General features: G+C 71.4%; 48 protein-coding genes, 1 tRNA gene and 1 pseudogene (1 of these 50 only partly in view). 27 read left to right on the top strand and 23 right to left on the bottom strand.

Annotated features, from left to right (window positions below):
* Positions 1-268: 268 nt before the first annotated feature.
* Genes EIY87_RS03790 through EIY87_RS03770 form a run of 5 tightly spaced genes read left to right on the top strand, consistent with a single transcriptional unit; the run spans position 269 to position 6318 of the window.
* Complete coding sequence (locus tag EIY87_RS03790) at positions 269-916, top strand: FadR/GntR family transcriptional regulator (protein WP_125306244.1); 648 nt, start codon at positions 269-271, stop codon at positions 914-916.
* A complete protein-coding gene (locus EIY87_RS03785; protein ID WP_125306233.1) occupies positions 913-2340 on the top strand; it encodes an amino acid permease in 1428 nt (475 codons plus the stop codon). The genes EIY87_RS03790 and EIY87_RS03785 overlap by 4 nt, the downstream gene beginning before the upstream one ends.
* Positions 2337-3254, top strand: a complete 918-nt coding sequence (locus tag EIY87_RS03780; protein ID WP_125306232.1) for an asparaginase — start codon at positions 2337-2339, stop codon at positions 3252-3254. The genes EIY87_RS03785 and EIY87_RS03780 overlap by 4 nt, the downstream gene beginning before the upstream one ends.
* On the top strand, positions 3251-4642 hold the full coding sequence (gene aspA, locus EIY87_RS03775) for an aspartate ammonia-lyase (RefSeq protein ID WP_125306231.1): 1392 nt from the start codon (positions 3251-3253) through the stop codon (positions 4640-4642). Before EIY87_RS03780 ends, aspA begins: the two co-directional genes overlap by 4 nt.
* A 53-nt stretch (positions 4643-4695) precedes the next feature.
* A complete protein-coding gene (locus EIY87_RS03770) occupies positions 4696-6318 on the top strand; it encodes a CocE/NonD family hydrolase (RefSeq protein WP_125306230.1) in 1623 nt (540 codons plus the stop codon).
* On the opposite strand, the gene EIY87_RS03765 is transcribed toward EIY87_RS03770, so the two are convergent.
* Together EIY87_RS03765 and EIY87_RS03760 are read right to left on the bottom strand one after the other, a co-directional pair.
* Positions 6308-7066: a metallophosphoesterase gene (locus EIY87_RS03765; RefSeq protein ID WP_125306229.1), complete on the bottom strand. Its 759-nt coding sequence runs from the start codon at positions 7064-7066 to the stop codon at positions 6308-6310. The two genes, EIY87_RS03770 and EIY87_RS03765, sit on opposite strands and share 11 nt — an antisense overlap.
* Entirely contained in the window at positions 7063-7695 is a 633-nt protein-coding gene (locus EIY87_RS03760; RefSeq protein WP_125306228.1) for a GntR family transcriptional regulator, read from the bottom strand. Before EIY87_RS03760 ends, EIY87_RS03765 begins: the two co-directional genes overlap by 4 nt.
* A gap of 46 nt (positions 7696-7741) precedes the next feature.
* Here EIY87_RS03760 and EIY87_RS03755 point away from each other — a divergent pair, with 46 nt between their 5' ends.
* Positions 7742-8911, top strand: a complete 1170-nt coding sequence (locus tag EIY87_RS03755; protein ID WP_125306227.1) for an aminotransferase class V-fold PLP-dependent enzyme — start codon at positions 7742-7744, stop codon at positions 8909-8911.
* Here the strand turns inward: EIY87_RS03755 and EIY87_RS03750 are convergent.
* Complete coding sequence (locus EIY87_RS03750) at positions 8908-9378, bottom strand: DUF1453 domain-containing protein (protein ID WP_125306226.1); 471 nt, start codon at positions 9376-9378, stop codon at positions 8908-8910. The two genes, EIY87_RS03755 and EIY87_RS03750, sit on opposite strands and share 4 nt — an antisense overlap.
* A 67-nt stretch (positions 9379-9445) precedes the next feature.
* Here EIY87_RS03750 and EIY87_RS03745 point away from each other — a divergent pair, with 67 nt between their 5' ends.
* Complete coding sequence (locus EIY87_RS03745; RefSeq protein ID WP_125306225.1) at positions 9446-10051, top strand: TetR/AcrR family transcriptional regulator; 606 nt, start codon at positions 9446-9448, stop codon at positions 10049-10051.
* A 79-nt stretch (positions 10052-10130) separates the two neighbouring features.
* Here the strand turns inward: EIY87_RS03745 and EIY87_RS49245 are convergent.
* A pseudogene (locus tag EIY87_RS49245) lies at positions 10131-10265 on the bottom strand (oxidoreductase); the annotation flags it as partial.
* 120 nt (positions 10266-10385) lie between these two features.
* Positions 10386-11522, bottom strand: a complete 1137-nt coding sequence (locus EIY87_RS03735; protein WP_125306224.1) for an acyl-CoA dehydrogenase family protein — start codon at positions 11520-11522, stop codon at positions 10386-10388.
* A 30-nt stretch (positions 11523-11552) separates the two neighbouring features.
* Between EIY87_RS03735 and EIY87_RS03730 the strand changes: the two genes are divergently transcribed.
* Both EIY87_RS03730 and EIY87_RS03725 read left to right on the top strand, forming a co-directional pair.
* Positions 11553-13040 (top strand): AMP-binding protein, encoded by a 1488-nt coding sequence (locus EIY87_RS03730; protein ID WP_125306223.1) that lies wholly within the window; start codon positions 11553-11555, stop codon positions 13038-13040.
* Positions 13041-13053: 13 nt separating this feature from the next.
* Positions 13054-13470, top strand: coding sequence for a cupin domain-containing protein (locus tag EIY87_RS03725; protein WP_125306222.1), 417 nt, complete (start codon positions 13054-13056; stop codon positions 13468-13470).
* Here EIY87_RS03725 and EIY87_RS03720 read toward each other — a convergent pair.
* Positions 13467-13931 (bottom strand): MarR family winged helix-turn-helix transcriptional regulator, encoded by a 465-nt coding sequence (locus tag EIY87_RS03720; RefSeq protein WP_125306221.1) that lies wholly within the window; start codon positions 13929-13931, stop codon positions 13467-13469. The two genes, EIY87_RS03725 and EIY87_RS03720, sit on opposite strands and share 4 nt — an antisense overlap.
* Positions 13932-14005: 74 nt before the next feature.
* On the opposite strand from EIY87_RS03720, the gene EIY87_RS03715 reads away from it, so the two are divergent.
* Both EIY87_RS03715 and EIY87_RS03710 read left to right on the top strand, forming a co-directional pair.
* Complete coding sequence (locus EIY87_RS03715; protein ID WP_125306220.1) at positions 14006-14569, top strand: carboxymuconolactone decarboxylase family protein; 564 nt, start codon at positions 14006-14008, stop codon at positions 14567-14569.
* 138 nt (positions 14570-14707) lie between these two features.
* Positions 14708-16156, top strand: coding sequence for an MFS transporter (locus EIY87_RS03710; RefSeq protein WP_125306219.1), 1449 nt, complete (start codon positions 14708-14710; stop codon positions 16154-16156).
* A 15-nt stretch (positions 16157-16171) separates the two neighbouring features.
* Here the strand turns inward: EIY87_RS03710 and EIY87_RS03705 are convergent.
* The 3 genes from EIY87_RS03705 to EIY87_RS03695 all read right to left on the bottom strand — a co-directional run bounded on the left by EIY87_RS03705 (position 16172) and on the right by EIY87_RS03695 (position 17254).
* A tRNA-Val gene (locus EIY87_RS03705) sits at positions 16172-16243 on the bottom strand.
* A 42-nt stretch (positions 16244-16285) separates the two neighbouring features.
* Positions 16286-16750, bottom strand: a complete 465-nt coding sequence (locus tag EIY87_RS03700) for a peroxiredoxin (RefSeq protein WP_125306218.1) — start codon at positions 16748-16750, stop codon at positions 16286-16288.
* A 72-nt stretch (positions 16751-16822) separates the two neighbouring features.
* A complete protein-coding gene (locus EIY87_RS03695) occupies positions 16823-17254 on the bottom strand; it encodes a DUF3052 domain-containing protein (RefSeq protein WP_125306217.1) in 432 nt (143 codons plus the stop codon).
* Between the two features lie 417 nt (positions 17255-17671).
* On the opposite strand from EIY87_RS03695, the gene aceE reads away from it, so the two are divergent.
* Positions 17672-20467: a pyruvate dehydrogenase (acetyl-transferring), homodimeric type gene (aceE, locus tag EIY87_RS03690; RefSeq protein WP_125306216.1), complete on the top strand. Its 2796-nt coding sequence runs from the start codon at positions 17672-17674 to the stop codon at positions 20465-20467.
* A gap of 78 nt (positions 20468-20545) precedes the next feature.
* Entirely contained in the window at positions 20546-21757 is a 1212-nt protein-coding gene (locus tag EIY87_RS03685) for an alpha-hydroxy acid oxidase (protein WP_125306215.1), read from the top strand.
* Here the strand turns inward: EIY87_RS03685 and EIY87_RS03680 are convergent.
* Positions 21754-22500: an SDR family oxidoreductase gene (locus EIY87_RS03680; RefSeq protein ID WP_225439684.1), complete on the bottom strand. Its 747-nt coding sequence runs from the start codon at positions 22498-22500 to the stop codon at positions 21754-21756. The two genes, EIY87_RS03685 and EIY87_RS03680, sit on opposite strands and share 4 nt — an antisense overlap.
* 79 nt (positions 22501-22579) lie before the next feature.
* Here EIY87_RS03680 and EIY87_RS03675 point away from each other — a divergent pair, with 79 nt between their 5' ends.
* Positions 22580-23179 carry a TetR/AcrR family transcriptional regulator gene (locus EIY87_RS03675; protein ID WP_125306214.1) on the top strand — a complete coding sequence of 200 codons (600 nt, stop codon included), beginning with the start codon at positions 22580-22582 and terminating at the stop codon, positions 23177-23179.
* A 110-nt stretch (positions 23180-23289) separates the two neighbouring features.
* Positions 23290-24900, top strand: a complete 1611-nt coding sequence (locus EIY87_RS03670) for an L-lactate permease (RefSeq protein WP_125306213.1) — start codon at positions 23290-23292, stop codon at positions 24898-24900.
* Here EIY87_RS03670 and EIY87_RS03665 read toward each other — a convergent pair.
* The 5 genes from EIY87_RS03665 to EIY87_RS03645 form a co-directional block, all read right to left on the bottom strand.
* Positions 24881-25513, bottom strand: a complete 633-nt coding sequence (locus EIY87_RS03665; RefSeq protein WP_125306212.1) for a nicotinamide mononucleotide transporter family protein — start codon at positions 25511-25513, stop codon at positions 24881-24883. The genes EIY87_RS03670 and EIY87_RS03665 overlap by 20 nt on opposite strands.
* A gap of 54 nt (positions 25514-25567) precedes the next feature.
* The gene (locus EIY87_RS03660) at positions 25568-26281 is read right to left on the bottom strand and encodes an MOSC domain-containing protein (protein WP_125306211.1); all 714 of its coding nucleotides are present in this window, start codon (positions 26279-26281) and stop codon (positions 25568-25570) included.
* Between the two features lie 380 nt (positions 26282-26661).
* Positions 26662-27435, bottom strand: coding sequence for a mechanosensitive ion channel family protein (locus EIY87_RS03655; protein ID WP_125306210.1), 774 nt, complete (start codon positions 27433-27435; stop codon positions 26662-26664).
* Positions 27436-27746: 311 nt separating this feature from the next.
* Positions 27747-28970: an ABC transporter permease gene (locus EIY87_RS03650; protein WP_225439681.1), complete on the bottom strand. Its 1224-nt coding sequence runs from the start codon at positions 28968-28970 to the stop codon at positions 27747-27749.
* On the bottom strand, positions 28967-29875 hold the full coding sequence (locus EIY87_RS03645; RefSeq protein WP_125306209.1) for an ABC transporter ATP-binding protein: 909 nt from the start codon (positions 29873-29875) through the stop codon (positions 28967-28969). The genes EIY87_RS03650 and EIY87_RS03645 overlap by 4 nt, the downstream gene beginning before the upstream one ends.
* A 130-nt stretch (positions 29876-30005) precedes the next feature.
* On the opposite strand from EIY87_RS03645, the gene EIY87_RS03640 reads away from it, so the two are divergent.
* The 5 genes from EIY87_RS03640 (at position 30006) to EIY87_RS03620 (ending at position 35000) form a co-directional block, all read left to right on the top strand.
* Positions 30006-31220 carry a PucR family transcriptional regulator gene (locus tag EIY87_RS03640; protein ID WP_125306208.1) on the top strand — a complete coding sequence of 405 codons (1215 nt, stop codon included), beginning with the start codon at positions 30006-30008 and terminating at the stop codon, positions 31218-31220.
* A gap of 277 nt (positions 31221-31497) precedes the next feature.
* Positions 31498-32421, top strand: coding sequence for an ACP S-malonyltransferase (locus EIY87_RS03635; protein ID WP_191983939.1), 924 nt, complete (start codon positions 31498-31500; stop codon positions 32419-32421).
* Complete coding sequence (locus EIY87_RS03630; protein ID WP_125306206.1) at positions 32418-33401, top strand: beta-ketoacyl-ACP synthase III; 984 nt, start codon at positions 32418-32420, stop codon at positions 33399-33401. The genes EIY87_RS03635 and EIY87_RS03630 overlap by 4 nt, the downstream gene beginning before the upstream one ends.
* 74 nt (positions 33402-33475) lie before the next feature.
* Positions 33476-33721 carry an acyl carrier protein gene (locus EIY87_RS03625; protein ID WP_004559006.1) on the top strand — a complete coding sequence of 82 codons (246 nt, stop codon included), beginning with the start codon at positions 33476-33478 and terminating at the stop codon, positions 33719-33721.
* Positions 33722-33749: 28 nt separating this feature from the next.
* Positions 33750-35000, top strand: coding sequence for a beta-ketoacyl-[acyl-carrier-protein] synthase family protein (locus EIY87_RS03620; protein ID WP_125306205.1), 1251 nt, complete (start codon positions 33750-33752; stop codon positions 34998-35000).
* A 47-nt stretch (positions 35001-35047) separates the two neighbouring features.
* On the opposite strand, the gene EIY87_RS03615 is transcribed toward EIY87_RS03620, so the two are convergent.
* Positions 35048-35641 (bottom strand): hypothetical protein, encoded by a 594-nt coding sequence (locus EIY87_RS03615; RefSeq protein ID WP_125306204.1) that lies wholly within the window; start codon positions 35639-35641, stop codon positions 35048-35050.
* A 30-nt stretch (positions 35642-35671) separates the two neighbouring features.
* Positions 35672-36175, bottom strand: coding sequence for a DUF3145 domain-containing protein (locus EIY87_RS03610; RefSeq protein WP_125306203.1), 504 nt, complete (start codon positions 36173-36175; stop codon positions 35672-35674).
* Positions 36176-36447: 272 nt separating this feature from the next.
* Here EIY87_RS03610 and EIY87_RS47555 point away from each other — a divergent pair, with 272 nt between their 5' ends.
* Complete coding sequence (locus tag EIY87_RS47555; protein WP_158641279.1) at positions 36448-38532, top strand: hypothetical protein; 2085 nt, start codon at positions 36448-36450, stop codon at positions 38530-38532.
* Position 38533: 1 nt separating this feature from the next.
* Here the strand turns inward: EIY87_RS47555 and EIY87_RS03605 are convergent, their stop codons facing one another.
* Positions 38534-39928: a dihydrolipoyl dehydrogenase family protein gene (locus tag EIY87_RS03605; protein ID WP_191983938.1), complete on the bottom strand. Its 1395-nt coding sequence runs from the start codon at positions 39926-39928 to the stop codon at positions 38534-38536.
* Between the two features lie 133 nt (positions 39929-40061).
* On the opposite strand from EIY87_RS03605, the gene EIY87_RS03600 reads away from it, so the two are divergent.
* A complete protein-coding gene (locus EIY87_RS03600; protein ID WP_225439680.1) occupies positions 40062-40451 on the top strand; it encodes an Lsr2 dimerization domain-containing protein in 390 nt (129 codons plus the stop codon).
* Between the two features lie 18 nt (positions 40452-40469).
* On the opposite strand, the gene EIY87_RS03595 is transcribed toward EIY87_RS03600, so the two are convergent.
* From EIY87_RS03595 to EIY87_RS03575, 5 genes are all read right to left on the bottom strand, one after another.
* Complete coding sequence (locus EIY87_RS03595; RefSeq protein ID WP_125306202.1) at positions 40470-41201, bottom strand: lipoate--protein ligase family protein; 732 nt, start codon at positions 41199-41201, stop codon at positions 40470-40472.
* The gene (locus EIY87_RS03590) at positions 41198-42586 is read right to left on the bottom strand and encodes an NAD(P)(+) transhydrogenase (Re/Si-specific) subunit beta (RefSeq protein WP_125306201.1); all 1389 of its coding nucleotides are present in this window, start codon (positions 42584-42586) and stop codon (positions 41198-41200) included. Before EIY87_RS03590 ends, EIY87_RS03595 begins: the two co-directional genes overlap by 4 nt.
* Positions 42583-42888: an NAD(P) transhydrogenase subunit alpha gene (locus EIY87_RS03585; RefSeq protein ID WP_043776145.1), complete on the bottom strand. Its 306-nt coding sequence runs from the start codon at positions 42886-42888 to the stop codon at positions 42583-42585. The genes EIY87_RS03590 and EIY87_RS03585 overlap by 4 nt, the downstream gene beginning before the upstream one ends.
* A 5-nt stretch (positions 42889-42893) precedes the next feature.
* Positions 42894-44006: a Re/Si-specific NAD(P)(+) transhydrogenase subunit alpha gene (locus EIY87_RS03580; protein WP_125306200.1), complete on the bottom strand. Its 1113-nt coding sequence runs from the start codon at positions 44004-44006 to the stop codon at positions 42894-42896.
* A gap of 123 nt (positions 44007-44129) precedes the next feature.
* Positions 44130-44783 (bottom strand): TetR family transcriptional regulator, encoded by a 654-nt coding sequence (locus EIY87_RS03575; RefSeq protein WP_125306199.1) that lies wholly within the window; start codon positions 44781-44783, stop codon positions 44130-44132.
* Positions 44784-44874: 91 nt separating this feature from the next.
* Here EIY87_RS03575 and EIY87_RS03570 point away from each other — a divergent pair, with 91 nt between their 5' ends.
* The 5 genes from EIY87_RS03570 to EIY87_RS03550 all read left to right on the top strand — a co-directional run.
* Positions 44875-45942 carry a ferredoxin reductase gene (locus EIY87_RS03570; RefSeq protein WP_125306198.1) on the top strand — a complete coding sequence of 356 codons (1068 nt, stop codon included), beginning with the start codon at positions 44875-44877 and terminating at the stop codon, positions 45940-45942.
* A gap of 11 nt (positions 45943-45953) precedes the next feature.
* Positions 45954-47060, top strand: coding sequence for a fatty acid desaturase family protein (locus EIY87_RS03565; protein ID WP_125306197.1), 1107 nt, complete (start codon positions 45954-45956; stop codon positions 47058-47060).
* Positions 47061-47067: 7 nt separating this feature from the next.
* Entirely contained in the window at positions 47068-47268 is a 201-nt protein-coding gene (locus EIY87_RS03560) for a hypothetical protein (protein ID WP_091307018.1), read from the top strand.
* 274 nt (positions 47269-47542) lie between these two features.
* Positions 47543-48847, top strand: coding sequence for a sensor histidine kinase (locus tag EIY87_RS03555; protein ID WP_125306196.1), 1305 nt, complete (start codon positions 47543-47545; stop codon positions 48845-48847).
* Between the two features lie 9 nt (positions 48848-48856).
* On the top strand, positions 48857-49088 hold the start of the coding sequence (locus EIY87_RS03550) for a response regulator transcription factor (protein ID WP_125306195.1). The gene runs 413 nt beyond the window's last position; the window shows 232 of its 645 coding nt (coding positions 1-232); the start codon lies at positions 48857-48859; its stop codon lies beyond the right edge, outside the window.

Raw genomic sequence — 49088 nt, 5'->3', positions numbered from 1 at the left:
ACACATCCCGTCAAAGACCCAAGGGTCAGTCGTTCATAGGGTCAGACCCTGGCGGGAGGTGCTCACCCCCATCCTCTCTGTCGTTCATGTCGTCCGGCGAGGTGAACGACCCTTTCATGACATCGCGGACCGCAGCGTCGGCCGGTGAGGTGGGCCACACCCGCCCGGTCCCGCGTTGACAGCCGCACCCCCGGGACCGAGCATTCCCCGCATGAACCTGTCTGACAGCCAGACAGCCGGACAAGGTGGTCCTCGCCGGGTGAGCGCCATGGAAGCCGTGCTGGCCCACCTGCGGCAGCTGATCGAACGCGGGGACTACCCCCTCGGCGCGAAGCTTCCCTCCGAAGCGTCCCTGAGCAGGGAGTTCGAGGTCAGCCGGTCGGTCATCCGGGAAGCCCTCCGGGGTCTGCAGGCCCTCGGCATGACCGAGTCGAAGACCGGCAAGGGCACCTTCGTCACCGCGACCGGGCCCGCCGAGAACCCGACGTTCGGGCCCTACTCCGCCCGCGACCTCATCGAGGTGCGGCGGCACGTCGAGATCCCCGTCGCGGGCTACGCGGCCGCCCGGCGGAGCCAGGACGACCTCGACCTGCTCGGCCACCTCGTCGAGCGGATGGACGCCGAGACCGACAACACCGCGTGGGTCGCGCTCGACTCGCTCTTCCACATCACCATCGCGCAGGCCTCGGGCAACCCCGTCTTCGGCAAGGTGATCGAGGAGATCCGGGACGCGCTCGCCCGCCAGTCCGCCTTCCTCAACCAGCTCGGCGGCCGGCGCGCGCAGTCGAACGCCGAGCACCGGGACATCGTGACCGCCATCGCGAGCGGCTCCGAGCCGGACGCCGTCGCAGCCATGACCGCGCACCTCGAGCACGTCGAGGCCACCTTGACCAGCATCGTGAACGGGGACCAGTGACCGAACAGACCCTCACGCCGTCCGACGCCACCACAGACGCGGGCGACGCCAGCTACCGCAAGTCCCTCAAGCCCCGGCACGTGAACATGATCGCCATCGGCGGGGCCATCGGCACCGGCCTGTTCCTCGGCGCCGGCGGCCGGCTCGCCCAGGCCGGGCCGGCGCTGGCCATCGTCTACGCCGTCTGCGGGCTCTTCGCGTTCTTCGTCGTCCGCGCGCTCGGCGAGCTGATCCTGTACCGGCCCTCCAGCGGCGCCTTCGTCTCCTACGCCCGCGAGTTCATGGGCGAGAAGGGCGCGTACGTCGCCGGCTGGATGCACTTCCTCAACTGGTCGACCACCGGCATCGCCGACATCACGGCGATCGCGCTCTACGCGCACTTCTGGTCGTTCTTCTCGCCGATCCCGCAGTGGGTGCTCGCGCTGATCGCCCTCGCCGTAGTCCTGACGCTGAACCTCGTCTCGGTGAAGCTGTTCGGCGAGATGGAGTTCTGGTTCGCCATCGTCAAGGTCGCCGCGCTCGTGCTGTTCATGGTGATCGGGATCTTCCTGCTGGTGACGCAGACGCCGATCGACGGCGCCGCCCCCGGCCCGCGGCTGATCACCGAGCACGGCGGGATCTTCCCCACCGGGCTGCTGCCGATGGTGCTGATCGTGCAGGGCGTGGTGTTCGCCTACGCCTCGGTCGAGCTGGTCGGCGTCGCGGCGGGCGAGACCGAGAACCCGGAGAAGATCATGCCGAAGGCGATCAACTCCATCATGTGGCGGATCGCGGTCTTCTACGTCGGCTCGGTCGTGCTGCTGGCGATGCTGCTGCCGTGGAGCTCCTACACGAAGGACCAGAGCCCGTTCGTCACCGTGCTGTCCCACCTCGGCGTGCCCGCCGCGGACAGCGTGATGAACCTGGTCGTGCTCACCGCCGCGCTGTCCAGCCTGAACTCCGGCCTCTACTCGACCGGCCGGATCCTGCGGTCGATGGCGATGGCGGGCTCGGCGCCGAAGTTCACCGGCGTGATGAACCGCAACCACGTGCCCTACGGCGGGATCCTGCTCACCGCGGCCGTCTGCGTGCTGGGCGTCGGGCTCAACTACGTGGTGCCGAAGGACGCCTTCGACATCGTCCTGAACTTCGCCGCGATCGGCATCCTCGCCACCTGGGCCATCATCGTGCTCTGCCACCTGCTGTTCGTCCGCAAGGCCGGGCGCGAGGGCGTCGAGCGGCCGTCGTTCCGGCTGCCGTTCTCGCCGTACACCGAGATCGCGACGCTGGTGTTCCTCGCCGCCGTCGTCGTCCTGATGGGCTTCGACGAGACCGGCCGGATCACCCTCCTGGCGCTGCCCGCGATCCTGGTCGCGCTGGTCGCGGGCTGGTTCGCCGTGCGCAAGCGGATCGACATGCGCGCGTTCGACGAGGAGGGCGTGTGAGCCACGAACCCCTGGTCGAGCTGATCCGCGACGGTCTCGTCGAAGGCGTGCACCACGGCTCCCTGGTCGTGCTTGCCCCGGACGGCTCGACGCTGTTCGCCGCGGGTGACCCGGACGCCGTCATGTACCCGCGGTCGACGGCGAAACCGCTGCAGGCCACGGCGATGGCGCGGCTCGGGCTGCGCCTGTCCCCCGCCGGCTTCGCGATCGCGGCGGCCAGCCACTCCGGCGAGCCGATGCACCTCGACGCCGCGCTCGACGTCCTCGGCGGCCGCTCCCCCGGCGCGCTCGGCAACCCGGCCGACTTCCCGTACGACCCCGTCGAACGCGACCACTGGATCGCGACCGGCCGCGCGCCGAGCCGCCTGGCGCACAACTGCTCCGGCAAGCACGCGGCGATGCTCGCGACCTGCGAGCTGAACGGCTGGGCGGCCGAGGGCTACCTCGACCCGGCCCACCCGCTGCAGCGCGCGATCGCGGCGACCGTCGAGGACCTGACCGGGCGCGGCATCGAACGCGTCGCCGTCGACGGCTGCGGCGCGCCGCTGTTCGCGACGACGTTGCGCGGCCTCGCGACCGCCGTTTCGAAGATCGCGACCGCCGCGCCCGGCACGCCCGAGCACCTGGTCGCCGAGGGCATCCGGACGCACCCGGAGCTGGTCGGCGGCAGCCGCCGCGACGTCACCGCCGTCATGCGCGCGGTGCCGGGGCTGATCGCGAAGGACGGCTTCGAGGCCGTCCAGATCGCCGCGCTGCCGGACGGCACGGCGATCGCGGCCAAGATCGCCGACGGCGGCGACCGGGCGCGGTACCCGGTGCTGGCCGGCGCGCTGGAGCTGTGCGGGATCGACGTCCCGCCCGGCCCGGAAAACCTGCGTTTCACCGGAAAGCTGACTGTGGGGAGCCCGCGATGACCACCCGCCGCGAACACGACCTGCTCGGCGACAAGGACGTCCCCGCCGACGCGTACTGGGGCGTGCACACCGCCCGCGCCCGCGAGAACTTCCCCATCACCGGCACGACCATCGCCGCGTACCCGCACCTGATCGAGGCGCTCGCGTCGGTGAAGGAGGCGGCGGCCCGCGCCAACGCCGAGCTGGGCCTGCTGGAGCCCGGGATCGCCGACGCCATCGTGCGTGCCTGCGGGGAGATCCGCGGTGGCGCGCTGCACGGCGAGTTCGCCGTCGACGTCATCCAGGGCGGCGCCGGCACGTCGACCAACATGAACGCCAACGAGGTGATCGCCAACCGCGCGCTCGAGCTGCTCGGGCACGCCAAGGGCGACTACCACGTCGTGCACCCCAACGAGCACGTCAACCTCGGGCAGTCGACCAACGACGCCTACCCGACCGCGGTCAACGTCGCGACGATCCTCGCCGTGCGCGAGCTGGCCGGGTCGATGGTCGTGCTGGAGCAGGCGTTCGCCGCCAAGGCCGTCGAGTTCCACGACGTGCTCAAGATGGGCCGGACGCAGCTGCAGGACGCGGTCCCGATGACGCTCGGCCAGGAGTTCGGCACCTACGCGGTGATGCTCGGCGAGGACCGGCTGCGGCTGAACGAGGCCGTCGCGCTGCTGCACGAGATCAACCTCGGCGCGACCGCCATCGGCACCGGCCTCAACGCCGCGCCGGGGTACGCCGAAGCCGCGTGCCGGCACCTGCGCGAGATCACCGGGCTGCCCCTCGTCACCGCGGCGGACCTCGTCGAGGCCACCCAGGACTGCGGTGCGTTCGTGCACCTGTCCGGCGTGCTCAAGCGGATCGCGGTCAAGCTCTCCAAGAGCTGCAACGACCTGCGCCTGCTGTCCTCGGGCCCGCGCGCCGGGCTGAACGAGATCAACCTGCCGCCGGTGCAGGCCGGGTCGTCGATCATGCCCGGCAAGATCAACCCGGTGATCCCGGAGGTGGTCAACCAGGTCGCGTTCGAGGTGATCGGCAACGACGTCACCGTGACGATGGCGGCCGAAGCCGGGCAGCTGCAGCTCAACGCGTTCGAACCGGTCATCCTGCACGCGCTGTCGGAGAGCATCACGCACCTGGGCGCGGCCTGCCGGACGCTGGCCGCGAAGTGCGTTTCCGGGATCACGGCGAACGTCGACGTCCTGCGCTCCTACGTCGAGAACTCGATCGGGCTGGTGACGGCGCTGAACCCGGCGATCGGCTACGCGGCCGCGACGGAGATCGCCAAGGAGGCGCTGGCGACCGGCCGCGGCGTGGCGGAGCTCGTCGTCGAGAAGGGCCTGATCCCGGCCGAGGAGCTGGCCAGGCTGCTGCGTCCGGAAACCCTCGCGCGCGCGAACTGAGGTACGGTCGGATCCGGAAGGATCAACTCCGCTTCGGCTGATCGGGGACGCCCGTGCTGGACCGACTTGTCGACAAGCTGCTCGGGCTCCCCCGCGCCGAAGGGCCGAAGCCGGTCGTGACGCGCGACCTGGCCACGCCGATGCCCGACGGCGTCACGCTGCTGGCCGACCGGTACGCCCCGGAAGGCACCACGTCGGCGCCGGTCGTGCTGATCCGCACGCCGTACGGGCGCGCGGGCCTGCTGTCCAAGCTCTTCGGCGACACGTTCGCCCGGCACGGGCTGCAGACGGTCGTCCAGAGCACCCGGGGTTCGTTCGGCTCGGGCGGCGAGTTCCGGCCGTTCCACCTCGAGCGCGAAGACGGCGTGGCGACCGCGGAATGGCTGCGGGAGCAGCCGTGGTGCGACGGGAACGTCGCCATGGCCGGCGCCAGCTACCTCGGGCACACCCAGTGGGCGGTCGGCCCGTACCTCGACCCGCCGCTGGCCGCGATGTGCCTCGGCGTGACGGCGTCGGAGTTCGTCTCGACGTTCTACCCGGGCGGCGTGCTCGCGGCGGACAACATGGTGTCGTGGTCGGCGATGATCGGCCGCCAGGAAGAGCGGTTCGCCGCGCTGCCGAACCCGCTCCAGAAGCGCAAGACGCGGCGGGCGATGGCGCACCTGCCGCTCAGCGGCGCCGACGTCGCCGCGATCGGGAAACCCGTGCAGTTCCTCCAGGACGTCACCGCGCACTTCGTGCCGGACGACGACTACTGGGTGATGTCCGACCACAGCGCCGAAGTCGCGAAGCTCGACGTCCCGGTGTCGATGGTGACCGGCTGGTACGACCTGTTCATCCGCGGGCAGCTGCGCGACTTCCGGATCCTCGCCGAAGCGGGCAAGCGGCCGCGGATCACCATCGGGCCGTGGGCCCACGGCGAGCCGGCGAGCATGGGCCCGATGATCCGCGACCAGCTCGGCTTCCTGCGCGCGCACCTGCTCGGCGACCGCGCCCAGCTGCAGCGCTCGCCGGTCCGGTTGTTCCTGCAGGGCGCGAACTCCTGGCTGGACTTCGAGTCCTGGCCGCCGCCGTCGACGCCGGCCGCGTCCCACCTGCGGCCGGTCGGCGGGCTCGGCGAGGTGGCCGAGCGGGCGCTCCCGACGACGTTCACCTACGACCCGGCCGACCCGACCCCGGCGGTCGGCGGGCCCCTGCTCACCGGCGAGACGAAGCAACGCGACAACCAGGAGGTCGAGGCCCGCCCGGACGTGCTCGTCTTCACCGGCGAACCGCTGCCCGCGGACCTCGACGTCATCGGCGAAGTGGCCGCGACCGTGCACGTGCGCACCGAACTCGGCCACGCCGACGTCTACGTCCGGCTCTGCGACGTCGCCCCGGACGGCGTGTCCCGCAACGTGACCGACGGGATCCTGCGGCTGCGCCCGGGCTTCCCCGCGGCCGACGAAGACGGCGTGGTGACGGCCGAGGTCGACCTCGACCCGACGGCCTACCGCTTCCGCCGCGGCCACCGCCTGCGCGTCCAGGTGGCGGGCGGCGGCTTCCCCCGCTTCGCGCGCAACCACGGCACGGGCGAGCCGGTCACGTCGGCGGTGGACGGCAAGCCGAACCGCTTCGAGGTCTTCCACGACGCGGCCCGGCCGTCCCGGATCACGCTGCCGGTGTTCAGCCGCTGACCACGCGGTGGTGGCTGGTCACGCGCCCGTCGTCGTGCAGGACGTGCAGCAGCAACCCCGGCTGGCGCTCGTAGTCGAGCGGGCCGCCCTCGGCCCAGCCGCGGTCCGCGCCCGGCTCGACCGGCAGCAGCGACTGCGAGACGACGCCCGGCGCGATGCGCAGCGGCACGCCGGCGAACGTCGTCGACGCGCCGGTGTGCACGTGCCCGGCCAGCAGCGCCTTCACCCGCGGGTGCCGGGCCAGCACGGCGGCCAGCCGGTCTTCGCCGCTCTGGCGGATCCCGTCGACCAGCGGGACGCCGACCTCGACCGGCGGGTGGTGGAAGGCGACGATCGCCGGTCCGTCGCCGCCGGCGAGCGTGTCGTCGAGCCACGCCAAGGTCGAGTCGGCGAGGAAACCGGCGCCGCGCCCGGGGATCGTCGAGTCGCACATCGCGAACAGCACCCCGCCGACCTCGTGGGCGACGTCGATCGGCTCGTCCGACGGCGGCAAGCCGAGCAACCCGGTCCGGAATTCCGCGCGGACGTCGTGGTTACCGGGGCAGACCAGCACCGGCGCCGGGTACTCGAGCAGTGCGGCGGCACGCGCGTACTCCGTGGCCGCGCCGTGGTCGGCGATGTCGCCGGTGACGACGAGGGCGTCGACCGGCCGCGCCAGGCCGCCCAGGTAGGCCATCACCGCGGCGACGCGGTCTTCGGCCCGCGGCTCGTCGTCGAGGTGCAGGTCGCTCAGGTGCGCGATGATCATCTTCCGTCCTTCCCCAGGTAGGCCAGGGCTTTCACCCAGTTGCGGACGAGCACCGCGGACGCGGTCGGCAGGTCGCCGTCGCGCAGCGCCGCGGCGATCCGGCGGTGCTCGCCGATGCTCTCCCCGGCGCGGCCCGCACCGCCGAAGTAGCACGATTCGTACCGCTTGAGCAGCGGCTTGGTCTGCTCGATCAGCCGCAGCAGGTGCGGGTTCGGGCAGCGGGACAGCAGCAGCGCGTGCCACCGGTCGTCCACATCGGACAGATCGTCGCCGCCGGCCAGCGCCGCGTCCATCTCGTCGGCGACGGCGTCGAGCGCGTCCGGCAGGCCGGCCAGCTCCAGCGGCGACGTCCAGCGCAGCGCGAGGGCTTCCAGCTCGGCGACCAGCGGGTAGAGGCGGCGGGCCTCGTCCGGGTCGAACGGCGGCACGAGGAACCCGCGGCCGGGCGCGGAGACGAGCAGGCCGCGGTCGGCGAGCCCGATCAGCGCCTCCCGCAGCGGCGTCCGGCTGACGCCCAGCTCGCGCGCCAGGTGCACTTCGTTGACGCGGCCGCCGGCGGCGAGCCGCCCGTCGAGCACGCGGGTGGTGATCTGCTCGATGAGGTCGCTGCGCAGCGGGGTCCGGGCCATGGCGGCAGTATTGCATACAGTACCTAACTACTGTATTCAGTTGAGCATGACCTTCGACGTCGAACGCGCGCGCCGTGAGACCCCCGGCTCCGCCGAGGTGGTCCACTTCAACAACGCGGGCTCCGCGCTCCCGCCGTCCGTCGTGACCGACACCGTCGTCGATTACCTGCGCCACGAAGCGCTGATCGGCGGCTACGAAGCCGCCGCCGAAGCGTCCGAAAAGCTCGCCGCCGTCTACACCTCCGCGGCGCGGCTGGTCGGCGCCGAAGCCGACGACATCGCGCTCACCGACAACGCGACGCGGTCGTGGCAGGCGGTCTTCTACGCGCTGCCGTTCGGCCCCGGCGACCGGATCCTCACCTCCCGCGCGGAATACGCCAGCAACGCCATCGCGTTCCTGCAGGTCGCCAAGCGCACCGGCGCGGTCGTCGAGGTGATCGGCGACGACGAATCGGGCCAGCTGGACGTCGAAGAGCTGCGGCGGCGCGTCGACGGCGACGTCAAGCTGATCGCCGTCAGCCACGTCCCCACCCAGGGCGGCCTGGTCAACCCGGCCGAGGAGATCGGGGCGATCGCGCGGTCGGCCGGGATCCCGTTCCTGCTCGACGCCTGCCAGTCAGTGGGCCAGCTCGACCTCGACGTCGCCCGCCTGAACTGCGACGCGCTGTCGGCGACCGGCCGCAAGTACCTGCGCGGGCCGCGCGGCACCGGGTTCCTCTATGTGCACCCGGCGCTGCGGGAGCGCCTGGAGCCCGCGATGCTCGACCTGCACTCGGCGAGCTGGGAGTCGCCGACGGAGTACGTCGTCGACCCGACCGCCAAGCGCTTCGAGGTGTGGGAACGGGACTTCGCCGCCGTGTTCGGCCTCGGCGCCGCCATCGACTACGCGCTCGGCTGGGGCCTGCCCGCCATCGAAGCGCGCGTCACGTCCCTGGCCGCGACACTGCGCGAACGGCTCACCGAAGCCGGCGCCCGCGTGCACGACGTCGGGGCCCGCCAGTGCGGCATCGTCACCTTCACCGTCGAAGGCACCCCGGCCAAGGAGATCAAGGCGCGGCTGGCCGCGGCCGGCATCAACACGTCGGTGTCGTCGCGGACGTCGGCCCAGTACGACTTCACCGCGCGCGACCTGCCGGACCTGCTCCGCGCTTCGGTGCACTACTACAACACCGAGGACGAGATCGACCTGCTGGTGCGGCAGGTCGAAAAGCTCTAGGCCCGCGGCCGCGCGTACGGGAGGCCGGTCACCTTCGCCCGCCGCGCCACGACCAGTGTTTCGCCGAGGAGGCTCACGCCGATGGACAGCGTCATCGGCCGGGCCTCCTCGTGCATGCCTGCCGAGACCGCGAGGGCGCCGAAGCCGAAGTTGACGGCGGCCGCCACCACCCAGACCGCGAACGTCCACGGCGTGTAGCGCAGCCAGAGCACGCCGTCCCGCTCGAACAGCCGGGTGGTCGCGGCGCGAACCGCCCCGAAGCCGAGCCCGATCGCCGAACCCAGCGCGAGCCAGACCGCGTCGGCCGCGGTCAGCCCGAGCTTGGTCAGGCTGTAGGCACCGATCGCGATCAGGACCGCCGGCGCGCCGAACACCTCCCTGGCCACCAGCGGTTCGCCCCTCAGCCGCCGGATCACCAGTACCACGACCGCGGCCAGCACCCCCGCGGCGATCAGCCATTCCCGCACGTTCTCCCCCTTTTATAGCATGACCTTGCTACAAAGATTGATAGCATGACTGTGCTATAAAGGCAACGTGCCGAAGATCGTCGACGCCGGAGCCCGCCGTCTCGAAATCGCGGACGCCGTGTTCCGGGTGATCCGCCGCGACGGCGTCGACCAGGCGTCCCTGCGTGCCGTCGCCGCCGAAGCCGGGCTGGTGATCGGGTCGGTGCGGCACTACTTCGCGACGCACGACGAGATGATCGTCTTCGCCGTGCGCACGCTGGCCGACCGCGTGACCGCCCGGATCGCCGAGCGCGCGGAGCGGATCTTCGCCGGGACGCCGGACCGGCTCGAAGCGACCGTCCGGCTGCTGGCCGAGCTCCTCCCCCACGACGAGACCCGCGCGGCCGAGGCGGAGGTGTGGCTCGCGTTCACCGTGGCCGCGCGCACCCGCCCGGAGCTGGCCGCCGAGGCCGAACGCGTGCACGAGGGCACGCGGGCGCTCACCCGCCGGTGCCTCGCCGAAGCGGACGCGCTCGGCTCGCTGCGCCCCGGCCTGAACCTCGCCCTCGAGGCGGAACGGCTGGCCGCGCTGCTCGACGGGCTCACCCTCGGCGGCGTCACGCAGCCGGGCCGCCTGCCGCCGCGGCTCGCCCGCGACGTCCTGCGGCGGCAGCTGGAAAGCCTGCGGGCCTAAGCGAAGGCGTCGACTCCGGTGAGCGCGGCCGACACCGTCCACAGTCGCTCGGCCGGCACCGGGTCGAGGTGGCGCACGAGCCCTGCTCGAAGTTCGGGTCGTCGAAGCGCACCGGGCCGTAGTGGTGGCCGCGTGAGGACACCGAAACGACGCGGGCACCGGCGTTGAACGCGGGCCAGAGCCGGTTCACCAGGGCGAAATGGCCGAGGTGGTGATCCCGGCGCTGCCGACGACCTCGGCAGCGGTGGTGCCGGCGCCGAACCCGGAGCCGATCTTGTGCTGAGCGGTGGTCATGCCCGCGACGGTAAGCGCTGGAGTGAACTCCAGCGCAAGTTCAGTCCTTGAGCAGCTGGCGCGCGATCACGAGCTTCTGGATCTCGCTGGTGCCCTCGTAGATGCGGAACAGCCGCGCGTCCCGGTAGATCCGCTCGACCGTCACCCCGCGGACGTACCCCATCCCGCCGTGCACCTGCACCGCCCGGTCGGCGACCCGGCCGAGCATCTCGGTGCAGAACAGCTTCGCCGACGACGGGCCGAGCTTGCGGTCCTCGCCCGAGTCGTACTTCGCGGCGGCCTCGTGCACCATCGCGCGCCCGGCCGCCAGCTCCGCGTGCGACTCGGCGAGCAGCGCCTGGACCAGCTGGTACTCACCGATCACGCGACCGCCCTGGCGCGCGGTCCGGGCGTACTCGACGGCTTCGGCCAGCGCGCGTTCCGCCATGCCGACGCACAGCGCCGCGATGTGCAGCCGGCCCCGGGCGAGCGAGGCCATCGCGATGCCGAAGCCCTTGCCCTCCTCGCCGACCAGCGCGTCGGCCGGCAGCTCGACGTCGTCGAAGACCACTTCCGACGTCCACGCGCCGGCCTGGCCCATCTTGCTGTCGTGCGGGCCGACCGTGACCCCGGCCGCCCCGGCGGGGACCAGGAACGCCGAGATGCCGCGGCTGCCGGTGCTGTCGGGATCGGTGCGCGCGAAGGCGACGAAGACGTCGGCGAGCGGCGCGTTCGTGATGAAGCGCTTGGTGCCCGAGAGCCGGTAGCGGTCGCCGTCGCGGACCGCGCGGCTGGTCAGGCCGCCCGGGTCCGAGCCGGCTTCGGCTTCGGTGAGCGCGAAGGAGGCGATCGACCGCCCGGCGGCCAGCCGCGGCAGCCAGTGGGTGCGCTGGTCCGGCGTCCCGTAGTGCACGATCGCCTGGCCGGCGATGCCGTTGTTGGTGCCGAACAAGGACCGGAACGCGGGCGTCGTCCAGCCCAGCTCGATCGCCAGCCGGACGTCTTCGGCCATGCCGAGCCCCAGGCCGCCGTACTCCTCCGGCAGCGCCCAGCCGAACAGGCCCAGTTCGGCGGCTTTGTCCCGGATTCCGGCGGGGATCTCGTCGTGCTCGTCGATCTCCGCCTCGCGCGGCACGACCTCCTTGCGCACGAACTCCCGCACCGCGCCGAGGACCTGCCCGAAAACGTCCGCGTCCATGTGTCGCACGGTACCGGTAGCGTGCGACGCGTGAGCACCTTCTTCGACGTCGCAGAGCAGCACCCGGACCGGCTCGCGGTGCTCGCGCCCGACGGGACCGCGGCGACTTTCGGCGAGCTGGCCGCGCGGGCGAACCGGCTGACGCACGCGCTGCGCCGGCTGGGGCTCGGGCCGGGCGACGGCGTCGTCGCGATCGTCCACAACGGACTCCCGTACTTCGAGCTGCTGTTCGCGACGCTGCAGGCCGGGCTGTACTTCACCCCGGTCAACTACCGGTCGTCGCCTGCCGAAATCGCTTACGTGGTCGAGAACAGCGGCGCGCGGGTGGTCGTCGCGGAGGCGGACATCGCGCGCGAATGCGACGTCGCCGTGCCGCGGTTCTCGATCGGCCCGGCCGAGGGCTGGGGCGACTACGCGTCCTGGGGCGAGGACGAGCCGTCGTCGCCGCCCGAGCCGCGGACCGCGGGCCAGACCATGCTCTACACGTCGGGGACCACCGGGCGGCCCAAGGGCGTCCGGCGCGCGTTGAGCGGGAAACCGCCGTCGCTGCACGCGATCCACCGCGATCTGCTGGCTTCGTTCGGCGTGCTCCCGGGACCGGGGGTGCACCTGGTGGCCTGCCCGCTCTACCACGCGGCGCCCGGCTCGTTCGCCGTCAACGCGCTGCACCTCGGGCACAGCGCGGTGCTGATGGACCGCTTCGACGCCGAAGAGACGTTGCGGCTCGTCGAACGGCACCGCGTCACGAGCACGCACCTGGTGCCGACCATGTTCCACCGGATGCTGCGGCTGCCCGAAGACGTCCGCGCGCGGTACGACACGTCCAGCCTGGTGAGCGTGATCCACGGCGCGGCGCCCTGCCCGCGCGAGGTCAAGGAGCGGATGATCGCCTGGCTCGGCCCCGTGGTGCACGAGTACTACGGCGCTTCGGAAGGCTTGATCTGCGGCGTCACGGCGTCCGAATGGCTGGCGGCGCCGGGGACCGTGGGGCGGCCGTTGACCGGCGTGCGCTTGAAGATCCTCGACGACGACGGCGCCGAGGTGCCCGACGGCGAGCCGGGCACGATCTGGTTCAGCTCCGCGCACACCGCGATCGACTACCTCGGCGACCCGGAGAAGACCGCGGCGAACCGGTCGGGCGAGTTCATCACCGTCGGCGACTTCGGCCACCGCGACGGCGAAGGCCGCGTCTTCCTGCTCGACCGCCGGACCGACCTGATCCTCTCCGGCGGCGTCAACATCTACCCGGCCGAGGTCGAGGCGCGGCTGCTCACACACCCCGACGTCGCCGACGCGGCGGTGATCGGCGAGCCGGACGACGAATGGGGGCAGCGCGTGGTCGCCGTCGTCGAGCCGGTGCCCGGTGTTGTCCCGGGCGACGAGCTGGCCGCGCGGCTGGCCGAGCACTGCCGCGCCGCGCTGGCGGGGTTCAAGACGCCGAAGCGGTTCGACTTCACCGATCGCCTGCCGCGCACGGAATCGGGCAAGATGATGCGGCGCACCCTGCGCCCGTCGTGAGGAGTACTGCCCGATGCGCAAGACCTGCACGATCATCGCCACCACAGCGCTGGCCGTCACGCTGGCCTCCGGGACCGCGTCCGCGACGCCCGGCAGCGGCGTCACCGGCACGATCCTGGCTCAGAAGACCGTCGGCCACACCGACTACACGCTGCGGGAGATCACCATCCAGCCCGGCGGCTACACGGGCTGGCACTTCCACGACGGCACGCTCTACGCGTACGTGAAAGCCGGGACGCTGACGCACAACCTGGCCGACTGCAGCATCGACGGCGTCTTCGGGACCGGGCGCGCGTTCAGCGAAAAGCCCGACCAGGTGCACATCGGGCGCAACCTCGGCTCGACGCCGCTGGTGCTCGAAGTCCTGTACGTGCTGCCGGCGGGCAGCCCGCTGTCGGAGGACGCGCCGGATCCGGGCTGCGGCTTCTAGCTCGTGAACCACCCCGCGGCGTCCAGGCGGTAGGCCGCGGGCCCGACGACCTTGCGCAGGTCGGCTTCGAGCGCGCCGATCCGCTCGGCGCCGACCGCGCGCGCCCATTCCGCGCGCAGGTCGTCGAAGATCTCGGCCGACTTCGTGAGCGCGTCGACGCCGTGCGCGCTGAGCCGCACGATCTTGCGCCGCGCGTCGGCGGGGTCGTCGGCGCGTTCGGCGTACCCGAGCGCTTCCAGGCGTTCGACGGTCTTGCCCGCCGCCTGCTTGGACACGCCGAGGCGGCGGCCGATCTCCGACGCCGTCGCGCCCTGGACGCCGATGGCCTGCATGGCGAAGCCGTACGACGGGCGCACGTCCGGGTGGCCACGGCGCGCGAGCTCGGCGTGCAGGCGGTCGATGAGCGTGCGGAAGCCGCCGAAGAGCAGGAACGGCAGCTCGTAGCCGGGTGCTTCGGCCATTACCCCTTGCCCTTTTCGACAACCAGGTTTACTGTTTCGACAACCACGTTGTCGATCCTACGTCTGGAGACGTCTTGTTCCCCGATCACACCCCGGAGTCTGCACCCCCGGCCGCCCGCCCGACGATGGCGGCCACCGCGAAGAAGTTCGGCCACGTCCCGCCGGCCGTCGCCCGGATGGCGACGTCGCCGGAGACGCTGAACGGCTTCCTCAAGCTGAACGCCATCTTCGAGACCACGACGCTGACGGCGCTGGAGCGCGAAGTCCTGGTCATGACGGTGGCCACGCGCAACGGCTGCCACGTCTGCGTCGCGATGCACACGGCATCCCTTTCCGGGCTGTCGGCTTCGCCGGACCTCATCGCGGCGCTGCGGGCGCAGGCTCCCCTGCCGTCCGCGCGGCTCGAGGCGCTGCGGCGGTTCACCTTGACCGTGATGGACACGACGGGGGACGTCCCGCCGTCGTCGCTGGCCGAGTTCGTCGAGGCCGGGTTCACCCCGCGGAACGCGTTGGAGGTGGTGCTGGGGATCGGGACGTACACGGTTTCGACGTACGCGAACCGCTTGATCCAGGCGCCGCTGGACGAGGCTTTCGCAGGTCACGCCTGGGATCCCGAAACTGCCGGTGCCGCGCGGTAGCTGCCGTTGGCATCCCCCTCGACAAGCTCGCGATAAGCCTCGCCGACGCTAGCCGGGAAAAAACTTCGCGGCACCGTGTCCGGTCGCCGCGACCGGCTCCGACCTCCTGGTGTGACCGACCACGGAGAAGGAGTCGAAATGGACAAGCCGGCCGGACGGCGGGAGTGGCTGGGCCTGGCGGTGCTGGTGCTGCCCACCCTGCTCGTCGCGATGGACATGACCTCGTTGTTCCTCGCGTTGCCGCAGCTCAGCGCCGACCTCGGGGCGAGCGCCACGGAGCAGTTGTGGATCACCGACAGCTATGGCTTCGTGGTCGCCGGGTTCGTCATCACGATGGGCACGCTCGGCGACCGCATCGGCCGCCGCCGGCTGCTGCTCGCCGGTGGTGCGGCCTTCGGGATCCTCTCGATCGTCGCCGCGTTCTCGACGAGCCCGGAGATGCTCATCGTGGTCCGCGGCGCGCTCGGCGTGGCGGGGGCGACGCTGATGCCCTCGACCCTCGCCCTGATCACGAACATGTTCCGCGACGGCCGCCGGCGCGGAACGGCCATCTCGATCTGGGCCACGTGCCAGTTCGCCGGCGGCGCGGCCGGCCCGGTGTTCGCCGGGTTCCTGCTCCAGCACTTCCCGTGGGGCTCGGTGTTCCTGGTCGCCGTCCCGGCCGTGGCGGTGCTGCTGGCCGCCGGGCCGTTCCTCCTCCCGGAGTTCCGCGCCCCCGCGTCCGGCCGGCTGGACCTCCCCGGCGTCGCGCTCTCGCTGGCCGCGGTGCTGCTGATCGTGTTCGGCCTCAAGCAGCTGACCACCGGCGAGCTGCTGGTCCCGCTCGGCGCCATCGCCCTCGGCGCCCTGCTCGCCGCGGTCTTCGCCCACCGCCAGCTGACGACGGCGTCCCCGCTGCTGGACCTCCGCCTGTTCCGCAACGGCCCCTTCACGGCGGTCCTGGTGTCGCTGGTCTTCGCGGGCGTCGCGATGGCGGGTGTCGGCCTGCTGGTGACGCAGTACCTGCAGAGCGTCCTGGGCTACTCCCCGCTGCTGTCGGCGGTCCTGTTCGCCCCGATGGGCCTCGGCGTGGCACTGGGCACGATGACGGCCCCCACCCTGACCCGCTGGCTCTCCCCGGCCACCGCGATCGCCGGCGGCCTGGTCATCTCGGCGGCGGGCAGCCTCCTGCTGGTCTTCACCCACGGCCCGGCCCTCGTGATGGCGGGCATCGCGATCCTGACCCTGGGCACGGGCCCGCTGTTCGCACTGGGCATCGGCCTGGTGATGGGCTCGGTCCCGCCGGAGCGGGCGGGCTCGGCGGCCTCGATGGCGGACACGGGCAACTACCTGGGCGGCTCCCTCGGCCTGGCCCTGATCGGCCTGACGGCGACGGCGGTCTACCACGGCGTCTTCCCGGCCGGCTCGACCCTCGCGGTGGACGTCACGCACCCGGAGCTGGCGGCCCAGGCGAAGGAAGCGTTCACGACGGCGCTCAACGTGACGGGCGTGATCGCGACGGTGCTGTTCCTGGGACTGGCAGTGCTGGTGCGGACGATGAGCCGGACCAAGGGCGCCGTCGCGCCGCAGCCGGCCATGGCCGGGTGACCGAGGCCACCGAGGTGGGCGCAGCAGGGTTCGAACCTGCGACCGCTCGGGTGTAAACCGAGTGCTCTTCCGCTGAGCTATGCGCCCCGCCGGCGGCGGTCCCACGGAGGGACCGCCGCCGGGAAAACCTCAAGCCGTCAGTTCGGCGACGGCCTTCTTCCAGCCCTGCTGGTCGCGCGCCTCGCCCGGCGCGTTGACCTCGGCGAACCGGACCACACCGGCGGTGTCGATCAGGAACGTCCCGCGCACCGCCAGCCCCGCGTCGGAGTTGAACACCCCGTACGCCTGGGCCACCTCGCCGTGCGGCCAGAAGTCGGACAGCAGCGGGAACTGGTAGCCCTCCTTCTCGGCCCACGCCTTCAGCGAGAACGGCGTGTCGACCGAGACGCCCAGTACCTGGACGCCCTTGCCGTCGTAGTCGGCGAACTCGTCGCGGAGCTGGCACAGCTCGCCGGTGCAGATGCCGCTGAACGCGAACGGGTAGAAGACCAGCAGGACCGGCTTGTCGCCCCGGAAGGACGACAGCTGCACGGGCTGCTTGTTGTAGTCGTTGAGCGTGAAGTCAGGGGCCTCAGAACCGACCTCGACGGCCATACCGCGTTTCCTCTCCCGTACGGACACGTGCCTGCGACGACAACCCTATCGTGTCCGCCGGGCGGGGCCGGGTCAGCGCTGCTTCGACTTCGACTTGGGGGACACCAGCCGGGTGCCGATCCAGTTCGCGCCGACACTCATGTTGGCGGTCTGGGCCAGTCCGACGGCGGGCACCGCTTCGGCGATTTCGCTCGGTTCGACGTGCCCGGGCTGTCCCGTCTTCGGGGTCAGCACCCAGATCACGCCGGTCTCTTCCAGGGGGCCCCTGGCGTCGATCAGCGCGTCCCCGAGATCGCCGTCGTCCTCGCGCCACCACAGCAGCACCACGTCGATGACCTCGTCGGCGTCCTCGTCGAGGATGTCCCCGCCGATCTGCTCCTCGATCGCCGCGCGGACGTCGTCGTCGACGTCCTCGTCCCAGCCGATCTCCTGGACCACCATCTCGGGCTTGATGCCGAGCCTCTCGGCGACGCTGCTCTGATCAGCGTCTCCCGCGGCGACCACTGCTTTCACTCCTCCAACTACGACGGAGTGTGGCGTCGAGCACCCTCTTCGAAGGTACAGCGGCGCCACACTCGGCGACCCGGTTGCGAACAGCGAACACTGGTAGGGCTCCGCGCGCAACCGTCCACACCGGATCTTTGACAACTCGTGTCGCAGGATACGGCCCGCGAGGGACCCTCCGCGACGGCGTTTCGGGTGCCTCGGCCGACCGGTCTGCCACCCCTTCGGGTGCCGTCCCCTAGGGTGGGGGAGAAGAAAACGCGCGCGCGATACACCGCGCGCGGGGAGTGGCCCGACCGGGTCGGCCCATGTTACCGCCAAGTAGCGGTGCGGAAGCCGGGACGGAAGACGACGATGGAGAGTCGTACACCCCCGAGCACGAGCACCACCGGCTACAACTTTTCGCAAGGAGACCCCTTGGCCCCGCAGAACGACGGCGCCTCCGGCAAGGAGACCCCGGCACGCGTACGCGTCATCCGTGACGGACTGGCGGCGCACCTGCCCGACATCGACCCGGAGGAGACCGCCGAGTGGCTGGACTCCTTCGACGAGGCCCTGGCGAGGGGCGGGCAGCAGCGCGCCCGGTACCTGATGCTGCGCATCCTCGAGCGGGCCCGGGAGCGGAACGTCGGCGTCCCGGCCCTGACCTCGACGGACTACGTCAACACGATCCCCACCGAGAACGAGCCGTGGTTCCCCGGTGACGAGGAGATCGAGCGCCGCTACCGCGCCTACATCCGCTGGAACGCGGCGATCATGGTGCACCGCGCGCAGCGTCCCGGCGTCGGCGTCGGCGGGCACATCTCGACCTACGCGTCGTCGGCCGCGCTCTACGAGGTGGGCTTCAACCACTTCTTCCGCGGCAAGGACCACTCCGGCGGCGGCGACCAGATCTACATCCAGGGCCACGCCTCCCCCGGCATCTACGCCCGCGCGTTCCTCGAGGGCCGGCTCTCGGAGTCGCAGCTCGACGGCTTCCGCCAGGAGTTCAGCCACGCCGGCGAGGGCGGCGGCCTGCCGTCGTACCCCCACCCGCGGCTGATGCCGGACTTCTGGGAGAACCCGACGGTGTCGATGGGCCTCGGCCCGATGAACGCCATCTACCAGGCCCGGTTCAACCGCTACCTGCGCGACCGCGGCATCAAGAACACCGACGACCAGCACGTCTGGGCGTTCCTCGGCGACGGCGAGATGGACGAGGCCGAATCGCGCGGCCTGGTGCACGTCGCGGCCGGCGAGGGCCTCGACAACCTGACCTTCGTGATCAACTGCAACCTGCAGCGGCTCGACGGCCCGGTGCGCGGCAACGGCAAGATCATCCAAGAGCTGGAGTCGTACTTCCGCGGTGCCGGCTGGAACGTCATCAAGGTCATCTGGGGCCGCGAGTGGGACTCGCTGCTGCACGCCGACCGCGACGGCGCCCTGGTCAACCTGATGAACGTCACCCCGGACGGTGACTACCAGACGTACAAGGCCAACGACGGCGCCTTCGTCCGCGAGCACTTCTTCGGCCGCGACCCGCGGACGAAGGACCTGGTCAAGGACCTCTCCGACGCCGACATCTGGAACCTCAAGCGCGGCGGCCACGACTACCGCAAGGTGTACGCGGCGTACAAGTCCGCGCTGGAGCACCACGGCCAGCCGACGGTGATCCTGGCCCACACGATCAAGGGCTACGGCCTGGGCCCGGCGTTCGAGGGCCGCAACGCCACGCACCAGATGAAGAAGCTCACCCTCGACGACCTGAAGCTGTTCCGCGACTCGCAGCGGATCCCGATCAGCGACGAGGAGCTCGAGCGCGACCCGAAGCTGCCGCCGTACTACCACCCGGGCGCGAACTCGCCCGAGATCGAGTACATGATCGGCCGCCGCAAGGCGCTCGGCGGCTTCCTGCCGGAACGCCGCCCGAAGGCCGCCAAGGCCCTCGTGCTCCCGGGCGACAAGGTCTACGAGGGCATCCGGAAGGGCTCCGGCAAGCAGGAGGTCGCCACGACGATGGCGTTCGTCCGGCTGGTCCGCGAGCTGGCGAAGGACTCCGAGATCGGCAAGCGCGTCGTCCCGATCATCCCGGACGAGGCCCGCACCTTCGGCCTCGACTCGATGTTCCCGACGGCCAAGATCTACAACCCGCACGGCCAGACGTACACGTCGGTCGACGCGAGCCTGATGCTGGCCTACAAGGAGTCCGAGAAGGGCCAGCTGCTGCACGAGGGCATCAACGAGGCGGGCTCGACCGCGTCGTTCACCGCCGTCGGCACGTCGTACGCGACGCACGGCGAGCCGATGATCCCGATCTACATCTTCTACTCGATGTTCGGGTTCCAGCGCACCGGTGACGGCCTCTACGCGGCCGCCGACCAGATGGCCCGCGGGTTCGTCCTCGGCGCCACCGCCGGCCGCACCACGCTGACCGGTGAGGGCCTGCAGCACGCCGACGGACACTCGCTGCTGCTGGCGGCGACCAACCCGGCCGCGGTGACCTACGACCCGGCGTGGTCGTTCGAGATCGCGCACATCGTCAAGGACGGCCTGCGCCGGATGTACGGCGAGACCGGCCCGGACGGCAACGGCGAGAACGTCTTCTACTACATGACGATCTACAACGAGCCGTACCAGCAGCCCGCCGAGCCGGAGAACCTCGACGTCGACGGCCTGCTCAAGGGCCTGTACAAGTACGCCGACGCGCCGGAGGGCGACGGTCCCGAGGTGCAGATCCTGGTCTCCGGCGTCACGATGCCGGACGCGCTCAAGGCGCAGAAGCTGCTGGCCGAGGAGTGGGGCGTGCGGGCCGCGGTGTGGTCGGCGACGTCGTGGACCGAGCTGCGGCGCGAGGCCGTCGAGATCGACCACGACAACCTGCTCTACCCGGGCAGCGAGCCGCGCGTGCCGTACGTCACCGAGAAGCTCAAGGGCGCGAACGGGCCGGTCGTGGCGGTTTCGGACTGGATGCGCGCGGTGCCGGACCTGATCCGCCCGTACGTCCCGACCGACATGCTGACGCTGGGCACCGACGGGTTCGGCTTCTCCGACACCCGGCCCGCCGCGCGGCGGAAGTTCCTGGTCGACGCCGAGTCGATCACGGTCGGCGCCCTGTCGATCCTCGCCAAGCGCGGCGAGGTCGAGCAGGCGAAGGTCCTCGAAGCGGCCACGAAGTACCGGCTCGACGACATCGCGGCCGCGGGGCCGCAGACGTCGGATTCCGGGAGCGCGTGACCTGGTGCTAGAAAGGAGCCCGCAGACATCCGACGTCTGCGGGCTCCTCTCGCCGCGAAGTTCAGGGAGTTGATGAGGGTGACGAAGCGCCGCCTGCCGAAGCCGGACGAGCTGAAGCAGATCCTGCGACCCAAGCCGATCGTGCTGAACCCGACCGACCGGCGGCTGGCGAACGCGCACACCATCGCCGACCTGCGGATGATCGCGCGCAAGCGCACCCCGCGGGCGGCGTTCGACTACACCGACGGCGCCGCCGAGCTCGAAGACAGCCTGCTCCGCGCGCGGCAGGCGTTCCGCCGGGTCGAATTCCACCCGAACGTGCTGCGCGGGGTGTCCGATGTGGACACCTCACGCGAGATCCTCGGCAAGACCTCGGCGCTGCCGTTCGCCTTCGCCCCCACCGGGTTCACGCGGATGATGCAGCACGAGGGAGAGAGCGCGGTGGCGCGCGTCGCCGAGCGCAACGGCATCCCGGTGGGCCTCTCGACGATGGCGACGACGTCGATCGAGGACCTGGCGGCGGCCGCGCCCGGCGCCCGCAAGTGGTTCCAGCTCTACGTCTGGCGCGACCACGGCGCCGGTGAAGATCTGATGAATCGGGCGTGGGAGAACGGCTTCGACACGCTCATGCTGACCGTGGACACGCCGGTCGCCGGCGCCCGGCTGCGGGACGTCCGCAACGGCCTGACCATCCCGCCGGCGCTGACGCTCAAGACGTTCCTCGACGGCGCGACGCACCCGGCCTGGTGGTTCAACCTGCTCACCACCGAGCCGCTGACGTTCGCTTCGCTCAACCAGTTCGGCGGCACCGTCGCCGAGCTGCTCAACAAGCTGTTCGACCCGACGCTCGACTACGACGACCTGGACTGGGTGCGCCGCACCTGGCCGGGCAAGCTCGTGGTCAAGGGCGTGCAGAACGTCGAGGACGCCCGCGACGTCGTCAAGCACGGCGCGGACGCGGTGCTGCTGTCCAACCACGGCGGCCGCCAGCTCGACCGCGCGCCGACCCCCCTGGAGCTCCTCCCGGCGGTGCTGGACGAGCTCCAGGGCGGCGCCGAGGTCTGGATCGACACCGGCATCCTCTCCGGCGGCGACATCGTCGCGGCGATCGCCCGCGGTGCCGACGCGGTCCTGGTCGGCCGCGCGTTCCTCTACGGCCTCATGGCCGGCGGCGAGCGCGGCGTGCAGCGGTGCGTGGACATCCTGCGGACGGAAATGGTCCGCACGATGCAGCTGCTCGGCGTCCGGACCCTGAAGGACCTGACCCCGAGCCACGCCACCCTGCGTTAGACCTGCGCCTGGCCGCCGTCGACGAAGAACTCGACGCCGTTGACGAAGCTGGCCTCCGATGAGGCCAGGAACAACGCGGCGGCCGCGATTTCGGCCGGGTCGCCCATGCGGCCCAGCGGGACCTCGGCCTGGAGGCCGTCGACCAGGGCCTGCTGCCCGTCGTCGGGGACCAGGCCGAGCAGGCCCGGGGTGAGCGTCGGCCCCGGGCTCAGGACGTTGACCCGCGTCCCGGTCCCCTTCAGGTCGAGCGCCCAGCTGCGGGCGAAGTTGCGGACCGCCGCCTTGGTCGCCGCGTAGACGCTGAAGGCCGGGCTGACGCGCGTCGACGTCGTCGAGCCGGTGAGGATGATCGACGCGTTCGCGTTCAGCAGCGGCAACGCCTTCTGGACGGCGAAGAGGACGCCCTTGACGTTCGTGCCGAACGTCGTGTCGAACTGCTCCTCGGTGATCTCGCCGAGCGGCGCGAACTCCCCGCCGCCGGAGTTGGCCACCAGCACGTCCAGCCCCCGGCCCCGCTCGGCCACCACGCGGTAGACCGCGTCGAGGTCGGCGAGCTTCGAGGAGTCGGCGCGGATCGCCTCCACGCCGTCGCCGATCTCCTCGACCGCCGCGTCGAGCACCTCCTTGCGGCGCCCGGTGATGAAGACGTGCGCGCCTTCGGCGGCGAACCGCTTCGCGATGGCGAGCCCGATGCCGGTGCCGCCGCCGGTGACGACGGCCGTCTTGTCTTCCAGCTGCACGATGCCTCCCGAGTTCTTGACTATCTCGTCCAGAACGTACGCCGTTCTGGACTGGATAGTCAAGAACGCCTATCCTGAGCCCATGGCGAGACCCCGGAGCTTCGACGAAGCGGCAGTCCTGCGCACCGCCCGGGACCAGTTCTGGGAGACCGGCTACGCGGGCACCAAGGTGGACGACCTCGCCGCCGCGACCGGCCTCGGCAAGGGCAGCCTCTACGGCGCCTTCGGCGACAAGCACGCGCTGTACCTGCGCGTCTTCGACCACCACTGCGCGGAAATGGCCGAGAGCACGCGCCGTCAGCTCGACGGCCCCGACGACACCGCCTACGCGCGGCTGAGCGGCCACGTGCACGCGATCGCGGAATCGGTCGCCGCCGACCAGGCCCGCCGGGGCTGCCTGATCGCGAAGAGCACCGCCGAATGCGCCGAGCACGACGAAGCCGTCGCGGCCCGCAGCCGTCGGCTGTTCGAGGACATCCAGGATCACCTGACCACGTGCATCGCGGGCGCCCAGCGCGCCGGCGACCTCGCCGGCGACCAGGACCCGGCCCGCCTCGCCGGGCTCGTGCTGGCGGTGCTGCGCGGCCTCGAAGCACTGGGCAAGGGCGGCGTCGCGCCGGCCGGGATCCGGGCGATCGCCGAAACCGCGCTCGCCGTCCTGCCGAAGCCCGTGAAGGACTGACTCGCTGGGCCAACCGGACTCAAGTTCTTGACGGACCGCCTGGTTTGTGACGAAGATCTCGGGCACTCGCCGAAAGGCCGTTTTCGCATCGTGGAAAACGGAGGTCGCCCGTGTTCGTCCAGGATCTCACCCCCCTTGGTTCGCTGGGCCTGTCGGCGCTCGTCGCCGTGCTGCCGCTGGCCACCGTCCTCGTGCTCCTCGGCGCCGTCCGGATGCGGGCGCACCACGCCGCCCTCATCGGGCTGCTCGTGGCGCTCGTCGTCGGGGTCGCCGCGTTCGGGATGCCCGTCGTTCAGGCCGTCTCCGGGGCGCTCCAAGGCGCCGCGTTCGGGCTGTGGCCGATCATGTGGATCGTCGTCAACGCGCTGTGGATCTACCGGCTCACCGTGCGGACCGGGCACTTCGACGTCCTGCGCCGCTCGTTCGGCCGGATCTCCGACGACCCGCGGATCCAGGCCCTGATCATCGCCTTCTGCTTCGGGGCGCTGATGGAAGCGCTGGCGGGCTTCGGCGCGCCCGTCGCGATCAGCGCCGTGATGCTGGTGGCCGTCGGCTTCCACCCGGTGAAGGCCGCGGTCGTCGCGCTCGTCGCGAACACCGCGCCGGTCGCGTTCGGCGCGATGGGCACGCCCGTGGTCACCCTCGCCCAGGTCACCGGCCTGCCGCTGCAGGAGGTGTCCTCGATCGTCGGGCGCCAGACGCCGCTGCTCGCGCTGGTCGTGCCGCTGCTGCTGGTGCTGATCGTCGACGGCGGGCGCGGGCTGAAGGACACCTGGCTGCCCGCGCTGATCTGCGGGGTCGCGTTCGGGCTCGTGCAGTTCCTCGCGTCCAACTTCGTGTCGCCGCAGCTGGCCGACATCGGCGCCGCACTCGCCGGGGCGGCCGCGCTCGTGGCGCTCCCCCAGACCCGCCGGCCGGTGCCCGAAGCCGTCCGGATCGGCACCGGCGGGACGGCGACCGCGGAGGCACCGCCGGAAGACTCGCGCGCCGACGTCGTGAAGGCGTACCTGCCCTACGCGCTGATCATCGTGATCTTCTCCGTCGCGGTCCTGCCGCCGGTGAAGAAGCTGCTGGACAAGGCGACCTGGAAGTTCCACTGGCCCGGGCTGAACGTGGCGGGGCCGAACGGGAAACCCGTCTCCGGCAACACCTTCTCGCTGCCGTTCCTCAACACCGGCGGCACGCTCGTCCTGCTGGCCGGCGTCCTGACGGCGGCGGTGCTGGCCGTCTCGGCGAGCGGGACCGCGCAGGAGTGGCTGGCCACCGTCAAGGAGCTGCGGTTCGCGATCCTCACGGTCACCGGCGTGCTCGCGCTGGCCTACGTGATGAACCTGTCCGGCCAGACGAGCACCATCGGCACGTTCATCGCGGCGGCGGGCGCCGGCCTGGCGTTCCTGTCCCCGGTGCTGGGCTGGTTCGGCGTCGCCGTCTCGGGCTCGGACACCTCGGCGAACGCGCTGTTCGGCGCGCTGCAGGTGACGGCGGCGGCCAAGACCGGCCTGCCGGCGGAGCTGCTGGCCGCGGCCAACAGCTCCGGCGGCGTCCTCGGCAAGATGGTGTCGCCGCAGAACCTCACGATCGCCTGCGTGGCCGCGAACCTGCCCGGCGAGGAGGGCAAGCTGCTGCGGAAGGTGCTGCCGTGGAGCCTGGGACTGCTGCTGGTGATGTGCCTGATCGTGTGGGGTCAGAGCACGCCGGTGCTCAGCTGGATGCTGCCATGACCCGCGCCTCGACGCGCTTGGCCGAGCGGTTCCAGCTCCACCAGCCGTGCACGACGAGCCCGGCGAACACGATGTAGATCGCGGCCGAGAAGTACAGGCCCGAGGAGATCTGCAGCGGCACGCCGATCGCGTCGACGACCAGCCAGACCAGCCAGAACTCGACGAGCCCCGCGCCCTGCGCACCGAAGGCGACGAGGGTGCCGACGAAGATGGCGGCGTCCGGCCACGGCGCCCAGGAAGCGTTCAGCGCGTCGAGGACCAGCGCCATCACGGACGTGCCGACGACGAAGGCGCCGAGCATGGCCAGCCGTTCGGCGAGCCGACCCGAGCGGACGACGACGCCGAACACCGGGTCCTTGCGGCGCGTCCAGGCCCACCAGCCGTAGAGCGAGATGGCGAGGATCGCGACCTGCCGGGCGGCGAGGCCGCCGAGGTGCGCGGAGACGTAGACGGCGAACAGCAGCACGGTCGCCCCGACCTGCACGGGCCACGTCCACAGGGTGCGACGCTGCGCGAGGAACACGACCGCCAGCGCGAACACCTGCCCGGCGAGCTCCGCGATCGAAATCCACTGGCCCAGCACGGTGATCCCGTGGTGCAGCAGGAAGTCCACGGCACGCCCCTTTCGTCCTACCGCTCCCAACATGCTCCGCGCGGGGCGAATTCCCTAGGGAGTGTGAGGGGCGGTACATCCCACCTCGTGGACATCCCCGACGCGGAGCACGCCCCCGCGGACCACGCGCGCCTGCACGCCGAAGGACACGTCGTTCACCTCGGAGATGGTCTTGAGCAGCCCGGGCGCGGCCGGGAGGTCTTCGCACGGCAGGCCGACCATCACGCAGCGGACGGCCTTGCGGAGGACCTCCAGCTCCACTTCGCCGAGCCGCACCCGCGCCCCCACCCAGGATTCCTCGGCGCGGTCGGGGCTCGATCCAGTGTCGAGCAGGACGTTGGCCCGGAACCGCCGCTCGTCGAGCACGACCCCCGGCGCGCGTTCGGCCAGCCAGGCCAGCGAGGACGTGGTGACCAGGTGGACGGGGGCTTCGTCGTGGTGCGGGATTTCCGCTTCCTTCGCCAGCTCGACGTCCGGGATGCTCAGCGCGTCGGCCAGTTCCGTGGTGATTCCGGTGCCGGGGAGGACGCGCCCGTCGGGGAAGGTGACCACCGGGACGTCACCGTCGTAGCGGGCGGCGAAGGCGTGCAGGCCGGGCATGCGGCGGAAGCGGGTGGAGTTCTTTCCGCTGCCGAACTTGCCGCTCGCGTCGCGGACCGCGTACAGGCGATCGCCGTCGAGGCCGCGCTCGCCGACGGCGACCTCGGTCAGCCGTTCGCCCGCCATCGACTTCACCGGATAGCGCCAGAGCGCCGCGACGACCCCCATCGGTCCAGGGTAGCCCCGGGAACACGAAAACGGGCGCCGAGCTGCGGGGCCTCACTCGCCCTGGCCGACCGGAACGCCCTGAATGAGTCATTCAGGTCTCCAGAGGATGCTGTTGGCTTATTCGGGGTGGATGCGCCGGTGACGAGGCTTTGAAAGCCGTGAAGGCCTCCTTACCGGCTCTTATGCCCGGTAAGGAGGCCTTCACGGACATTGACCCTCGTCGCGAGAGAGCTCCTTCACGGCCCTGGGGGTCGGTGTCCCGAATAAGCCAACAGCATCTCCCGGGGTCCTGAATGACTCATTCAGGACCACCGGGAACACGAAAACGGGCCCGGCGGCTTCCTCGTCCGCCGAGCCCGTTCCCGCCTTCCGCTACCGCGTCACACCGGCGGACGCGGGGTGCCCGCCGGCGGCGTGGGCGTGTTGTCCGCGCCCACCGGCGTGCGGGGCCGCTCGGCCGTGCCCATCTCGCCGGAGCGCTGCTGCGGCGTCTCCAGCTGGTGTTCCATGTTCGCCATCCAGCCGCGCCAGCGGTCCTGGGCCGGCTTGATCAGGCCGCCGCCGAAACCGACCACGATCACGCCGCCGATCGTCGCCAGCACCGCGATCAGGACCGGGCCCGTGATCGCCGTCGCGATGTTCACCTGGCCCAGCGCCGCGATGATGCCGAACGCCATGATCAGCCAGTACGCCGCCAGCGACAGCGGACGCGCCGCACCCCGCCCCGACAACGCCGAGGCCACCACATCCCGCACGACCTTCGCGATCGCCGCCGCCACCACGACCAGCACCAGCGCCACCACGATCCGCGGCAGGAACGCAATGATGTCGTTGAGCAACTGGCTCACCGGGTTCGTCGGCCCGAACACCCCGAACGCCAGCTGCAGCGCGATCAGCAGGATGAAGTAGTACACCAATTTGACGAGGATCCCCGCCGCGTCGATCTTCTGGCTGCCGATGTTCCCGGAAAGGCCGGTCTTCTCCACGAGTTTCCCGAACCCGACTTTGCCGAGGACCAGCCCCAGCGCTTTCGAAACCGCCTTCGCGATCAGCCAGCCGATCAGCAGGATGATCAAGAATCCCACGAGTTTCGGGACGAACGTGGCCACCAGGTTCCACGCCTGCCCGAGCCCGTCCTTCAGTTGCTGGCCCATACCAACTCCCTCCACGGGTTTTGCGCCCGAATCTCCACCCGCCGATTCGCCGGTGGTGCCGCTGTGTTGCACGCGATCGTGGATCAGGTACCCAGCTACGGCAACTCGTGCGCCCCACGATCGAGTGAGACGACTGGCGCGGAAAGATCAGCGATGGCCATACTGGTTCCACCGGTGGGGACCGGGGAGACGAGGCCGTCCGGCGCAGCGTAAACCGCGAGCGCCGGGCGGCCTCGAGCATTGGGGGGCAGACACTGTTCCGGCCCCCGGACACCGAAGCGTCCGAGGGCCGGATGAACAATCGGCGAACCTCAGGCGGCGCGCAGGGCGTCGCGCAGTTTCACCTTCGCGCCGGTGCGCATCACCGCATTCCGGTAGATCCGCGCGGCCAGCCAGATCAACCCCGGAATCATCAGCACCACCAGCACCACCGACAACGCGGCTTCCCACACCGGGACCCCGCCCATCGCCAGCCGGATCGGCATCAGCGTCGGCGAGAACACCGGAATCACGGAAAGCACCTCGACGAACGTGCTGCCCGGGTTCGACGGCAGCACCGAAATACCGATCACGTACCCGGCGATCACGAACATCAACGCCGGCATCGTCGCGCCGCCGACGTCTTCCTGGCGCGAAACCAGGGCGCCCAGCGCGGCGAACACGATCGAGTACATGAAGAACCCGAGCAGGTACCAGACGATCAGCCAGATCACGGTGCCGACGGCCGCCGACAGCGACAGGTCCGGCAGCGCCCCGGTCGCCGTGACGGCCACCAGCCCGCCGACCCCGATCACGACCATCTGGATCAGCCCCACCACGCCGATGCCGAGCACCTTCCCGGCCATCAGCTGCCACGGCTTGATCGTCGAGAGCAGCAGCTCCACCACGCGCGACGTCTTCTCCTCGACGACGCCCTGCGCCACGCTCTGGCCGTTGATCATCAGCGAGAGGTAGATGAGGATGCCCGCGGCGATGCCGAGGCCGAGCTGCGCGCCGTTGTAGTCGTACGGCTGCTCCAGCGGCTGGTCCTCGATGAACTTCGCTTCCGCGACCGCCGCCTGGAACCGCGCGGGGTCGCCGCCCAGCGCGGTGATCTGCTGGTCGATCGCGACCTGGCGCGCCAGCAGCTGCAGCACGTTCGCGAGCTTGCCGTCGAGGTCCTTCTTGACCTGGACGCGCACGCTCTTGCCGTCGCCGGTCAGGAGCGCGTCGATCGAGCCGTCGGCCAGCTTCGCGCGCCCGGCGGCCTCGTCGGCGACCTGCACCGTGTCGATCTTCTCGTCGACCGCCTGCCCGCCGGCCTTCAGCGGGGCGGACAGCGGAGCGGTCGCGGACGTGTAGCCGACGGTCTGGTCCGCGCCGCTGCCGCCGGAGAGCAGCTTGAGCAGCAGGATGCCGGCCACGATCAGCACCAGCATGATCCCCGTGCTGACGCGGAAGGCCTTCGACTTCACGCGGGTGCTGATCTCGCGGGAAGCGACCAGCCCCACCGCAGCGGCCGGGCTCATCCGGACGTCCGGGAGCGGGCTGGTCATGCGGGAACCTCCTCGGTCGTCACGACGGAACGGAACAGGTCGGCCAGCGAAGGCTGTTCGCGCGCGAACTCGCGCACCGGCCCGGTGGCCAGCGCGGCCTTGAGGACGTCCTGGTCGTCCGCGCCGGCACCCAGCTCCAGCTCGGTGACCGTGCCCTTGCGGCCGAGCACCCGCACGCCCGGGACGCCGTCGGCCCAGCCGTCGCCCGCCTCGGGGACGTCGACGCGCAGCCGCGCGGCCCCGCCGGAGCGCAGCTCGCCGACCGTGCCGACCTCGACCATCTGTCCACTCCGGACGATGCCGACCCGGTCGCACAGCCGCTCGACGAGGTCGAGCTGGTGGCTGGAGAACACGACCGGCACGCCCTCGGCGGCCTTTTCCTTGAGCACCGCGCTCATCACGTCGACCGCGACCGGGTCGAGGCCGGAGAACGGCTCGTCGAGCACCAGGATCCGCGGCTCGTGCACCAGCGCCGCGGCCAGCTGGACGCGCTGCTGGTTGCCGAGGCTGAGCTTCTGCACCTCGTCCTCGCGGCGGGCGGCGACGCCCAGCCGTTCGGTCCACTTCTCCGTCGACGCCCGCGCGTCGGCCGCGGACATGCCGTGCAGCCGCGCGAGGTACGTCAGCTGCTCGGCCACCTTCATCTTCGGGTAGAGCCCGCGCTCTTCGGGCATGTACCCGATGTGGCGCCGCGTTTCGTGCGTCACCGGCTGCCCGTCGTAGCGCACTTCGCCGGCGTCGGCCGACAGCACGCCGAGCGCGATGCGCATGGTCGTGGTCTTGCCCGCCCCGTTGCTGCCGACGAACCCGAACAATTCGCCCGGCCGGACGTCGAACGTCATTTCCCGCAACGCGACCACGTCGCCGTAGCGTTTGGAGATCGCGTCGATCTCTAAACCGGTCATTCCGGTTCCCCCATTCTCTCCTGCTTCCCCGGTGCCCGCGATCCTAGGCATTACTCACACGCTCCGCCTACCGTCCGGCGTTGCCGCCGGGGGCTACGAAAGTTGCGGAGCACGTAGGATCGCTCCAACCATGGATGGAACCACCACCCCGCGCCGGGTGCCGAAGCACCACGGACTGTCCGCGAAGACGCTCCGGCGGCTGGAGCACGCGTCCGGCAGCCTGGCCAGCGCCAGCATCGCGGTGATGGAGCGGCGGCTGACCTGGTTCGCCCGGCTGCCCGCCGACCAGCGCGCGAGCGTGCTGCTGATCACCCAGGCGGGTGCCGCGGGCTTCGTCGACTGGCTGCGGGACTCGAAGGAAGCGCTGCAGCTGACGACCGAGGCGTTCCGCGACGCCCCGGCCGAGCTGTCGCGCTGGGTCAGCCTGCGCCAGGCGGTCGGCATGGTGCGGCTGGCCATCGAGGTTTTCGAAGAGCAATTGCCCGAATTCGCCGCGAACGAAGCGGAACGGGCGGCGCTGATCGAAGGAATCCTGCGCTACGGCCGGGAAATCGCGTTCGCGGCGGCCAACTCCTACGCGGCCGCCGCGGAAGCGCGCGGTGCGTGGGACGCCCGGCTGGAGGCGCTGGTCGTCGACGGCATCGTCCGCGGCGACGCCGAGGAGTCGGTGCTCTCGCGCGCCACGGCGCTGGGCTGGGACCCGACCGCGGCGGCGACCGTCCTGGTCGGCAACCCGCCGTCGGACGACCCGCCCGCCGTCGTGTTCGAGGTCCGCAGCCGCGCCGCCCGCGTGGGCCGCCCGGTGCTGCTGTCGGTCCAGGGCTCCCGGCTGGTCGTCGTGGTCGGCGGGCCGACCGACGGCGGCGTCAAGGAGCGGGAAATTCTCACGCGGATGTCGGTAGCGTTCGCCGAGGGCCCGGTGGTCGCCGGCCCGACGGTCCCGTCGCTGGCCGAGGCCCACCACAGCGCGACCGAGGCGCTCTCGGGCCTGCGCGCGGTGGTCGGCTGGCCGGGCGCGCCCCGGCCGGTCCGCTCGGGCGACCTGCTGCCCGAGCGCGCCCTGTCCGGGGACGCGGAGGCCGAGCGGCTGCTGGTGGACGCGATCGCGCGGCCGCTGGAGGAGGCGGGCCCGACGCTGCAGCGCACGGTGGAGACGTACCTGGAGAGCGGCGGCGTGCTCGAGACGTGCGCGAAGACGCTGTTCGTGCACCCGAACACCGTCCGCTACCGGCTGCGGAAGGCGGCGGAGCTGACCGGCTGCCAGCCGGCCGACCCGCGGGACGCGCTGGTGCTGAGGATCGCGCTGACGGTGGGCAGGCTGGCCCGCGCCCGCGGCCTCTGGTGAGGGCCGGACTCAAGCGCCCCAATGTGGCGTTCGGTGCGTCTGACGCACCGAACGCCACATTGGGTGCGCTGGACGCAACCAACGCCACATTGGGGCGTTTGGTGAGGGCCCCGTCACGTGACGGACTTAACAGCGAAAGGTGATTGAACCCGACAAGGCATCCGGGTTACGCGCGAGCTTCTCCGGCGCGTCTTTGGAGGGTTCCGACAAAGACGCCGCGTAGACACTGTGAGCGTCGGCATCCCCGGAAAGCACCGTCGCGGTGTTGTCTTGGAGGGTGACAGCAGCAGTCCTCGCTCCCGGTCAGGGGTCCCAGGCCCCCGGCATGTTCACGCCCTGGCTCGACCTCGACGGCGCGCGCGAGCGCGTCGCGCAGTGGTCCGACCGCGCCGGGCTCGACCTGCTCCGCCTCGGCACGGAGGCGGACGCGGAAGAGATCCAGGACACCGCGGTCGCGCAGCCGCTGATCGTCGCCCTCTCGCTGCTCACCTTCGAGCACCTGCAGGCCACCGCCCCGGTCGCCGCGGACGCGCCGGTCGCCGGTCACTCCGTCGGCGAGCTCGCCGCGGCCGCGATCGCCGGCGTGCTGAAGCCCGAGGACGCCGTCGCGCTCGCCGCCGTCCGCGGGGCCGAGATGGCCAAGGCCTGCGCGCTCGAACCGACGTCGATGGCCGCGGTCATGCTCGGGGACCCCGAGCAGGTCGTCGCGTGGCTGGAAGAACGCGGCCTGACCGCCGCGAACCGCAACGGAGCGGGGCAGATCGTCGCCTCCGGCGCCGCCGACGCCGTCGCGAAGATCGTCGCCGAACCCCTGGAAGGCACGAAGATCCGCGCCCTCAAGGTGGCCGGCGCGTTCCACACGCAGTACATGGCGCCCGCCGAAGAGGCGTTGCGCGCCCACGCCGCCGAGCTGACCCCGGCCGACCCCACCCGGCCGCTGCTGTCCAACGCGGACGGCGCCGTCGTCACCAGCGGGGCCGAGTACCTGGAGCGACTGGTCTCGCAGGTCACCCGGTCGGTCCGCTGGGACCTGACGATGGACGGCCTGGTCTCGCTCGGCGTCACCCGCACCGTCGAACTCGCGCCCGCGGGCACCCTGACCGGCCTGGTCAAGCGGCAGCTCAAGGGCGTCGTCACCACTACCACCGCGCTGAAGTCGCCGGCCGAACTGGCCGCGCTGCGCCAGGAGGACGCCTCGTGACCGACCGACCGGCCCTGAGCCTCAACCCGGGCTCCCGCGGCAGCCGCGTGCTGGGTGTCGGCAGCTACCAGCCCGAGCGGGTCGTCACCAACGACGACCTCGCGAAGATCATGGACACCAACGACGAGTGGATCCGCACGCGCGTCGGCATCGTCGAGCGCCGGTTCGCCGACAAGGGTGAGCTGCTGACCGACATGGCCGTCGCCGCCGGCACCGCCGCGCTGGCCGACGCCGGGGTCGATCCGTCCGAAGTGGACACGGTCATCCTGCCGAACTGCACCATGCCGACCCCGATCCCGAACGCGGCCGCCCAGGTCGCCGCCCGGATCGGCATCCCGAGCCCCGGCGCGTTCGACCTCAACGCCGCGTGCGCCGGGTTCTGCTACGGCCTGGGCGTCGCCTCGGACCTCATCCGCGGGGGCTCGGCCAAGAAGGTCCTCGTGATCGGCGCCGAGAAGCTCACCGATTCGGTGAACCCGGTCGACCGCGCGAACGCGATCATCTTCGCCGACGGCGCGGGCGCCGCGGTCGTCGGCCCGTCCGACGAACCGCAGATCGGCCCGGTCTCCTGGGGCAGCGCCGGCGACCTCGTCGACCTGATCGGGATGACCGAGGACAAGTTCATCTACCAGGAGGGCCAGTCGGTCTTCCGGTGGGCGACCACGAAGATCGCGCCGATCGCGATGCAGGCGCTGGACGTCGCCGGGCTGAAGCCGTCCGATGTGGACGTGCTGATCCCGCACCAGGCGAACCTGCGCATCGTCGAGGCGATCGCGAAGAAGCTCCGGGCCAACGGTGCCCGTGAGGACATGGTCGTCGCGGACGACATCAAGTACTCCGGCAACACCTCGTCGGCGTCCATCCCCCTCGCGCTGGACCACATGCGCAAGGCCGGGACGGCGAAGCCCGGCGACGTGGTGCTGGCGGTCGGGTTCGGCGCGGGCCTGTCCTACGCCGGGCAGGCGTTCGTCTGCCCCTGATCACCGTTACGCTCCCCGCGGGCGCTCGCCCGAGGGAATACCGACCCCAGAAAGACCGAGAAGGGAACAACCCCATGGCTGACAACGCTGAGATCCTCGCCGGCCTCGCCGAGATCGTCGAAGAGGTGGCCGGTGTGGCTCAGGACGACGTCACCGCCGAGAAGTCGTTCGTGGACGACCTGGACATCGACTCGCTGTCGATGGTCGAGATCGCCGTGCAGGCCGAGGACAAGTTCGGCGTCAAGATCCCGGACGACGAGCTCGCCAACCTCAAGACCGTGGGCGACGCCGTGAACTACGTTTCGGCCAACTCCAAGTAAGTCCTCTTCCCTCCTTGAGGAGACTCAAATGAGCAACATCGACGTCGTGATCACCGGTCTCGGCGCCACCACACCGCTCGGCGGGGACGTCACGTCCACCTGGGACGGTCTGCTGGCCGGGCGGAGCGGGATCCGGGCGATCGAGGCCGACTGGGTCGAGGAGCTGCAGCTGCCGGTGAAGATCGGCGGCCAGCTGGCCGTCGACCCGTCGGAGGTCCTCCCGCGGGTGCAGGCCCGCCGGCTCGACCGCTGCGAGCAGGTCGCGCTGATCGCCGCCCGCCAGGCGTGGGCCGACGCCGGGTACACCGAGCCGACCGACGAGCACACCGACGTCGACCCCGACCGCCTCGGCGTGTCGATCGGCACCGGTGTCGGCGGCCCGGTCACCCTGCTCACCCAGAACGACCTGTTGCACCAGCAGGGTCTCCGCAAGGTGTCGCCGCTGACCGTGCCGATGCTGATGCCGAACGGCCCGGCCGCGCACGTCGGCATCGACCTGAAGGCGCGGGCCGGCGTGCATTCGCCCGCTTCGGCCTGCGCTTCGGGAGCCGAAGGCATCGCGAGCGGGGTCGAGATGATCCGCTCCGGCCGCGCCGACGTCGTGGTCGCCGGCGGTGCCGAGGCGTGCATCCACCCGATCACGCTGGCCGGCTTCGCCCAGGCCCGCACGGTGTCCACACGCAACGACGACCCGGGCGCGGCTTCGCGGCCGTTCGACGCCAACCGGGACGGCTTCGTCCTCGGCGAGGGCGCCGGCGTGGTCATCCTGGAGCGCGCGGACGTGGCGAAGGCCCGCGGGGCGCGCGTCTACGCGACGATCGCCGGGCACGGCATCACCTCCGACGCCTACCACATCACCGGCAACCACCCGGAGGGCATCGGCCAGATTGCCGCGATGCGCGCGGCGATGAAGATGGCCGGCGTCACCGCGGCGGACGTCGGGCACGTGAACGCCCACGCGACGTCCACTGTGGTCGGTGACATCGGCGAGGCGGCGGCGATCCGCAACGCGGTCGGGGAACACCCGGTCGTGACGGCGCCGAAGGGCGCGCTCGGCCACCTCGTCGGCGGTGCCGGCGCGGTCGAGGGGATCATCACGATCCTGTCGCTCTACCACGGCATCGTGCCGGCCACGATGAACCTGACCGACCTGGACCCGCGGGTGCAGCTGGACGTCGTTTCGGGTGAGCCGCGCAAGGTCGAGCTGACCGCGGCGATCAGCAACTCGTTCGGCTTCGGCGGCCACAACACCGCCCTGCTGTTCACCCCCGCGGCCTGACGGACGCGAAAAAAAGGGGCCCGGCTTCGGCCGGGCCCCTTTTTTCGTCAGCATTTTTCGTGTTCGGGCGGCGGGCCCTTGTCGATCGAATCGATCTTCAGCGCCGACTGCTCGACGACCATCGGCAGCACCAGCCGCCACTTGATGCACGGCTCCTGGAAGAACGGCGGGGCGTCCTCGGGGTTCTGCACGCTGGTGAACCCGACCAGGACCCGCAGCGACGAGCCGGAGCCGCGTTCGATCCGGTAGACGACGGCGTCCCTGTCCTTTGTGGTGCGGACGCCGTTCTTCCACGTGGTGAGCGACTGCTCGGCCACCCGCTGCGCGCTGACCACGCTCGTCCACTGCTGGTACTGCTTGTTGTTGATGGCGGAGAAGTACGTCTCGATGACCTTGCGGACGGCCTCGGCCTGCGGATGGGCGCGCGCGTCGTCGGTCATCCGCACGGCGTCCGCGGCGGCCGGCTCGCCGCTGCCCGACGTCGCCGGCGTCGCGACCGCGGCGGAGGTGTCGTCGGCGGGCTGGTCGGGCCGGCGGTAGAGCTCACGCGCGAGCAGGCCGGCCCCGACGGTCACGGACAGCACGACGACCACGACGGGCACCAGCCAGCGCTGGCGAGAGCTGGGGGCGGGGGTGGTCACGCCGTGAGCGTACCGGCCCCCGTCCCGCGGCTAGCCGACCTGGTGCAGCCAGGTGACCGGGGCGCCGTCGCCGGCGTGGCGGAAGGGCTCGAGCGCCTCGTCCCAGCTCGCGGCGAGGAGTTCGTCGAGCTTGTGCGCGAGGGATTCACCCCCGCGGGTCATGGCGACGAGCGCGCGCAGCTGGTCTTCACCCACCACGATGTCGCCGTTGGCGCTGGTCCGGCCGTGCCACAGGCCGAGGCCGGGCGCGAAGCAGTACCGCTCGCCGTCGACGCCCGCGCTGGGCTCTTCGGTGACTTCGAACCGGATCATCGGCCACGCCTTGAGGGCGGACGCCAGCTTGGCGCCGGTGCCCGCGGGCGCGCGCCAACCGCATTCGGCGCGAAGCTGACCCGGACTGGCCGGCTGCGCCGTCCACTTCAGGTCAACGCGGGCACCCAGGGTGCCCGAAATAGCCCACTCGACGTGCGGACACACCGCAGACGGCGACGAGTGGACGTACACCACACCTCGGGTGCTGCCACGGGTGCTCACTGCTACCTCCGCTTGTTGCTCGACGAGGGACGTCTTCCCCTACGCCCTGATTCGAGCTGCGGAACGGCTTCAGTGCGGCTCCCGAATGCCGCCTCCGATGCGTTGTAGCACATTCTGCACCCCAACCGTGCTGTTTGGCCACATGAACACCACAAGTCACCCGGGGCACCACTTTCGGAGGGCACGCGGCCGCGTCCTCCCCGTGTCGCACGATGGATACGGCCACGCGCGCTAGCGTGATGACCCGGAACGACGAGCAGGGAGGGGTTTCGGTGCGACTGGTGCGCCTGGAGCGGCAGCAGTCCCGGGTGGCCGACGACATCCGGGCGGCACTGGCGTCCCTGGGCCGCGGCAGCACCGTGATCGGCGGCATCGCCCTGATCGGCGTCGGCTCGGTGGCGGACCGCCCGATCGAGGCGGTCGTCCTCCTCCCCCACGGCGTGATCATCGTCATCGGCGTGGACCTCCCGGACCCGGCCCTGCGCCTGGAAGCCCCGCTCGGAGCCCCGTGGGTCGCGGACGGCTGGCCCCTGGTGGCCGACGACGACGCGGTCAACCCGGCCACGGAGGCCCTGGACATCTCCCAGGCGTGCGAGCACAAGATCGCCACCCTGGTCCCGGGCACGGCCCCGGTGGGCACGATCATCGCGGTGGGCCCGTACGTGGAGACGGTCGACCAGCCGGCCCGCGACCTGGCGGGCCCGGTCCGCGTCCTCCACCCGACCCCGACCACGATGCTGGCGGCAACGGTCTCCCTGGCCACCGCCCACCGGCCCCGCTCGGTCGACCAGGTGCGCGCGCTGATCCGCGGACTGGCCCCGGACGCCCCGGAGTTCTCCGACGACATCCTGGTGGGGGAAGGCTTCAGCCGGTTCACGGACGACTCGCCGCCGGAGTCCCTTTGGGACAGCGCCCCGGCGGTCCCGCTCCAGGCGAGTTCTTCGGGGTCGGTTGCGTCCTCGGGCGGATCCGACTGGCGGACGGCGACTCCGGTGCCGGTGGAGCCTGTGGTGGCTCGGGAGGCGGAGCCTGCCGTCACGTCCGAAGTCCCGCTCGCCGAGGTCGCGCCGGAGCCGGACGCTCCAGTCATCGCCGAATCCGAGCCCACCGCGCCGGCCGAAACCGAGCCGGAATCTCCCGCGGGCTCCGAAACCGCGCTCGCCAAGCCCACTGCGGCAGAACCTCCCGCCGCAGCCGCCGCGCCTGCCGAAGCCGCACCCGCCGAGCCCATCGCAGCCCCGGAACCGCCCGCTGCCGCAGCACCCACCCCGGCCGCAGCCGAGCCAGAACCTCCCGCCGCTCCCACCGCTGCGCCCGACCCGAAACCCTCCGCGGCGCCCGAGCCGGAACCGCCCGCTGCTGCCGCGGCACCCGCCCAGGCCGCGGCCGAGCCAGAACCTCTCGCCGAGCCCGACCCGGAACCACCCGCCGCACCCGAGCCCGAAGCACCCACCAAAGCCACGCCGGGCCCGAAGCTTCCCCTTGCCCTCGAAATCGCGCTCCCCCAAGCCACCCCGGCCCCGGAAACCGCACCCGAGGACGCCGAACGCACCGAAGTCCTCCCCGCACCGGCCTTCCCCGGCGCCAAAACACCCCACCTCACCCAGCCGGGTGAGCCCGGACCGTCCACCCCGGACACCGAGCGCACCGAACGCCTCCGCACCCCACCCTCGCCGCACCCCCGAGAACCCGGGCAGCCACGACCCGCGGGACCGGTCCGGCCGTCCCCCCGGCCCCGGCCCGAAACCGCCTCCCGCACCGTCCGCTGGCTCCCCCTCGCCGCCATCGGCCTGCTCGTCCTGCTGGTCGTCGCCGCGATCGCCGTCGCCACCACCGGGGACGACACCGCCGCCGCGCCGACCGGGCCGCCCACGCCCGCCACGCAGCCGCCGCCCGCCAGTCCGACGACCGCCGCTCCCGCGCAGAGCCTGCAGTTCGCCCTGCGCGCCGCCGATGCCGATCAGCGGTGTGCGTCGCACGCCTTCGGGGACGCCCAGGCCAGCCTGCAGCAGACCAGCTGCTCCGGGGTGCGGCGGGCCAGCTACGCCGCCACCGTCGACGGGCGGCCCGGGGCCGTCAGCGTCGGGATCGTCGAGTTCCCCGACGCCTCGCAGGCGGCCGCCTTCAAGGCCGTCGCGGACACGCCGGGCGGGGGCGGGATCCTCGACCTCGCCACCGAGACCGGCAAGTGGGGCGACACCGCCCCGCCGCGGTTCGAGAACGCCGCCTACGCCTCCAAGGTCGAAGGCACGTCCGTGCGGCTGGTGCAGGCCGTCTGGGCGCCGGGACCGTCCACTCCGGACGATCCCGGCCTCGCCCGCGCCGCCAAGGCCGCGCTGGACCTGCCCGCGCGGTGACTCAGAGCCCGTAGGCCTCGAGCAGCCGCAGCCACACCTCGCTGATCGTCGGGAACGACGGCACCGCGTGCCACAGCCGGTCGAGCGGCACCTCCCCGACGATCGCGATGGTCGCCGAGTGCACCAGCTCCGAGACGTCCTGGCCGACGAACGTCACGCCGAGCAGCACGTTCCGCTCGGTGTCGACGACGATCCGGGCCTTGCCGGTGTAGCCGTCCGCGTGCAGCGACGAGCCGGCCACCGCGATGTCGATGTCGACGACCCGGTCGGCCGACCCCGGCCGCGCGTCCGCCAGGCCGACCGCCGCGACCTCCGGGTCGGTGAACACGACCTGCGGCACGGCGTGGTGGTCGGCCGTCGCGGTGAACGGGCTCCACGCCTCCGTCGAGACCGGCTTGCCGGTGGCCAGCGCCGCCACCGTGTCGCCCGCCGCGCGGGCGCCGTACTTGCCCTGGTGGGTCAGCGGGGCGCGGCCGGTGACGTCGCCCGCCGCGTACAGCCAGCCACCGTCCACTGCGGACACCCGGCCGGTGTCGTCGACCTCGAGCGCGGAGCCCGGCTCGACGCCGAGCGTTTCCAGCCCGAGCTTGGCGGTGGCCGGACGGCGCCCGGTCGCGACCAGGAACTCGTCGACGACGAGCGTTTCGCCGTCCTTCAGCGTCAGCTCGGTGCCGGACTCGCCCGCGGCGACCCGCTCGACCCCCGACTCCGTGTGCACGAACACCCCGGCTTCGCGCAGCCCGTGCAGCACGAGGTCACCGGCGAAGGGCGCGTTGCGCGGCAGCGGGCGCTCGCCGGTGATCACCAGGTGGACTTCCGAGCCGAGCGAGGCGAACGCCTGCGCCATCTCGACGCCGACGACCCCGCCGCCGAGGACGCCGAGCCGCGCCGGCACCGACTCCGCCGACGTCGCTTCGCGCGAACCCCACGGCCGGATCGTGTCGAGGCCCGGGATCTTCGGCGTGTTCGGCACGCTGCCGGTGCAGACGATCACCGCGTGCCGCGCGGTCAGCACGCGGTCGCCGTCGACGGTCACCTCCCGCTCACCGGTGATCGCGCCGTGCCCGCGGACCGGTTCGATGCCCGCGCCGCGCGCCCAGTCGACCTGTCCCGAGTCGTCGCCCTTGCCGGTGAACCAGTCACGGCGGGCGAAGACGGCCGCCGGATCGACCCGGTCGCCGACCGGCACGCCGGGCACCCGCTTGGCGGCGGCGAGGAGATTTCCCGGCCGCAGCAACGCCTTGCTCGGGATGCAGGCCCAGTACGAGCACTCGCCGCCGAAGCGTTCGTGTTCGACGAGGGCGACCTTCAGCCCGCCGCGGGCCGCCCGTTCGGCGGCCACCTCCCCCACCGGACCCGCGCCGATCACCACTACGTCAAAAGTCTGTGCAGCCATGGGTTCAGCGCACACCACCGCGCGGGATCGCGCAAGCCAGCGGCTATCCTCGTCAGGAAGCTGCAAGTTTTTCTCGGCGGCACCGGGTGCCGTCGGCCCGGTGCGCGCGAAGACCGGAGCACGGGAGGTTGTCGTGGCCAAGAACACGGCTGTGCGGGTGCTGGACGATCTGACCGGCGAGGCCGCCGCGGAGACGGTCGGGTTCGGGCTGGACGGCATCGAGTACGACATCGACCTCTCCTTCGCCAACGCCGACGCGCTGCGCGAGCTCCTGCAGCGCTACGCCGACGCCGGCCGCCGCACCGGGGGCCGCAAGCGCCGCCCGCGGATCGTGCCCGGCGCGAAGCGGCCGCGCGCGAAGGCCGCGGCGAAGACGGCCACCAAGGCCACCAAGGCGACGACCACCAAGGCGAAGGCCGAACCGGCGAAGACGACTCGCGCCCGGAAGGCCGCGGAGCCGAAGAAGACCACGCGGGCGACGTCGCGGAAGGTGCCCGGCGTCACGTTCTCGGCCGCCGAATGAGTCCACAGTAGACAGAGGTCAGGCGGCGCGCTGGGCGCCGTCCGCGTGCCACGACGGGTAGTGGTAGCGGGTGTGCAGCAACGCCCGCTGCCGGTCCCGTTCGGCCGATGTCGGCGGGCGCGGCACGAACGTCCCGAGGATCTGCGAAGCCGCCGCCCGCACCGCGGCCTCGACCGCCGGGAAGCCGGGCCGGATGCCGTGCTCGGCCAGCGACGCCACCGGGCTGCGGTGGGAATCGAGCGGCCGCGGGTCGGGCGGCGCGCTCGTCAGGTAGCGGCCGACGAGCGCGGCGGAGGTCTCGACCAGCAACGTCGAGTGGGCCAGCAGCCCCGTCTTCGTGCGGAACACCGCGAACCCGCACAGCTTCGCCTCGCCCACGAACAGCCCGCGGTCGCCGATCCGCGGCACCAGGCCGAGGTGGTCGACGGCGGCGCTCATCACCTGGCCGAGCGCTTCCAGGGGCCGGTCGGCCGGGCCGGGCAGCACCAGGGTGACGTTCAGGTTGCCCGGGTCGTGGAACACGGTGCCGCCGCCGCTGGCCCGCCGCAGCACCGGGACGCCGTCGCGCTCGCACTCCTCGACGCGCACCTCGCGCGCGATCCGCTGGCCGCGCCCCACCACGACGCAAACCGGGTTGCGCCAGAGCCACAGCACCGGTGACTCGGGCGCAACCCGGAGGAGCGCTTCGTCGAACGCGAGGTTCTCGGCGGGGTCGGTGAACGCCGCACGCACATCCGACCCGGCTGTCATAACGCCTTGAGTTCCTCCACGATCTCGCCCACCGACGACTTGGCGTCCCCGAAGAGCATGCTGGTCTTCGGATCGTAGAACAGGTCGTTGTCGATGCCCGCGAAGCCGGAGCTCATGCCGCGTTTCAAGACGATCACGGACCGGCTTTCGTTGACCTTGAGGATCGGCATCCCGTAGATCGGCGAGCTCGGGTCGGTCTGCGCGGCCGGGTTCGTGACGTCGTTCGCGCCGATCACGAGCGCGACGTCGGTCTGGGCGAACTCGGAGTTGATCTCGTCCATCTCCTTGAGCTGCTCGTACGGCACGTCGGCCTCGGCGAGCAGCACGTTCATGTGCCCGGGCATCCGGCCGGCGACCGGGTGGATGGCGTAGGCGACCGTGATGCCCTTCGACTCCAGGAGCTTCGCCATCTCGCGGACGGTGTGCTGCGCCTGCGCCACCGCCATGCCGTAGCCGGGCACCACGACGACCTTGCTGGCGTAGGCCATCTGGATCGCGGTGTCGGCCGCGCTGGTCGAGCGCACCGGGCGCTCCTCCTTGGCGCCGCCGCCTGCCGAGACCGCCGGGCCGCCGCCGAAGCCGCCCGCGACGATCGCCGGGATGGACCGGTTCATCGCCTTGGCCATCAGGTTGGTCAGGATCGAACCGGACGCGCCGACGATCATGCCGGCCACGATCAGCGCCGTGTTGTCCAGCGCCAGGCCCATCGCCGCCGCCGAAAGGCCGGTGAAGGCGTTGAGCAGCGAGATGACGACCGGCATGTCCGCCCCGCCGATCGGCAGCACGACGGTGAGGCCGAGGATGCCGGCCGCGACGAGCAGCCCGACGATGAGCAGCCACGAGTCGCCACCGGCGATGATGGCCACCGCGCAGCCGAGCGCGACCAGCAGGAGCAGCGCGTTGACCGGCTGCTGCAGCTTGCCCAGGGTGATCGGGCGGCCGCTGATCAGCTCCTGGAGCTTGCCGAACGCGACGTTCGAGCCCCAGAAGGAGATCGAGCCGATGATCGCGGCGAACAGCGACGCGATCGCGATGTACGCCGGTTCGTGCGCGTAGCCGTCGGTCGAGTTGAACTCCACCCACGCGATGAGCGCGACCGCGCCGCCGCCGACGCCGTTGAACAGCGCCACCATCTGCGGCATCGCGGTCATCTTCACCTTGCGCGCCGACGGGACGCCGACGACCACGCCGATCCCCACGCCGAGGGCGATCAGCACCCAGTTGCCCATCCCGGGCGTGAGCAGGGTGGCGATGACGGCGATGCCCATGCCGACCGCGGCGATCCAGTTGCCGCGCACGGCGGTGCGCGGGCCGGTCAGGCCCATCAGGCCGTAGATGAAGAGGGCGAACGCGATGATGTAGAGGATCGCGATGAAGTCGGTCACTTCGTCTCCTCCTCATCGGCCGGAGCGGGCTTCTTGCCCTTGAACATCGACAGCATCCGGTCGGTGACCAGGAACCCGCCGACGACGTTGATCGTGCCGAAGGCGATCGCGATCACCAGCAGGATCTTGTTGAAGACGCCGTCGACGCCGAGGCCGAGCACGACCAGGCCGCCCAGCAGCACGATGCCGTGGATGGCGTTGGTGCCGGACATCAGCGGCGTGTGCAGCGTGTTGGGCACCTTCGAGATGACGGCGAAGCCGACGAACCCGGCGAGCACGAGCACCGCGAGGTTCTGCACCAGGGGACTCACGACGGGCTCCCTTCGCGCCCGGCCACGCAGGCACCGGCGACGATCTCGTCTTCGAAGTTCAGCTCCAGCGCGCCTTCCTTCGTCACGAGCAGCTCCAGCAGCTCGACGACGTTGCGCGCGTACAGCTCGCTGGCGTGCGAAGGCATTTCGGCGGGCAGGTTCAGCGGGGAGGAGATGGTGACGTCGTGCTCCACGACGTCCTCGCCCGGCTTCGTCAGCTCGCAGTTGCCGCCGGTTTCGCCCGCGAGGTCGACCACGACCGACCCGGCGGGCATGCCCTTGACGGCGTCCGCGGTGACCAGCGTCGGTGCCTTGCGGCCCGGCACCAGCGCGGTGGTGATCACGACGTCGAACTTCGTGATCGCCTCGGTGAGCCGCCGCTGCTGCTCCTCGCGCTCGTCGGCCGTCAGCTCGCGGGCGTACCCGCCTTCGCCGACCGCCTCGATGCCGAGGTCGAGGAACTGCGCGCCGAGCGACTTGACCTGCTCGGCGACCTCGGGCCGGACGTCGTAGCCGGTGGTCTGCGCGCCGAGCCGCTTGGCCGTGGCGAGCGCCTGCAGGCCGGCGACCCCGGCGCCGAGTACGAGTACCTTCGCTGGCGGCACGGTCCCGGCCGCGGTGGTGAGCATCGGGAAGAAGCGCGGCAGCTTCTGCGCCGCGAGCAGCACGGCGCGGTAGCCGCCGATGCTGGCCTGCGACGACAGCGCGTCCATCGCCTGCGCCCGGGAGATCCGCGGGATCGCTTCCATCGCGAACGCGCGCAGGCCCGCTTCTTCGAGCTTCGCCAGTCCGTCGGGATTGCCGCGCGGGTCGAGGAAGCCGACGAGCACGGCACCCCGGCTCAGCTTCGCGACCTCGTCCGGTGTGGGCGGGTTGACCTTCACGACGATCCGCGCGCCCCACGCGTCGCCGAGTTCGGCGCCCGCTTGGGTGTACGCGTCGTCACTCAGGTGGGCCCCGGCCCCGGCACCCGGTTCGACGACCACGCGCAGCCCTCGCTGCGCCAGCCGCCCGACCAGCTTGGGCACCACGGCCACCCGGCGCTCCCCGGGGCGTGACTCGGTCACCACACCCACGGTGAGCTGCTGACTCTGTTCGCTGTCCGTCACACGACCTCCTCATCGGCGAGGCACGATCCGAGGGTTGTACCACGCCGGACCGACAGTCCCCAGTGACGTGAGTCGCAAGTCTCGGGGTTCTGCCGGGAAATACGAACGCCGTGCGGGAAACGTTCAGCGAGTTTTCCAGTGCGGGATGCCGAGCAGGATCAACCGCAGCCGTTTTTCCGCCGTTCCGGTGATTTTCGCGTCCTCACCTGGGCGGGCTTCCAGCAGTTCGACGGTCGTCGTGATCATCACGGAAACGATCAAGTCGGCCAGCATGTGCAGGTCTTCGGTGCTCCACGACCGCAGCGGGGTGAACCGCGCGAGGTCGATCGCGAGATCGCCGGAGAACATGCGCAGTTCGACGGCGATGGCGCGGGCGAGCGGCCCGCCGCCGTAGCGCTCGCGGGTCAGGAACCGGAAATGGTCCTCGTTGGCCCGCACGAATTGGTGCACCGTGGCCACCGAGGCGCTGATCATCCCCTGGTAGGTGTCCGGGTCGGTGCGGGCCGAGCGCATCATGCCGCGCAGCGTGCGCGTCGCTTCTTCGACGAGCGCGACGCCGAGTTCCTCCATCGTGGCGAAGTGCCGGTAGAACGCCGTCGGCACCAGTCCGGCGCCCTTCGCGACCTCGCGCAGGGAAAGCGTGGCGAACGGGCGGTCCGCCAGCAGCTCCAAGGCCGTGTCCAGCAACGCCTGGCGCGTGCGCTGCTTGCGCTCCTGGCGGCTCACCGGTTCTTCGGACACGACCTCCAGCGTACGGATGTCCACCGCGTTGCTCACGTCACATCCTCGCCTCTCCGCGTTGACAGCGGCTCCACTCCTGCAGTGCACTGTTCAGTGTACAGTCGTTCACTGTAACCGAGGAGGACCGATGACGGCGCTCATCCCCCGGCGGGTGCGCGGCCTCGCCTCGCTGGCCGAGGCGCTGCTGACGCCGCACGGGATGGACCGGTACCTCGAGCTCGTCGACCCGATGCTGGTCCGCCGCGAGATCCGCGGGCTGGTCACGGCGGTGCGCAAGCAGACGCCGGACAGCGTCACCCTCACGGTGCGGCCGAGCCGCGCGTGGCCGGGCTTCACCGCGGGCCAGTACGTCCGCCTGCAGGTGGAGATCGACGGCGTCCGGCGCACGCGGTGCTATTCGCCGTGCGGTTCGCAGTACGACGGCGAACTGGAGTTCACGGTCAAGGAGCAGGGCCTGGTGTCCGGCCACCTGAACCGCGCGATCGGCGTCGGCTCGGTGGTCAACCTGTCCACTCCGGACGGTGCGTTCACGCTGCCGGCCGCCCGGCCGGACCGCGTGCTGCTGATCGCGGGCGGCAGCGGCATCACGCCGGTGCTCGCGATGGCCCGCACCCTGGTCGACGAGGGCCACGCCGGCGAGATCGTGTTCGTGCAGTACTCGAACGGGCCGGCCGACGCGCTCTACCGCACCGAACTGGCCGAACTCGCCACGCGGCACCCGGGCCTGCGGGTGGTGCACGCCTACACCCACACGAAGGGCGGCGAACTGCGCGGCTTCTTCACGCCGGAGCACCTCGAGCAGGTCGCGCCGTGGTTCCGCGACGCGGAGACGTTCGTCTGCGGCCCGAAGCCGCTGATGGACGCCGTCCGCGACCAGCTGGGTGAACGCGTGCACACCGAAGAGTTCACGCCGCCGGCGTTGACCTTCGACACGTCCGCCGCGGAAGGGCAGGTGCGCTTCAAGCGCAGCGGGCGGGAGTGCGCCAACTCGGGGAAGCCGTTGCTGGAGCAGGCCGAGGAGGCCGGGCTCTCGCCGGAGCACGGCTGCCGGATGGGCATCTGCTTCTCCTGCACCCAGCTGAAGACCGCCGGGCGCGTCCGCAACGCGCGCACGGGCGAGATCTCCGGCGACGAAGACGAAGAAATCCAGCTCTGCATCTCCGTCCCGGTCGGGGACGTCGAGATCGACGCCTAGAGGAGACAGCCATGACCGGTCTGCAGGACCGCCTGACCCCGGAACAGGTCGAGGAGTTCGGCCGCGAGCTCGACGAGCTGCGCCAGCGGATCGTCGACGACCTCGGCCAGGAGGACGTCGACTACATCCACACCATCATCAAGACCCAGCGCGGCCTGGAGGTGGCCGGGCGCGCGCTGCTGTTCGCCGGGTTCTTCCCGCCCGCGTGGCTCGCCGGCGTCGGCGCGCTGTCGGTGGCCAAGATCCTCGACAACATGGAGATCGGCCACAACGTCATGCACGGCCAGTACGACTGGACGCGCGACCCGGCGCTGAGCTCCCAGCGCTTCGAGTGGGACACGGTGGCGCCCGCGGAGAACTGGCGGCACTCGCACAACTACATCCACCACACGTACACGAACATCGTCGACAAGGACCGCGACGTCGGCTACGGCATCCTGCGGATGGACACCGCCCAGAAGTGGCACCCGTACTACCTGGGCAACCCGGTGTACGCGACGCTGCTGGCGCTGTTCTTCCAGTGGGGCGTGATGCTGCACGACCTGGAGGTCGAGAACGTCGTCAAGGGCACGCGGTCGTGGGCCGACAACGTGCCGGTGCTGCGGCGCATCGCGCGGAAGGCGTCGCGGCAGATCGGCAAGGACTACGTCCTGTTCCCGCTGCTGACCGGCCCGCTGGCGCCGCTGACGTTCCTCGGCAACGCGACGGCGAACCTGACCCGCAACCTGTGGGCGTTCGCGATCATCTTCTGCGGCCACTTCCCGGCGGACGTCGAAAGCTTCACCGAGGAGGAGACGGCTTCGGAGTCGAGGGGCCAGTGGTACCTCCGCCAGATCCTCGGCTCGGCGAACATCTCGGGCGGCCCGCTGTTCCACATCATGAGCGGCAACCTGTCCCACCAGATCGAGCACCACCTGTTCCCGGACATCCCGGCGCGCCGCTACCCGCAGATCGCGGGCGAGGTGCGCGCGATCTGCGAGAAGTACGGGCTGCCGTACCACACGGGGCCGCTGCGCAAGCAGCTCTGGTCGGTCGCGAAGAAGATCGTGAAGCTCGCCCTTCCTTCGTCGCCGTCACCGGTTACCGTGGAACCCGACCGGCAGCTCCGAGCAGCGTGAGGGTGACATGGTGGGCCAGTTCGAGCGAGAGAAGGACACCCTGCAGGTGATCACCGAATCAGCCGCGACGCACGTCGGCAACATAGCTTCGATCATCACCGGCGCGATCCGCGACATCGCCCGCGAGACGGGCGACTGGCTCACGGACGTCATCGAGATGCGCGAAGCGGCACAGCGAGCCCGGGAGGACGACCCGGACACGCCCTGACCCGAGGTTCGTGAAGGCCACCTTGAGGAACGTAGAGTTCCTCAAGGTGGCCTTCACGGCTTTCGCGGCCCGGGATTGTCGGTGGTCACCGGTAGCGTGGAAGACGGGGGGCGCCCCCGCGGGCCGCCTTGGAGACGCCGCAAGCCCACCCGGCGCGACCTTGCCGGGGCCCTGTCGTCTGCCGAGGTGAACGACCCGTTCATGACGTGCGGGCGACGTCCGAACCGGCGCCCCGAGCCCGGGCCACCCCGAGCCCGCCCCGGGGGAAAACCGGATGGGCACCACCGCCCGCCCAGGCGAAACTGAACCCGTGACCAGCCTCGACCCACCTCGCCCCCACCCCCTCCGCCGGGTGTTCGGCCCCGTCCCGGCGCGGGACTTCTGGGCCGAGTACGCCTGGCTGTGGCTCGCCGGCCCGCTCAGCCTGTTCTCCCTCTTCACCTTCCTCGTCGTCGTCTTCGCCGGCCTCTGGCTGACGCCGGTCCTGCTCGGCTTCCTCGTCCTCGCCGGCGCGCTGCTCTACGCCCGCGGCCTCGGCGCCGCCCACCGCGGCCTCGCGAAAGCGCTCCTCGGGGTGAGCGTCCCCGCCCCGCGCCGTCCCGAGCTGAAGCCCGGGCTCTGGAGCTGGGTGAAGGCCCGCGTCGGCGACCCGGCGGGCTGGCGCACGGCCGGCTACCTGCTGCTGCGCCTGCCGCTGACCATCGCGGGCCTGTTCGCCGTCGTCGCCGCGTCGGTCTACGGCGTGGCCGCGACGACGTTCGCCTTCCTCTGGTTCCCGCTCGGCGAACGGGTGCTGCCGGTCTTCGACATCCGCGCCGACCACTGGCCGGGCGCGCTCGCCTGGTCGGCGTCGGGGCTGCTGGTGCTCGTGGTGCTGCCGTGGGTGACGCACGCCTTCACCGCGCTCGACCGGCTGATGGTCGTCGGCCTCCTCGGCGAACGCGTGCTGTCCGAACGGGTCCGCGACCTCGAAGCGAGCCGCGCGACCGCCGTCGAGGACGCCGCCCTGCGGCTGCGGCGCATCGAACGCGACCTCCACGACGGTGCCCAAGCCCAGCTCGTCGCGTTGTCGATGAAGCTCGGCCTGGCCAAGGAGGAACTCGAAGGCGTCGACCTCCCGCAGGTCAAAGAGCTGGTCACGGCCGCGCACACCAACGCGAAGCAGGCGTTGACCGAGCTGCGCGACCTCGCCCGCGGCATCCACCCCGCCGCGCTGGACGCGGGTCTCGACGTCGCGCTCGCCACCCTGGTCGCGACGTCCGGGATCGACGCGCGCGTCACCGCGCACCTGCCGCGCCGGCCGCCGCCGTCGCTGGAGACGATCGTCTACTTCAGCGCCGCCGAGCTGCTCACCAACGCCGCGAAGCACGGCGGGACGACGTCCGTCGAAGTCACGGAGGACCGCGACGTCCTCTGGCTGCGCGTGCGCGACGACGGGGGTGGCGGCGCCCGGATCGTGCCCGGTGGCGGCCTGGCCGGCGTCGCCGAACGGCTGCGGACGGTCGACGGTGAGCTTTCCGTCACGAGCCCGGCGGGTGGCCCGACCGAAGTGATCGCACGGGTGCCGCTGCCCCGCTAGGGTCGCGGCATGCGGATCGTCATCGCGGAGGACTCCACCATCCTGCGCCAAGGCCTCGTCGAGCTGCTGACCTTCCGGGGTCACGAGGTCGTCGCCGCGGTGAAGGACGCCGACGCGCTGCGGACCGCCGTCGAGAGCCACACGCCCGATGTGTCCATTGTGGACATCCGGATGCCGCCGACGCACACCGACGAAGGCCTGCGGGCCGCGATCGCCCTGCGCGGCGAGCTGCCGGGCTGCG

This window comes from Amycolatopsis eburnea, from assembly GCF_003937945.1.
GTDB lineage: Bacteria > Actinomycetota > Actinomycetes > Mycobacteriales > Pseudonocardiaceae > Amycolatopsis > Amycolatopsis eburnea.
The sequence above is the reverse complement of the archived record's forward strand: the minus strand, read 5'-3'. Positions and strand labels throughout refer to the sequence as shown.

Excerpts from the sequence above, each read along its gene's own strand:
- EIY87_RS03555 (WP_125306196.1), top strand. The coding sequence starts at position 47,543 with ATGGGCACCACCGCCCGCCCAGGCGAAACTGAACCCGTGACCAGCCTC.
- EIY87_RS03620 (WP_125306205.1), top strand. The coding sequence starts at position 33,750 with ATGAGCAACATCGACGTCGTGATCACCGGTCTCGGCGCCACCACACCG.
- EIY87_RS03655 (WP_125306210.1), bottom strand. The coding sequence starts at position 27,435 with ATGGGCCAGCAACTGAAGGACGGGCTCGGGCAGGCGTGGAACCTGGTG.
- EIY87_RS03755 (WP_125306227.1), top strand. The coding sequence starts at position 7,742 with ATGACCTTCGACGTCGAACGCGCGCGCCGTGAGACCCCCGGCTCCGCC.
- EIY87_RS03765 (WP_125306229.1), bottom strand. The coding sequence starts at position 7,066 with ATGATCATCGCGCACCTGAGCGACCTGCACCTCGACGACGAGCCGCGG.
- EIY87_RS03660 (WP_125306211.1), bottom strand. The coding sequence starts at position 26,281 with ATGGGGGTCGTCGCGGCGCTCTGGCGCTATCCGGTGAAGTCGATGGCG.
- EIY87_RS03640 (WP_125306208.1), top strand. The coding sequence starts at position 30,006 with ATGGATGGAACCACCACCCCGCGCCGGGTGCCGAAGCACCACGGACTG.
- EIY87_RS03790 (WP_125306244.1), top strand. The coding sequence starts at position 269 with ATGGAAGCCGTGCTGGCCCACCTGCGGCAGCTGATCGAACGCGGGGAC.
- EIY87_RS03700 (WP_125306218.1), bottom strand. The coding sequence starts at position 16,750 with ATGGCCGTCGAGGTCGGTTCTGAGGCCCCTGACTTCACGCTCAACGAC.
- EIY87_RS03595 (WP_125306202.1), bottom strand. The coding sequence starts at position 41,201 with ATGACAGCCGGGTCGGATGTGCGTGCGGCGTTCACCGACCCCGCCGAG.
- EIY87_RS03560 (WP_091307018.1), top strand. The coding sequence starts at position 47,068 with ATGGTGGGCCAGTTCGAGCGAGAGAAGGACACCCTGCAGGTGATCACC.
- aspA (WP_125306231.1), top strand. The coding sequence starts at position 3,251 with ATGACCACCCGCCGCGAACACGACCTGCTCGGCGACAAGGACGTCCCC.
- EIY87_RS03735 (WP_125306224.1), bottom strand. The coding sequence starts at position 11,522 with ATGGACGCGGACGTTTTCGGGCAGGTCCTCGGCGCGGTGCGGGAGTTC.
- EIY87_RS03565 (WP_125306197.1), top strand. The coding sequence starts at position 45,954 with ATGACCGGTCTGCAGGACCGCCTGACCCCGGAACAGGTCGAGGAGTTC.
- EIY87_RS03710 (WP_125306219.1), top strand. The coding sequence starts at position 14,708 with ATGGACAAGCCGGCCGGACGGCGGGAGTGGCTGGGCCTGGCGGTGCTG.
- EIY87_RS03725 (WP_125306222.1), top strand. The coding sequence starts at position 13,054 with ATGCGCAAGACCTGCACGATCATCGCCACCACAGCGCTGGCCGTCACG.
- EIY87_RS03760 (WP_125306228.1), bottom strand. The coding sequence starts at position 7,695 with ATGGCCCGGACCCCGCTGCGCAGCGACCTCATCGAGCAGATCACCACC.
- EIY87_RS03570 (WP_125306198.1), top strand. The coding sequence starts at position 44,875 with ATGACGGCGCTCATCCCCCGGCGGGTGCGCGGCCTCGCCTCGCTGGCC.
- EIY87_RS03650 (WP_225439681.1), bottom strand. The coding sequence starts at position 28,970 with ATGACCAGCCCGCTCCCGGACGTCCGGATGAGCCCGGCCGCTGCGGTG.
- EIY87_RS03720 (WP_125306221.1), bottom strand. The coding sequence starts at position 13,931 with ATGGCCGAAGCACCCGGCTACGAGCTGCCGTTCCTGCTCTTCGGCGGC.
- EIY87_RS03645 (WP_125306209.1), bottom strand. The coding sequence starts at position 29,875 with ATGACCGGTTTAGAGATCGACGCGATCTCCAAACGCTACGGCGACGTG.
- EIY87_RS03605 (WP_191983938.1), bottom strand. The coding sequence starts at position 39,928 with ATGGCTGCACAGACTTTTGACGTAGTGGTGATCGGCGCGGGTCCGGTG.
- EIY87_RS03675 (WP_125306214.1), top strand. The coding sequence starts at position 22,580 with ATGGCGAGACCCCGGAGCTTCGACGAAGCGGCAGTCCTGCGCACCGCC.
- EIY87_RS03625 (WP_004559006.1), top strand. The coding sequence starts at position 33,476 with ATGGCTGACAACGCTGAGATCCTCGCCGGCCTCGCCGAGATCGTCGAA.